General features: G+C 41.2%; 51 protein-coding genes, 1 tRNA gene, 1 other RNA gene and 5 pseudogenes. 23 read left to right on the top strand and 35 right to left on the bottom strand.

Annotated features, from left to right (window positions below; all coding sequences use genetic code 11):
• Positions 1-128: 128 nt before the first annotated feature.
• From B5V81_RS07700 to B5V81_RS07685, 4 genes are all read right to left on the bottom strand, one after another.
• Positions 129-302, bottom strand: a complete 174-nt coding sequence (locus B5V81_RS07700) for a hypothetical protein (protein ID WP_212112949.1) — start codon at positions 300-302, stop codon at positions 129-131.
• A gap of 60 nt (positions 303-362) precedes the next feature.
• The gene (locus B5V81_RS07695; protein WP_212112948.1) at positions 363-683 is read right to left on the bottom strand and encodes a hypothetical protein; all 321 of its coding nucleotides are present in this window, start codon (positions 681-683) and stop codon (positions 363-365) included.
• A 698-nt stretch (positions 684-1,381) separates the two neighbouring features.
• A complete protein-coding gene (locus B5V81_RS07690) occupies positions 1,382-1,525 on the bottom strand; it encodes a hypothetical protein (RefSeq protein WP_212112947.1) in 144 nt (47 codons plus the stop codon).
• Between the two features lie 233 nt (positions 1,526-1,758).
• Complete coding sequence (locus B5V81_RS07685; protein ID WP_212112946.1) at positions 1,759-1,956, bottom strand: hypothetical protein; 198 nt, start codon at positions 1,954-1,956, stop codon at positions 1,759-1,761.
• 216 nt (positions 1,957-2,172) lie between these two features.
• On the opposite strand from B5V81_RS07685, the gene B5V81_RS07680 reads away from it, so the two are divergent.
• Positions 2,173-2,562 (top strand): helix-turn-helix domain-containing protein, encoded by a 390-nt coding sequence (locus tag B5V81_RS07680; RefSeq protein WP_212112945.1) that lies wholly within the window; start codon positions 2,173-2,175, stop codon positions 2,560-2,562.
• Between the two features lie 467 nt (positions 2,563-3,029).
• Here the strand turns inward: B5V81_RS07680 and B5V81_RS07675 are convergent, their stop codons facing one another.
• Entirely contained in the window at positions 3,030-3,203 is a 174-nt protein-coding gene (locus B5V81_RS07675) for a hypothetical protein (RefSeq protein WP_212112944.1), read from the bottom strand.
• A 728-nt stretch (positions 3,204-3,931) separates the two neighbouring features.
• Here B5V81_RS07675 and B5V81_RS07670 point away from each other — a divergent pair.
• Entirely contained in the window at positions 3,932-4,303 is a 372-nt protein-coding gene (locus B5V81_RS07670) for a helix-turn-helix domain-containing protein (RefSeq protein WP_212112943.1), read from the top strand.
• 652 nt (positions 4,304-4,955) lie between these two features.
• Here the strand turns inward: B5V81_RS07670 and clpB are convergent.
• Together clpB and B5V81_RS07660 are read right to left on the bottom strand one after the other, a co-directional pair.
• Positions 4,956-7,535 carry an ATP-dependent chaperone ClpB gene (gene clpB / locus B5V81_RS07665; RefSeq protein WP_212112942.1) on the bottom strand — a complete coding sequence of 860 codons (2,580 nt, stop codon included), beginning with the start codon at positions 7,533-7,535 and terminating at the stop codon, positions 4,956-4,958.
• A gap of 2,125 nt (positions 7,536-9,660) precedes the next feature.
• Positions 9,661-9,999 (bottom strand): hypothetical protein, encoded by a 339-nt coding sequence (locus B5V81_RS07660; RefSeq protein WP_212112941.1) that lies wholly within the window; start codon positions 9,997-9,999, stop codon positions 9,661-9,663.
• A 199-nt stretch (positions 10,000-10,198) separates the two neighbouring features.
• On the opposite strand from B5V81_RS07660, the gene B5V81_RS07655 reads away from it, so the two are divergent.
• Positions 10,199-10,606, top strand: coding sequence for a helix-turn-helix domain-containing protein (locus B5V81_RS07655; RefSeq protein WP_212112940.1), 408 nt, complete (start codon positions 10,199-10,201; stop codon positions 10,604-10,606).
• 294 nt (positions 10,607-10,900) lie between these two features.
• On the opposite strand, the gene B5V81_RS07650 is transcribed toward B5V81_RS07655, so the two are convergent.
• The 8 genes and pseudogenes from B5V81_RS07650 to B5V81_RS07615 form a co-directional block, all read right to left on the bottom strand.
• Entirely contained in the window at positions 10,901-11,293 is a 393-nt protein-coding gene (locus B5V81_RS07650; protein ID WP_212112939.1) for a conjugal transfer lipoprotein TrbH, read from the bottom strand.
• A 739-nt stretch (positions 11,294-12,032) separates the two neighbouring features.
• Positions 12,033-12,350 carry a DNA gyrase inhibitor YacG gene (gene yacG / locus B5V81_RS07645; protein ID WP_212112938.1) on the bottom strand — a complete coding sequence of 106 codons (318 nt, stop codon included), beginning with the start codon at positions 12,348-12,350 and terminating at the stop codon, positions 12,033-12,035.
• 21 nt (positions 12,351-12,371) lie between these two features.
• Complete coding sequence (locus B5V81_RS07640) at positions 12,372-13,085, bottom strand: Maf family nucleotide pyrophosphatase (RefSeq protein WP_212112937.1); 714 nt, start codon at positions 13,083-13,085, stop codon at positions 12,372-12,374.
• Positions 13,086-13,321: 236 nt separating this feature from the next.
• Positions 13,322-13,540, bottom strand: coding sequence for a translation initiation factor IF-1 (infA, locus tag B5V81_RS07635; protein WP_004857577.1), 219 nt, complete (start codon positions 13,538-13,540; stop codon positions 13,322-13,324).
• A gap of 576 nt (positions 13,541-14,116) precedes the next feature.
• Positions 14,117-14,260 (bottom strand): hypothetical protein, encoded by a 144-nt coding sequence (locus B5V81_RS07630; RefSeq protein WP_212112936.1) that lies wholly within the window; start codon positions 14,258-14,260, stop codon positions 14,117-14,119.
• A 570-nt stretch (positions 14,261-14,830) separates the two neighbouring features.
• Positions 14,831-16,067: pseudogene (locus B5V81_RS07625) on the bottom strand (MFS transporter).
• A gap of 208 nt (positions 16,068-16,275) precedes the next feature.
• Complete coding sequence (locus B5V81_RS07620; protein WP_212112935.1) at positions 16,276-17,490, bottom strand: MFS transporter; 1,215 nt, start codon at positions 17,488-17,490, stop codon at positions 16,276-16,278.
• Positions 17,478-17,693 carry a hypothetical protein gene (locus tag B5V81_RS07615; protein WP_212112934.1) on the bottom strand — a complete coding sequence of 72 codons (216 nt, stop codon included), beginning with the start codon at positions 17,691-17,693 and terminating at the stop codon, positions 17,478-17,480. The genes B5V81_RS07620 and B5V81_RS07615 overlap by 13 nt, the downstream gene beginning before the upstream one ends.
• 631 nt (positions 17,694-18,324) lie before the next feature.
• On the opposite strand from B5V81_RS07615, the gene B5V81_RS07610 reads away from it, so the two are divergent.
• Both B5V81_RS07610 and B5V81_RS07605 read left to right on the top strand, forming a co-directional pair.
• Entirely contained in the window at positions 18,325-18,696 is a 372-nt protein-coding gene (locus B5V81_RS07610; protein WP_212112933.1) for a helix-turn-helix domain-containing protein, read from the top strand.
• Between the two features lie 269 nt (positions 18,697-18,965).
• Positions 18,966-19,352, top strand: coding sequence for a helix-turn-helix domain-containing protein (locus B5V81_RS07605; RefSeq protein ID WP_212112932.1), 387 nt, complete (start codon positions 18,966-18,968; stop codon positions 19,350-19,352).
• Between the two features lie 747 nt (positions 19,353-20,099).
• On the opposite strand, the gene B5V81_RS07600 is transcribed toward B5V81_RS07605, so the two are convergent.
• A complete protein-coding gene (locus B5V81_RS07600; RefSeq protein ID WP_212112931.1) occupies positions 20,100-20,681 on the bottom strand; it encodes a disulfide bond formation protein B in 582 nt (193 codons plus the stop codon).
• Between the two features lie 10 nt (positions 20,682-20,691).
• The gene (locus B5V81_RS08965) at positions 20,692-20,844 is read right to left on the bottom strand and encodes a DUF5993 family protein (RefSeq protein WP_244979446.1); all 153 of its coding nucleotides are present in this window, start codon (positions 20,842-20,844) and stop codon (positions 20,692-20,694) included.
• 790 nt (positions 20,845-21,634) lie between these two features.
• Here B5V81_RS08965 and purE point away from each other — a divergent pair.
• The 7 genes and pseudogenes from purE (at position 21,635) to B5V81_RS07565 (ending at position 27,595) form a co-directional block, all read left to right on the top strand.
• Positions 21,635-22,132, top strand: coding sequence for a 5-(carboxyamino)imidazole ribonucleotide mutase (gene purE, locus B5V81_RS07595; protein ID WP_212112930.1), 498 nt, complete (start codon positions 21,635-21,637; stop codon positions 22,130-22,132).
• Between the two features lies 1 nt (position 22,133).
• Positions 22,134-22,292: pseudogene (locus tag B5V81_RS07590) on the top strand (5-(carboxyamino)imidazole ribonucleotide synthase); the annotation flags it as partial.
• Between the two features lie 47 nt (positions 22,293-22,339).
• Positions 22,340-23,545: a 5-(carboxyamino)imidazole ribonucleotide synthase gene (locus B5V81_RS07585; RefSeq protein ID WP_212112929.1), complete on the top strand. Its 1,206-nt coding sequence runs from the start codon at positions 22,340-22,342 to the stop codon at positions 23,543-23,545.
• 1,026 nt (positions 23,546-24,571) lie between these two features.
• Positions 24,572-24,697 carry a type B 50S ribosomal protein L36 gene (gene ykgO / locus B5V81_RS07580; protein WP_212112928.1) on the top strand — a complete coding sequence of 42 codons (126 nt, stop codon included), beginning with the start codon at positions 24,572-24,574 and terminating at the stop codon, positions 24,695-24,697.
• 111 nt (positions 24,698-24,808) lie between these two features.
• The gene (locus tag B5V81_RS07575) at positions 24,809-25,594 is read left to right on the top strand and encodes a tetratricopeptide repeat protein (RefSeq protein ID WP_212112927.1); all 786 of its coding nucleotides are present in this window, start codon (positions 24,809-24,811) and stop codon (positions 25,592-25,594) included.
• Positions 25,595-25,642: 48 nt separating this feature from the next.
• Positions 25,643-25,894, top strand: a pseudogene (locus tag B5V81_RS07570) (hypothetical protein); the annotation flags it as partial.
• 1,311 nt (positions 25,895-27,205) lie between these two features.
• Positions 27,206-27,595 (top strand): annotated as a pseudogene (locus tag B5V81_RS07565) (helix-turn-helix domain-containing protein).
• 202 nt (positions 27,596-27,797) lie between these two features.
• On the opposite strand, the gene B5V81_RS07560 reads toward B5V81_RS07565, so the two are convergent.
• Positions 27,798-27,944, bottom strand: a complete 147-nt coding sequence (locus B5V81_RS07560) for a hypothetical protein (protein WP_212112926.1) — start codon at positions 27,942-27,944, stop codon at positions 27,798-27,800.
• A 769-nt stretch (positions 27,945-28,713) separates the two neighbouring features.
• Between B5V81_RS07560 and ssrS the strand changes: the two genes are divergently transcribed.
• From ssrS to B5V81_RS07545, 3 genes are all read left to right on the top strand, one after another.
• Positions 28,714-28,874: non-coding RNA, 6S RNA (gene ssrS, locus B5V81_RS07555), on the top strand.
• Between the two features lie 374 nt (positions 28,875-29,248).
• Complete coding sequence (locus B5V81_RS07550) at positions 29,249-29,851, top strand: 5-formyltetrahydrofolate cyclo-ligase (protein WP_212112925.1); 603 nt, start codon at positions 29,249-29,251, stop codon at positions 29,849-29,851.
• 18 nt (positions 29,852-29,869) lie between these two features.
• Complete coding sequence (locus B5V81_RS07545; protein ID WP_212112924.1) at positions 29,870-30,691, top strand: TIGR00282 family metallophosphoesterase; 822 nt, start codon at positions 29,870-29,872, stop codon at positions 30,689-30,691.
• Here B5V81_RS07545 and B5V81_RS07540 read toward each other — a convergent pair.
• The gene (locus B5V81_RS07540; RefSeq protein WP_212112923.1) at positions 30,658-30,891 is read right to left on the bottom strand and encodes a hypothetical protein; all 234 of its coding nucleotides are present in this window, start codon (positions 30,889-30,891) and stop codon (positions 30,658-30,660) included. The genes B5V81_RS07545 and B5V81_RS07540 overlap by 34 nt on opposite strands.
• Positions 30,892-31,380: 489 nt before the next feature.
• On the opposite strand from B5V81_RS07540, the gene B5V81_RS07535 reads away from it, so the two are divergent.
• Positions 31,381-31,560, top strand: a complete 180-nt coding sequence (locus B5V81_RS07535) for a hypothetical protein (protein ID WP_212112922.1) — start codon at positions 31,381-31,383, stop codon at positions 31,558-31,560.
• Positions 31,561-31,838: 278 nt separating this feature from the next.
• Entirely contained in the window at positions 31,839-34,040 is a 2,202-nt protein-coding gene (locus B5V81_RS07530; protein ID WP_212112950.1) for an isocitrate/isopropylmalate family dehydrogenase, read from the top strand.
• Here the strand turns inward: B5V81_RS07530 and B5V81_RS07525 are convergent.
• The 6 genes and pseudogenes from B5V81_RS07525 to B5V81_RS07500 all read right to left on the bottom strand — a co-directional run bounded on the left by B5V81_RS07525 (position 34,019) and on the right by B5V81_RS07500 (position 38,846).
• Positions 34,019-34,198, bottom strand: coding sequence for a hypothetical protein (locus B5V81_RS07525; RefSeq protein WP_212112921.1), 180 nt, complete (start codon positions 34,196-34,198; stop codon positions 34,019-34,021). The two genes, B5V81_RS07530 and B5V81_RS07525, sit on opposite strands and share 22 nt — an antisense overlap.
• Positions 34,199-34,719: 521 nt before the next feature.
• Positions 34,720-35,094 carry a helix-turn-helix domain-containing protein gene (locus tag B5V81_RS07520; RefSeq protein WP_212112920.1) on the bottom strand — a complete coding sequence of 125 codons (375 nt, stop codon included), beginning with the start codon at positions 35,092-35,094 and terminating at the stop codon, positions 34,720-34,722.
• Positions 35,095-35,718: 624 nt separating this feature from the next.
• Positions 35,719-36,078, bottom strand: coding sequence for a helix-turn-helix domain-containing protein (locus tag B5V81_RS07515; protein ID WP_212112919.1), 360 nt, complete (start codon positions 36,076-36,078; stop codon positions 35,719-35,721).
• A gap of 704 nt (positions 36,079-36,782) precedes the next feature.
• Positions 36,783-37,125: pseudogene (locus tag B5V81_RS08960) on the bottom strand (carboxyvinyltransferase); the annotation flags it as partial.
• Positions 37,126-37,237: 112 nt separating this feature from the next.
• Complete coding sequence (gene murA, locus B5V81_RS07505) at positions 37,238-38,533, bottom strand: UDP-N-acetylglucosamine 1-carboxyvinyltransferase (protein ID WP_212112917.1); 1,296 nt, start codon at positions 38,531-38,533, stop codon at positions 37,238-37,240.
• A 160-nt stretch (positions 38,534-38,693) separates the two neighbouring features.
• Positions 38,694-38,846, bottom strand: a complete 153-nt coding sequence (locus tag B5V81_RS07500; protein ID WP_212112916.1) for a hypothetical protein — start codon at positions 38,844-38,846, stop codon at positions 38,694-38,696.
• A 177-nt stretch (positions 38,847-39,023) separates the two neighbouring features.
• Here B5V81_RS07500 and B5V81_RS07495 point away from each other — a divergent pair.
• A tRNA-Thr gene (locus B5V81_RS07495) sits at positions 39,024-39,098 on the top strand.
• A 472-nt stretch (positions 39,099-39,570) separates the two neighbouring features.
• Here the strand turns inward: B5V81_RS07495 and B5V81_RS07490 are convergent.
• On the bottom strand, positions 39,571-39,762 hold the full coding sequence (locus B5V81_RS07490) for a hypothetical protein (protein WP_212112915.1): 192 nt from the start codon (positions 39,760-39,762) through the stop codon (positions 39,571-39,573).
• A 1,045-nt stretch (positions 39,763-40,807) separates the two neighbouring features.
• Here B5V81_RS07490 and B5V81_RS07485 point away from each other — a divergent pair.
• Positions 40,808-41,152 (top strand): hypothetical protein, encoded by a 345-nt coding sequence (locus B5V81_RS07485; protein WP_212112914.1) that lies wholly within the window; start codon positions 40,808-40,810, stop codon positions 41,150-41,152.
• A 1,522-nt stretch (positions 41,153-42,674) separates the two neighbouring features.
• Here B5V81_RS07485 and B5V81_RS07480 read toward each other — a convergent pair.
• The 4 genes from B5V81_RS07480 to B5V81_RS07465 all read right to left on the bottom strand — a co-directional run bounded on the left by B5V81_RS07480 (position 42,675) and on the right by B5V81_RS07465 (position 45,000).
• On the bottom strand, positions 42,675-43,436 hold the full coding sequence (locus B5V81_RS07480) for a lambda exonuclease family protein (RefSeq protein WP_212112913.1): 762 nt from the start codon (positions 43,434-43,436) through the stop codon (positions 42,675-42,677).
• Positions 43,437-43,789: 353 nt separating this feature from the next.
• Positions 43,790-43,978 carry a hypothetical protein gene (locus B5V81_RS07475; protein WP_212112912.1) on the bottom strand — a complete coding sequence of 63 codons (189 nt, stop codon included), beginning with the start codon at positions 43,976-43,978 and terminating at the stop codon, positions 43,790-43,792.
• 2 nt (positions 43,979-43,980) lie between these two features.
• A complete protein-coding gene (locus B5V81_RS07470) occupies positions 43,981-44,370 on the bottom strand; it encodes a hypothetical protein (protein WP_212112911.1) in 390 nt (129 codons plus the stop codon).
• A 312-nt stretch (positions 44,371-44,682) separates the two neighbouring features.
• Positions 44,683-45,000 (bottom strand): helix-turn-helix domain-containing protein, encoded by a 318-nt coding sequence (locus B5V81_RS07465; protein WP_212112910.1) that lies wholly within the window; start codon positions 44,998-45,000, stop codon positions 44,683-44,685.
• Positions 45,001-45,397: 397 nt separating this feature from the next.
• On the opposite strand from B5V81_RS07465, the gene B5V81_RS07460 reads away from it, so the two are divergent.
• The gene (locus tag B5V81_RS07460) at positions 45,398-46,465 is read left to right on the top strand and encodes a YdaU family protein (protein ID WP_212112909.1); all 1,068 of its coding nucleotides are present in this window, start codon (positions 45,398-45,400) and stop codon (positions 46,463-46,465) included.
• 299 nt (positions 46,466-46,764) lie between these two features.
• Here B5V81_RS07460 and B5V81_RS07455 read toward each other — a convergent pair whose 3' ends face one another.
• The 3 genes from B5V81_RS07455 to B5V81_RS07450 are packed head-to-tail and all read right to left on the bottom strand — an operon-like array spanning position 46,765 to position 47,194.
• Positions 46,765-46,914 carry a hypothetical protein gene (locus tag B5V81_RS07455; RefSeq protein WP_212112908.1) on the bottom strand — a complete coding sequence of 50 codons (150 nt, stop codon included), beginning with the start codon at positions 46,912-46,914 and terminating at the stop codon, positions 46,765-46,767.
• A 12-nt stretch (positions 46,915-46,926) separates the two neighbouring features.
• Positions 46,927-47,052 carry a hypothetical protein gene (locus B5V81_RS09060; RefSeq protein WP_280528008.1) on the bottom strand — a complete coding sequence of 42 codons (126 nt, stop codon included), beginning with the start codon at positions 47,050-47,052 and terminating at the stop codon, positions 46,927-46,929.
• Positions 47,039-47,194 (bottom strand): hypothetical protein, encoded by a 156-nt coding sequence (locus B5V81_RS07450; protein WP_212112907.1) that lies wholly within the window; start codon positions 47,192-47,194, stop codon positions 47,039-47,041. The genes B5V81_RS09060 and B5V81_RS07450 overlap by 14 nt, the downstream gene beginning before the upstream one ends.
• 175 nt (positions 47,195-47,369) lie before the next feature.
• Between B5V81_RS07450 and B5V81_RS07445 the strand changes: the two genes are divergently transcribed.
• Complete coding sequence (locus B5V81_RS07445) at positions 47,370-49,604, top strand: toprim domain-containing protein (RefSeq protein WP_212112906.1); 2,235 nt, start codon at positions 47,370-47,372, stop codon at positions 49,602-49,604.
• Here the strand turns inward: B5V81_RS07445 and B5V81_RS07440 are convergent.
• Together B5V81_RS07440 and B5V81_RS07435 are read right to left on the bottom strand one after the other, a co-directional pair.
• Positions 49,601-50,308, bottom strand: coding sequence for a hypothetical protein (locus B5V81_RS07440; RefSeq protein ID WP_212112905.1), 708 nt, complete (start codon positions 50,306-50,308; stop codon positions 49,601-49,603). The genes B5V81_RS07445 and B5V81_RS07440 overlap by 4 nt on opposite strands.
• 39 nt (positions 50,309-50,347) lie before the next feature.
• On the bottom strand, positions 50,348-50,614 hold the full coding sequence (locus B5V81_RS07435; protein WP_212112904.1) for a hypothetical protein: 267 nt from the start codon (positions 50,612-50,614) through the stop codon (positions 50,348-50,350).
• A gap of 163 nt (positions 50,615-50,777) precedes the next feature.
• Here B5V81_RS07435 and B5V81_RS07430 point away from each other — a divergent pair, with 163 nt between their 5' ends.
• Positions 50,778-51,356: a hypothetical protein gene (locus tag B5V81_RS07430; protein ID WP_212112903.1), complete on the top strand. Its 579-nt coding sequence runs from the start codon at positions 50,778-50,780 to the stop codon at positions 51,354-51,356.
• Positions 51,357-53,265: 1,909 nt separating this feature from the next.
• On the top strand, positions 53,266-53,631 hold a 366-nt coding region (locus B5V81_RS07425; protein ID WP_212112902.1), incomplete at its 3' end, for a hypothetical protein.

The raw sequence follows: 53,631 nt of genomic DNA, 5'->3' as shown, positions 1-53,631 counted from the left end.
CACAAACACCGTACCCCTGTCCCCCACAAAAGCACGGCATCCGCCCCCATTTCACACTCTCCCCCAAAGCCCCTAAAGGCACAATATCTTGCGCTATCATGCCACTCACGCATCTTCGAGCCTCACACTTATTTATCTCTCCCCCCTACCTCTGCCCCCCAGCATAAAATCTCAAGTTTCACACCCCTTATCCATAAAACCATGCCCCCACGTAACCATCGCAGAATTTTTGAAAGCATCATCCACTTTGATACACGCCCTGACATATCATTCACCAAAGTAGCGCCCTTCCAAAACGACATCTCCCATAATCCACTTCCGCCTAATATTTTTCGATATGACAAGCTTCAGTTGTCGAAGGCTCACGCTTCCGGATAACACTTCTCCGGTTCGGTATTTTTTGGCTTCACTGGTACAATCTCGATCCGTGAAACTGCTTTGACATCTCCCCCAGCTTCCCCAGTCACCTGAAGAGGCAAAACTTTTGCCAGCAGCGAAAAAAAAGGCACGGGATTATTCAAAGCATGATATTGAAGATAAGACACCAATCCATCCTCACCATACTGAAATCCAGCCTGCTCCGCGGCGGTCAGAAGGGCTTCATTAAATCGCTTTGTTGTTTTATTCAAAGACCCTTTTTTCCGTCCTCTTCGACGTAAGGGAAGACAACGTTCCTCAGCCATCATCATATTCCTTCCAATAAAGAACAACCAATCCCATGCCATGAAAAAATGACATGAAAATCAGCAACAAAACCTCAAAAACAATTAACACTTAAAAAAAATGAGACCACCCCCTAAAAGACAAAAGCTCATATAAAGCCTAAATTCTCCGCTTCATTTTTACAGATTCACGCTTTTACGATTTTACATCTTTACAGAAGGAAACCAAACGAAATTTTCAAAACACCCCACCATTCGATAAACAAGAGTCTGTAAACAATCCAACTTGTTATCGCATACCTTGCACTTGAGAAAACACCTTTCACCACCCCTCAAAGGATGATGTTTCATGGAAACTTAAGAGCAAGAACTGTTCTCTCCACTTCTTGCCTTTTTACACTCTCCATCCGCTATTTCTCTCACCCCATTTATGCCACTATGCCACGCTGAAAGTCCGAATTTTCCGCTTCATTTTACGAATTCACATTTTCACGCTTTCACGTTTTTACAGAAGGCAGCCAAACAAAACATTGAAACCACCACACGCCGCTTTGTAAACAACCGTCTATAAAAAACCAACTTCTCTTAAAGCTAGTTCCTCGGCTAATTATTTTATATTGGTTGTCACCATCCCTCAAACGAGTCTGCTTCACCAGACACAATAGATAAATCCACCCCTAAAATATTCACCACACTTTAAAAAAAAAGCATCTTATAATTTATATTTCTATCCCTTTAACGGTATATTCTTGCTCTAGCGGACCATTATCACCACACCTCAAACGATAATGTTTTACAGTATAACCGCATAGCAAATATTTTAATTTTTCTTGCCAATCTTCTGAAATTACTTTATCACTCAAAAGGTGCTTTGGTCGTCTACGCAGCGATCAATAGGGAGTTGAAGCCTGAAAAGCCTAATACATGAATTTATCCCGCTTTGCGGGTATCCCGGAATTCCGGGAGCTTTTGCACTGTCCAAGTGTGTCAACGCACTAAAAGCAAAAGGCTGATTAGGCTCAGTACTTTCAACCTCCCGGAATACTCATTCGAGGGCGCTCGCAACCGGAGGAGGCTTGTGGTGCAAACTAAAAATTCACATTTCAACGACATTTCTATAGGCAAAAGAATTCGTCATATCCTTGCCTCTAATGCCCTCTTCTTCCCCCTCAAATGACAATATTTTACGGCATAAAGAAAATAATGATATAATTTTTAAGATACAAAAAATGCTCTTATTTTCCAGATCTTTTAATTTTTCTTGCCAATCTTCTGAAACTACTTTATCACTCAAAAGGTGCTTTGGTCGTCTACGCAACGATCAATAGGGAGTTGAAGCCCGAAAACTCAAACGTTAATTTACCCCACTTTGTGGGTATCCCGGAGTTCCGGGAGTTTTTGCTATGTCCAAGTGCGATAAGCACTAAAAGCAAAAAGCTGATTTGAGTTCAGTGCTTTCAACCTCCCGGAATACTCATGCGAGGGCGCTCGCAACCGGAGGGGGTTTGGAGTGCAAACTAAAAATTCACATTTCAACGATATTTCTATAGGCAAAAGAATTCGTCATAGACGAATTTCAATGGGGCTTTCTCAAAAGGAATTAGGAAGCCATTTAGGTGTCAGTTTTCAACAAATCCAAAAATATGAAAAAGGTTTAAATCGTGTAAGTGCAGGACGTTTACAAGAAATTGCCAACAGACTGGAAGTTCCTATTACCTTCTTTTATGCGGATATTTCAAAAAAAGAAGATCTCCCCACAAAAGAAAATGCTCTACACCGTGATCAAAACACCACCAGCAAACAAGATATCACCAGCGAAAAAGAACAGTCCCTTTTGAGAAATTTTAGAGAACTGAAACCGAAAAAGCAGAAGGCAATTTTGTGGTTGATTTCAGATTAAGTCCAACAACATCAATCAACTGAGGCAAAAGAGCACTCAAACGCTCTCTCCCGATACTTTCCTGCATGCTTCAAGCTTTCGATATCGAATATCAGCATTCCCCAAACACTGGTATTTTATTGGCATAATAGGATACCATCCCACTTCAAACAATAAGACCTTATGGCATCCTAGAGCAAGAAACATCAAAATCTTGGAAAGACACTCGATTATTTCCACCCCATCGTCTTCTCCATAGATCTCATTTAAAGATACAATTCCGATTGTGTCATTATGATACCTTTTTACATTGACCTTGTCAAGTTTTTATATCATTCTTTCTCGTGATCATCTTCCTCATGCAGCCATAACGCCCAAAATATAAAGCACAAAATAAAACATCATTATGTTGGACATACACACGTTTTTGAAAAAAACATCTCTTACTGCTTTCCCCATTTTACAACAACACGCTGCAAGAATAATGCTCAATGCCCTGTGATCATAAAAACCAACCTCTCCCCCTCTTCACATTGTTTCCCCTCTTTTATCCCTTCCTCTAACGCATTCACATCCATTTCCGCACTCTCTTCTCCATTCCTCCCTCCTCTCGTCAACGCACCAACAAATGCCTCCTTTTCACCCCAACTTTCTTCCTTCATTCACAAGCTTTTTCCCCGCCATTTCTCTCCTCCCCTTCCACGCCATAACAAAAGCCTAAAACACCCCCAAAGCCGTATAACGCATAAATTGTCCACTTCCTTAACTTCCTCTTTCTTTTTCTACAGATCCACATTTTCACGCTTTCACGTTTTTACAGAACACAGCCAAACAAAACATTGAAACCACCACTCGCCGCCTTGTAAACAACCGTCTATAAAAAAACCAGCTTCTCTTAAAGCTAGTTCTCCCTGCTAATTATTTTATATGGTTGTCACCCCCTCAAACGAAGCTGCTTCACCAGATACAACAGATAAGCCCAGCTCCCAAATATTCACCACACTTTTTCACAAAAAGCACCTTATAAATTTATATGCTATCCCTTTAACGGTATATTCTTGCTCTAGCGAACCATTATCACCACACCTCAAATGACAATGTTTTACAGTATAACCGCATAGCAAATCTTTTAATTTTTCTTGCCAATCTTCTGAAATTACTTTATCACTCAAAAGATACTTTGGTCGGTTACGCAACGATCAATAGGGATTTGAAAACCCGAAGACTTGACACATAAATTTATCCCGCTTTGCGGGTATCCCGGAATTCCGGGAGATTTTGCTATGTCCAGGTGCACTCTAGCACTAAAAGCAAAAAGCTGAGTCAAGTCAGTGTTTTCAAACTCCCGGAATACTCATGCGAGGGCGCTCGCAATCGGAGGGGGTTTGAAGTGCAAACTAAAAATTCACATTTCAACGACATTTCAATAGGTAAAAGAATTCGTCATAAACGCATTTCAATGGGGCTTTCTCAAAAAGAATTAGGCAACCATTTAGGAGTGAGTTTCCAACAAATCCAGAAATATGAAAAAGGCTTAAATCGTGTAAGCGCAGGACGTTTACAAGAAATTGCCAACAGACTGCAAGTTCCCATTACCTTTTTTTACGCGAATATTTCAAAAAAAGAAGATCTTCCCACAAAAGAAAATCTCTCACACCATGATCAAGCAACCTATAGCGAAAAAGAACACACACTTTTGAGAAATTTTAGAGAACTTAAAGCGAAAAAGCAGAAGGCAATCTTGTGGCTAATTTCAGATTAAACAAAAGTGCAGCAATCAAAATTATTCATCCATAGAGCCAATATCCTTAAAATATAAGCTTCAGATCACACCCTTCCAAAAACAACATTTCATGGAAGTTTACAAGCAAGCTCTCTCTCCTCACACCATCCTTCGCACATCTCTTCGCATGACCGTCTCTTGGACACACCGTCCTCCACCCTGTTCATACTCGCTCTTTCCATCTGCTATTCCCCACACACTCTTCTCTTCTGTCACCGCCCTTAACAACACGCTTCATCCCAATTTTTCATTTCATGTGCAAACTTTTCCCCCGCCATTTCTCTCCACCTCCTTCACCCCATTCCACGCCATAGCAAAAACCTAAAACACCCCCAAAGCCGTATAACGCATAAATTTTCTACTTCCTTAACTTCCTCTTTCTTTTTTACGGATACACATTTTTATGCTTTTACATTTTTACAGAACATAGCTCAATGAAACATCCCAGCTAGCATCTCACATTGTTCTGTTAAAAGTTCACACTGCTCTGTCAAGCATCCAACATCTTTGCAGCAGATTTCTCTTACCCCACCACTCATGCCGATCAGCGCCTCTCAGAGCGCCACAAACAACGGTGTTTTTATGGTATAAGAGGATGATCACCACCCTCTATAGCATAAATTTCCCCCACCTATGTTTCCGGTAAAAACGCTAATCGATCACCTTGTTTTGTCACTGTCACCGCTGTGTCGTCTTGTATTTCTCCAAACAAGATTTTTTCTGCGAGAGGGTCTTGAATTTCCTTTTGGATAATACGTTTAAGCGGGCGTGCCCCATAAAGGGGATCATAACCTTTATCAGCAAGGAATTGTCGTACTTCTGGTTTGATATGCAAAGTTATGTTGCGTTCATTAAGCAAATTTTGCAAATGTTGTATCTGAATATCAACGATAGCCTCCATATCCTTGCGTTGCAGGCGCTGAAAGAGAATAATCTCATCGATACGGTTTAAAAACTCAGGACGGAAAGCAGCTTTTACCACATTCATAACATCGTCTTTTGCTTGATCAACTGTTTGTCCTTCAGGCAAAGCGGTTAAGAACTCAGCACCAAGATTTGAGGTCATAATCAACAAAGTATTCCGAAAATCGACCGTTCTTCCCTGACTATCCGTCAAGCGCCCTTCATCCAACACTTGCAACAACAGATTAAAGATATCAGGATGAGCCTTTTCAATTTCGTCGAATAAAATGACCTGATAAGGTCTTCTTCGCACGGCTTCGGTAAGCACGCCTCCTTCTTCATATCCGACATATCCGGGCGGCGCCCCAATCAAACGGGCGCCTGCGTGTTTTTCCATATATTCCGACATATCAATACGCAACATGGCATTGGGATCTTGAAAAAGAAAAGCGGCCAGAGCTTTGGTTAATTCGGTTTTTCCCACACCGGTAGGTCCTAAGAACATAAAAGACCCAAGCGGACGATTGGGGTCTTGCAAACCGGCACGCGCACGCCGTACGGCACGCGCCACAGCTTGAACGGCTTCTCCTTGTCCCACGACACGGGTTGCAATTTCATCTTCCATGCGCAAGAGCGCCTCACGTTCTGCTTCGAGCATACGTTCCATAGGAATTCCAGTCCAGCGCGACACAATCCGTGCAACATGCTCAGCAGTCACGGTTTCTTCGACGAGATGGCTTTGTTGGTCATCATTTTCCGCTAAAGTCAATTGTTTTTCGAGTTCAGGAATGACGCTATAAGCCAGTTCTCCAGCTTTTTGGAATTGTCCATTACGCTGTGCAATAGCCAAAGCATTTCGTGCTTCTTCGAGTTGTTTTTTCAAATCAGCGGCATGCCCTAATTTTTGTTTTTCGGCTTGCCACGCCGTTGTCATTTCAGCAGACTGTTGTTCCAATGTCTCCAGTTCGGTTTGCACATTTTTCAAACGTTCTTTTGCTGTTGGCTCAACATCTGTTTTCAAAGCTTCCCGTTCGATTTTCAACTGTAAGATTCGCCGATCAAGGGCGTCGAGTTCTTCTGGTTTTGAATCGACTTGCATACGCAAGCGTGCAGCAGCTTCATCGATCAGATCAATCGCTTTATCCGGCAAGAAACGATCCGTAATATAACGTGAAGAGAGCTTTGCGGCTGCGATCAAAGCACTATCTGCCAAACGCACTTTGTGGTGTTGTTCGTATTTTTCTTTAATACCGCGCAAGATAGAGATGGTATCTTCCAAAGAGGGCTCTGGAACAAAGACTGGTTGAAAGCGGCGAGCCAGAGCAGCATCTTTTTCGACATATTTTCGATATTCATCAAGGGTTGTCGCGCCTACACAATGGAGTTCTCCACGTGCCAGAGCAGGTTTTAGCAAGTTGGAAGCATCCATAGGACCATCGGATTTTCCTGCTCCCACGAGATTGTGCAATTCATCAATAAAGAGGATAATTTGTCCATTTTCGGCTTGCACTTCAGCCAACACCGCTTTGAGACGTTCTTCGAATTCACCGCGATATTTTGCCCCCGCGATAAGCGCTCCCATATCGAGCGCATAGAGTTGTTTATCGCGCAAAGTTTCCGGCACATCGCCATTGACAATACGCAGCGCCAACCCTTCCACAATGGCAGTTTTGCCAACCCCAGGTTCCCCAATCAGCACAGGATTATTTTTTGTCCGCCGCGAGAGCACTTGAATGGTCCGTCGAATTTCTTCTTCCCGCCCGATCACAGGGTCGAGTTTTCCCTCCCGTGCATCTTTTGTGAGATCACGGGCATATTTTTGTAAGGCCTCATATTGTCCTTCGGCATGGGGGCTTGAGGCTGTTTTTCCTTTCCGCAGCGCATTAATTGTCCGATTAAGCGCTTGTGGTGTCAACCCAGCCTTTGTGAGAATATCGGCTGTTTTTGCGGATTTTTCCATAAGAAGCGCTTGCAATATGCGCTCCACAGTCACAAATTGATCCCCAGCTTTTTGCGCGAGTTCTTCAGCAAGTGCGAAGACTTTTGCCACCGGCTGCGAGAGATAGAGTTGTCCATTTCCCCCCTGCACTTTTGGCAAAGCCTCGAGAGCTTCTTTTAGCGTTTTTTGAATAAGCGTAAGATCCCCGCCAGCCTTTTGAATAAGCGATGCTGCCAATCCTTGGGAATCGTCTAACAACACTTTGAGGAAATGCTCCGGCATAAATTGCTGATGATCAGAAGCAAGAGCGTTATTTTGCGCGGATTGTAAAAACCCTTGCACGCGTTCGCTATATTTTTCTAGGTTCATTTTTTTCCTTTCTTGTGCAGCCTTTTGGTGCACCTTTTATCCCCACCACAGCCCTTTTTTCTTCCTCAATAGGTGTTTTTCACCTCATTACGACCCAAAGCTTATCTCCCCGATAAATTATCTCCCCTATAAAATAGCGAAAATGATAATGATGAAGGAACCATCGTGTTAAAATGAATATGGGTTTTACTCCCAACGAGTGCAAGAGCAAAAACATCAAAGAAAAAACAAGAACAAGAAACGGGTGCAAACAACATAATAGAACCTAAAAAAAGCACTAAGGTTTCAGGTCTCCCCAAATGATCTTATTCCCAAAATGACCTCATTCCCCAAACGATCTTATTCCTTGTGACAAATCACAATTTTTTATCCCCTACAACATTCAGGAGAGCGCATTAAAGAAAAAACATAGAGGATTGATGTTCATTCTGCTCTAAATGCTGCCTTTTTTGAACGTCTCCCCATATAAAATCTCCTTCAAGCAAAAAACTTTCCAATAAAACGACGCTTTTATCTTTATACGCCCTCTCACACTCTCAAACCACCGATCAACGAAATTCTTTTGCAGAAACCAACTTTTATAAAAGGAACAAGCCAGTCTCAACCTGTTGTCAAGGTTACCGCTCTTGGCTCATAAAGAGTTTTCTAATCTCCCCACGCCTTCAAAAAATTTTACACCCAACAGCAATCCATACGCCTTCAAAAAGCAGTATTATCCTAAAAGACAAAACTTCCCACACCACTGTGTAAACAAAGATCTATAAACGACAGCCTCACTTTTTGCCCCGTATCCCCACCTCCAGAAATCCCCCCTCATACGATGCCCTCACACCAACTCTTTGAGCCTCTCTTCCCCACACTTTTTGTTGCCTCTTCACGCTTAAATACAAAAAGCAAACCGACCATCCGCATATTGCCAACATGATGCGTCTTTACAAAGTAAGAATTTTCTAATCTCCCCATAGCTCAAACGACAGCATTTCACAGAAGTTTACGAACAAATCCCTTTACCCTCACGCATTCCATGTCCATCCCTTTCCCATCAACACACTCTCGTCTCCCCTCTTCCTCTCAACGTATCTCTCCATTCGCAAACTCGCTCTCCCCTCTCTTCATCCACCATTCTTCTCTCCTCTAGCCATCCCCTCCTTTTCCTCTCACTTTCCTCTCCATTCGCAAACTCGTTCTCTCCTCTCTTCATCCTCCATTCTTCTTTCCTCTAGCCACCCCCCTCTTCCTCTCAACGTATCCCTCCATTCGCAAACGCTTCTCCGCAATCCTCTCACCCCATCCCACGCCATGACAGAAAACACGTATAAGGCATAAATCCTTTATTTCACTTTTACAGTTTTACGCTTTTACATTTTTACAGAACGAAGCCCAATGCAACCTCCACCCCACCACCAAACAATCTTCTTAAAAAAAATCCCTCTAACCGCTTCCTAACATTCAGTTTTCCCACCCCAAAAGCGCTCTCCTCCCAAAATCTCTTTCAAGCTCATGCCTTTTTCATCAATCCTTTCCCCTCAACTCAAACATCCAGAGCTTTCCTGACTTCTCCAAATTTCTCTTTAAAAGCCGAGCATCCTTGAGATTACTGCAACGCCTTCCCCTTAAGCCTTCCCTCAATATGCGAACTCTTCTCCCCTCTCTCTTCATCCTCCATTCCTCATCCCCTCTAGCCAACACCCCCACTTCTTCTCCCACTTTCCCCCTCGATTCACAAGCTCGTTTTCCCCAATCCTCTCACCCTATCCCACACCATGACAAAACACACACACGAGGCATAAATCCCCCACCTCATTTTACAGATTCACATTTTTACGCTTTTACATTTTTACAGAACGAAGCCCAATGAAATTCCCACCCCACGCTGCTTCGTAAACAAGGCTACCAGCTTCTTACCCTCCCCCTACAGAACAAAGCCTCCTTCTACGGACTTCAACCCATCTCAAACGAAACTGTTTCATCAGATGCAACAAGAAAAGACAGCCTCAATATTCATCACCCACTCTTACAAAAAAGCGCTTAAATTGATATGCTTGAAGTTCCCTCAACGACATATCCCTGCTCTCATAAACCCTTCTCACTCCCTATTTATGGCATAACACAATAAAGAAGGTTTTCATTTTTCTTGCCAATCTTCTGAAATTCCTTTACAAATTGAGACATGTTTTTGATCGTCCACGCAACGGTCAAATAGGGATAGTAAACCCGAACGCTCAGTACATAAATTTATCCCGCTTTGCGGGTATCCCGGAATTCCGGGAGATTTTGCTATGTCCAGGTGCTTTCTAGCACTAAAAGCAAAAAGCTGATTAAGCTCAGTACTTTTAGACTCCCGGAATACCAACGCGAAAGTGCCCGCAACCGGAAACGGCACAACAAAATAAAAACGTTTTGATTTTTCTTGCCAATCTTCTGAAATTACTTTACAAATTGAGACATGTTTTTGATCGTCCACGCAACGATCAAGAGGGAAAACAAGCCCTTAAACCCTAGCGTAGAAATGAACCCACTGTTGTGGGTATCCCGGAATTCCGGGAGTTTTTGCTATGTCCAAGTGCTTTTCAGCACTAAAAGCAAAAAGCTGACTAGGGTTCAGTACTTGTTACTCCCGGAATACCAATGCGAGGGCGCTCGCAACCGGAGGGGGGCTTGAAGTGCAAACCAAAAATCCACATTTTCCAACTAAAAATCCACATTTTATTGACATTTCAATAGGTAAAAGAATTCGTTATAAACGCATTTCAATGGGACTTTCCCAAAAGGAATTGGGAAGCCATTTAGGTGTTAGTTTCCAACAAATCCAAAAATACGAAAAAGGCACCAATCGTGTCAGTGCAAAATGTTTGCTGGAAATCGCTAAAAAACTGCAAGTTCCCATAAGCTTTTTTTATGCCGATCTTTTAACCGCCAATCTTGCCACAAAAGAAGATCTTATCTCAGGAGATAATCCCTCACACCGTGATCAAAACATCTACAGCAAAAAAGAATATTTGCTTTTAAAAAACTTTAGAGAACTCCAACCGAAAAAACAAAAGGCAATCTTGTGGTTGCTTTCTGATTAAGCAAAAGCGCCCTCAAAGGTTCTATTTGTCAATATCCCCGCCTAAAATTTCCGATGCCTGCTATCACCAGCCCCCAAACAATGATATTTTACGGCATAGCAGGACATCGCAAAACCTCAAACGATAATGTTTTTACAGCCTCATAGAGGAACAAACATCAAAGTCTTGGGAGAAATACTTCACCATTCCCACCGGAGTTTTATCTCGATGGGTCTATAGTTTTACTTCTTAAGTAGATTTTTCTTCCAAAACGTCTTTATTATCTATTCCTTTTAGATAAACCACCACAGGATTTTATCTATTATAAGTACGTATATAATAACGTGTTACTCCCGCCTCATCATAAGAGACAGTCGACAGAATACCTATATCTATTAGCGTTATTTGATAAGTCAACTGAACACCATTTGATTGTTTATTGGGTTGATCTGTATAGATCACGCAATATCCATTGCGTTGCAATAGATCGATAAATAAAGGCGTAAAATTATCTTCTACTTTACTTTTTTTCACAATAAATGTTGTTTTAGCTGGTGGGAAAGAGTATTTCAGATTTCGAACAAAATCATGAGCAATTAATTCTATATCAGCCTGCGTAATATGTCGATCAACATAACTTGATGAATAATTCATAGACACGCAACCCGCCACCAACATAAGCGGTAACGGTAATAAATATTTCAACATCTTACCCCCCCTATCTCATTGTATTTTTTCCTGAAAAGCTCCTACATCAAAAATAAGAGCAATCTTGCTGAAGAATGATGTTAACAATGTATCAGTTTGCAATCAAGTGATTGTAAATCAATTTTTCACGCGATTAAAAAACGATCATCATTTCTGATAACACCCAAAACTGGATGCTTAACATACAAAACACATGGTAAGTATAGAGTATACATATTCTATATGGCACTTATTGTCTTGATATTCTGACTGAATATAAGATTTAAGACGGACTTATCCGTAAGGAAGTTCATCTATTGGAGGATTTTCCCAGCAGCTAAAATGGTATCTCCCCATAATATTGAAATTATCACGTGGAGGAATCGTCATGATTGTTTGAATGTTTAGGTTTTTACAAGTCATTTGGATTGCGATTTTTCCTCACGCTTACCTCAACACGTAAAGCTCACCTAACCTCCACCATAGGACTGCCCCTTCATCAACACAATAACCAGACTTGATTAAAGCCTCATTTCCTCAGCAGCCCCCATTTCCCAACACGCAATCTCCCTCCAATCCCAAACCAAAAGGCTCAGACATTTCCTTAGCTTCATCACCCATCCGCTAAAACTCAAGTTTTTTTTCAATCTAGCAGGCAAAGTATCCTCACTCAGCTTCCCCGCTAGAACACGACCTGCCTCTCTTCAGCGTTCATACAAAAAAGCCCTCTCAGCATTTTCTCCTCAAGAGACATGCCCCTTTATTCTTCTTCATCGCTTACCTGTGTCGGGGGTGGAAGGATATAAGCACCCGAAAGCCAGCGATTAAGATCAACAGCACGGCATCGTGTAGAACAAAAAGGATAAGAAGATTTTTGTGACATTTGACCACAAATAGGACAAGGATGCGGTGGACGATCCTCTTTTGGCAAATTGGGTTCTTTTTGCTCAGAGAACTTCCTTTGACTTTGAGAGGTCTGTGTTTTTTCCTCTTTCATTAAATTTTCTTCTGTTTCTCTTTTTTCATTTTGCCTTATTTCATTCCCGCTTTGTACTTTTTGGTGCTTTTCACCTTGCATGGATTTTGCCTTAAAATTTCTCTAGGGCGTTTCTTCCACCCAATGGGAATAAAGTGGATAGTGATAAGCGGTTAACAGATCAACCGTTTCAGCCAAAGGCAATCCCACAACATTAGAATAAGAGCCGGCGATATAGACCACAAAAGCCCCTGCTTTTCCTTGGATAGCGTAGCCACCTGCTTTCCCTTCCCATTCTCCTGAAGCAAGGTAAGCCTTCATCATAGAAGAGGTTAAGCGTCTAAAGCGGACACGACTTTCAACCAATTTTACGGTTATTTTTCCCTGTTCATTCAAAGCACAAATGGCGCCATAAACCTTGTGTGCGCGTCCAGAAAGGAAGCGTAAACATTCATAAGCCTCCTCCTCGCCTTCCGGTTTGGGAAGAATAGTACGCCCAACAGCCACCACCGTATCAGCGGCTAAGATAATCATTTTCTGCGCGGACAGCCCTTCTTGACCATTTTGCAATTCTTCTTGGGTCTTCTGAGTGTACCAGAGCAAAGTTTCTTGTGCCTTCAGCGCTTTTTCCTTTGCCAAACGTTTGGCAAGGTTTGCAGGATGTTCTTTTAATTTTGGTGTTTCATCAATATCGCTTGCATAAACCTGCTGAGGATCAATGCCTATTTGTGCCAGAAGCGCTAAACGCCGTGGTGAAGCGGAGGCAAGCACCAAATGAATTTCTTCCCCGAGATTTTCTGCCACTTGTTTTTTCCTCCACTCTTTTATATTTTTCATTTCCACCCCTTGCAAATCGGCTTTTCTCGTACCCTATTTTAAGCGCCCCTTTTTAAACGCTTCCTTTCAAGCGCTATTGATCTCCTTATTCTTTTTCCGCACTGATTTTACACCCTTTCAAGGTGATTTTAAACATTGCATTTTGTCTCACACATCGATAAACACCCTAAAGGTCTGTTCAAAATAACAGAAAGAATATTGTGAATTTGACAAAAAAGCACAAACCTTCCATGAGGCTATTTATAACGGTATGTAATGCGTCCTTTTGTCAAATCATAAGGGGTCATTTCGACCATGATTTTATCGCCAGCCAACACCCGAATACGATTTTTTCGCATTCTTCCAGCGGTATGGGCAATAATTTCATGATCATTTTCCAGTTTCACACGAAACATCGCATTAGGTAAGAGTTCAGTAACGATACCAGAAAATTCTAAAACTTCTTCTTTTGACATAAACAATCATTTCCTTTACAGTGCATATATTTTGTTAAGCTGTGCGTTATTTTTCAGCGTTCATATCCTATTTTCTCAAATTTGTGAATAAAAATTCAACAAAAAGAGAAAGGTTTTTCAAGTTTGCTCTCTTCTGTTCTTAAAAAAACTCACTCTCCATTTTGAGAATGACAACTTTATCCACTCCAATTTTACCTGCCTATTTCTTCCACTTTTTATTATAATCTTGGTTTTTGTTATGATCTTGATTTCAGAGTGATAGAAATTATACTCAATTTCCTAAATTTTTCTCTCCACACCTGCCAACATCCTCCCTTTCCCAGCCCCCGTCGCCCCCCACACACTTAACATCGCTCTTCACCCCAACGTATCTTTCATTCACAGGCTTTCTCCTCCAGCTCGCCCTCTTCATCTCAGCTTACCCTTTCATTCACAAGACTTGTTCTCCCAAATTCTTCTCCCCCCATTCCACACCATGCCACAAGCCCAACACGCGTACCCCCCCACAACGCATAAAGCTTCCATCCCCTAAACTTCTTCTTTTTTACAGATTCACATTTTTACGATTTTACGTCTTTACAGAATAAAACCCAATGAAACTTTCCACCTCACACTACTCTGTAAACAAAGCTCTACACCCCAGCCTCTTGCCCTTCCCCCTACAGAATAAAGCTTTTCTCCTCCATTCTCAGGCTCTTTTCCTCTCTCCCTCCCTTTCATTGCCTATCCCCTCCTGCCAACCACACCGCTTCTTCCTCCCACTTCCCCTCGATTCACAAGACTTGTTCCCCAAATTCTTCTCCTCCCAGTCCTTTCAGAAAATTCCACACCATGGCACAAACCCAACACGCTTGCCCCCAAACCTCCACAACACATAAAGCTTCCACACCCTAAACGTCTTCTTCTTTTTTACAGATCCGCGTTTTTACGATTTTACGTCTTTACAGAAATTAACAAACAAAATTTCCAAACCACCACCAAACAATCTTCTTAAAAAATTCCTCCAAAGAACAAAACTTCCCACCCCACACCGTTCTTACAAACAATGCTCTCCCTCCTCCCCAAAAAACTTCTTATCCACCCCATATCTCCACCATCAAAACCCCATCCCCTCAAAGGGCTGTGTTACAAAAGGCTTGATAAGCCCTACAATACACTCTCACAAAAAAACACCGCAATGGGTAAAAGCTATATAACTAATATCAACTTCAAAGAGCGATGTTTTAAGGCATAATAGGATAATAAATGAACCGTCTTAGAAAAAGAAACAGCATGGGGATATCAAAGAGATTAATGATCATCCTCTACTGTCGTGTTAAGAGGTGTCAACGCTTTATTTTTCTTAATTTTTATAATGCTAATCATTCCAGTGAAAACAATGAGTGCAGACATCGTTAAAAAAGAACTCATTAATCCCACGAGTGCAAAAAGTCCAGCAATAAAGCCAGATAGGGCTTCAGCAGAATTCGCTAAAGTTGAAAAAGTTCCAAAACTCTTACCAAAATCTTCACGACGAGAATATAATTGAATAGCTGAGACTAAACTAATATCCACAAATGCACCAATTAATCCTAAAAGAAAGGCGATCCCTAAAATTAGTTTTAAATAACACATTGAAATTAAAGGCATAATAAACAGAACACCCCCATAAAGAAGCCAAAAGACCATGAGCTTTAGTGATGTAATCTTGGATATAGTTTTATGATAGAACAGACCACCGATAATCGTTCCAACAGCCATGAGAGAAAAAAGTGAACTCACAAGGCTTTCTTCTCCTCCAAAGGAAAGAACAAAAGCTGGAATTAAAAAATCTTAAAATTGCACCCGTAAAGAGAATAGCAAACGACGATCCAACGAGTATAATAAATAGATGTTTATTTTCAGTCGAAATATATTGAAGATAGGAAGCAGTTTCTCGATAAATTTTTATAAAATTGAATGGTTTATTCTCGCTTGAATCTAAATGCACGAGATTAAATAACACGATAATAGATATAAGATAGGTAAAAAAATCAAAAATAAGAACAGCTGATTTATTGGCGAACAGCAGCAATAGGGAACAAACTAAAGGGCCGATTACGGATGCTGTTTCCTCTATAATTTGTGCAATGCTATTTGCCTTTGTCAGATCCTTTTTTGGAAACATTTTCGGGATAGCCGCTTGAAAACTTGGTTGAAAAATACTTCTTCCTATTGTTGTACCTATTGCTGCAAAAATAAGAACAATAATATGAGCAGTCCCTGTTATAGTGGTTATCAAAACGAATAATGAGGCAAATAGTCTCACCAATTCACTTAAGATCATATTTTTCTTCAGAGAAAAATTATCTGCTAACCAACCGCCGATAGGTCCAAAAAAGAGAAAAGGAATAAAGCGAAAAAAATACACAAGACCTGTAAAAAAGGCGTTATCCGTTAATTCTAAGACCAGTAAAATAAAAACAACTTCATAAGCATAGTCGCCAACTTTAGAAATAAAAAGAGAAGAAAAAAGAGAGAATGGACTCTTTTTTAAAAATAAATTCATCTCAACCACCCGATATTAAACTTTTTGACAGTTAAATTTCCACGCCCGCTTTCATAAAATTGGTGATATGAACTTCAAAGGAACGCTCAATCAGGGGGCAAAAATACCCCCGCCTAAAGTTTCGCATCGCAAATATCACTAATATCACACAGCTCAAAGAGCGGTGTTGCCTATATAGGATAAAATACGTGTTTCATTGATAAGCCCCTCATACAGAAGAAATAATGGACAAAGAACTTTTCACCAACATCCTAATCCCCAATAAACAGCATAATCCAACCACGCCAGAAAGAAGGAATAACTTACCACCCGAAGAAGTATGACTTAAAACAAAGGCTCCCACAAACGGCGCCACCAACATCGCTAAATTTTGTACAGACTGTACCCATCCGGAAGCAATGCCAATTTGTTCATTGAAATGGGTTACCAGATAAATGTTAGAAGAAATGAAAAAGCACGCACTGACCATTCCAATAAGGAAAAAACAAAGCAACAAAGTCTCAATATGAAGTAAATCAAAGTAAAAAAAGCACACTGAGATAATGACAAAACAAACCATTGTTGACATGGCTGGCATTAACAATTCCGATATTTTTCCTGTAAGGGGGTTATGCTTTGATTTTTTCACACGCCAAAACCCATAGAGAAAATTACCAATCGCTGAAGCAGATACCAGCATTCCAAGAGTCTGTTTATTCATTTTCATTGTGCTGAGAATAACGGGCAACTGATTATTCACCATAAAGACCATGGCAAAATAAATGAATATCACCCCCACATAGGCATACCAAGCTGTCCCATAAAGCCTCTGCTGTGCTTGCGTGATATTCGCTTTTTTTATTCCTAGCGACGAGACACGTTGTGCACCAATACAACAAAACACAATAAAGCCTAGGAATGTCAAAAATCCCGAAAATAATAAAGTATAGGTATCTGATAAAAGGACAGACAGAGCACTCCCCAAAGCGGGTCCGATCATCTTTGCTGCGCTATTGATCATGTTAAGCACAGAATAATAATGGTTGCGTTCTTTTTTGGGAACAGAATTTGCACTGAGAACAGAAATTGCTGGAAGAGCAATACTATTGAATGTTGCTCGCATGACTGCCACTATAATAAATCCTTGCAGACTCGTAGCCATTAATAAAACGACAGTACACAGTGCCCGTAACAGCAGTGATACCCGCAACCAATGGATCATATAATGGCTACTTACCAGCATTCCAATTGGCTTAGACAGAACGATTCCCGGTAATAAGGTTACCGCTCCAATCAAAGCGACATCATATTGATCAGCTTTCCAGTAAAACACAGATAGGGTCAAAATCACGATATAATCAATCCAGCCCCCAAATGACACTAAGCCATTACCCAATAAAAGCATAAACAAGCGATTTTTGGTTGTTGCATTTACTTGCGCCAAAATACTACTCCTGCTTTTTCATCAGCAGAGCTGATGAGATTAAGGCTTCTTTTTTGCCCCCTAAAAGCATCAAGAATTTTTTGCGCCCTAAAGGCATCAAGGAGCTTTTTGCAGCTTAGCAATTGATCATCATCAATGATAACAAAATCAGCCGAGTCCCTTACAGTGCACAGCAGCAAAGCAGTTATAATGATTTTATTCATGAACTCCCCCCCTCTATTTTTCAGTTTTGAAAGTTTAAGCACAATTTAAAAATTCTGCAACGCTATAGATCTTTCACACTCAACAATGCCAGAGGAAGTCATGCTGCCACAAATACACTGTCTCCACAATTAAGATACCAAAGTGGATAAATCCGCTATAAATATTTGAATAGTTTAATATATTTTCTTTGTAAGATTCCCCGCTATTTTGCTATCTCCTGTAAATGAACAGCCTTCTATTATATCTTCCTTACCCTTTTTGCCATATATACTTGAAGGTCCCTCAACGGCATATCCTTGCCTCTCATAAACCATGCTCACCCCACTTCAAACACCCCTATTTACGGTATAACCAAATAGAAATATTTTCATTTTTCTTGCCAATCTTCTGAAAGTCCTTTATTGATGGGTCCGTGTTTTTGATCGTCCACGCAACGGTCAAATAGGGAGTTGAAAACCCGAAAACTCGTACATGAATTTGCCCCGCTTTGCTGGTATCCCGGAATTCCGGGAGTTTTTGCTATGTCCAAGTGCGCTCTAGCACTAAAAGCAAAAAAGCTGATTCGAGTTCAGTATTTTCAACCTCCCGGAATACCAATGCGAGGGCGCTCGCAACCGGAGGGGGTGCGAAGTGCCAACTAAAAATCCACACTTTATTGATATTTCTATAGGTAAAAGAATTCGTCAAAGACGCATTTCAATGGGGCTTTCTCAAAAGGAATTAGGAAACCATTTAGGTGTCAGCTTCCAACAAATCCAAAAATATGAAAAAGGCGCCAACCTTGTCAGCGCAAAATGTTTGTTAGAAATCGCTATAAGCTTTTTTTATGCGGATCTTCTAGCCGCTGATCTTGCCACAAAAGAAGACCTTGTCTCACAAGAAAGTCTCCCAAACCATGATCAAGAAACCTATAGCGAAAAAGAACATGTCCTTTTGAAAAACTTCAGAGAACTCAAACCCAAAAAACAAAAGGCAATCTTATGGTTGATCTCTGAGAGATAAGAAACACACCTTTCATTTTTCTTGCCAATCTTCTGAAATTCCTTTATCACTTATAAGATATTTTGATCGTCTACGCACCGATCAAGAGGGATTAAAGGTCCTAAATCCGAGCGTAAAAATGAACCCGCTTTGCGGATATCCCGGAATTCCGGGAGATTTTGCTATGTCCAGGTGCGCTCAGCACTAAAAGCAAAAAGCTGACTCGGATTCAGTACCTTTAACTCCCGGAATACCAATGCGAGGGCGCTCGCAACCGGAGGGGGTGCGAAGTGCCAACTAAAAATCCACACTTTATTGATATTTCTATAGGTAAAAGAATTCGTCAAAGACGCATTTCAATGGGGCTTTCTCAAAAGGAATTAGGAAACCATTTAGGTGTCAGCTTCCAACAAATCCAAAAATATGAAAAAAGCGCCAACCGTGTCAGCGCAAAATGTTTGTTAGAAATCGCTAAAAAATTAGAAATCCCTATAAGCTTTTTTTATGCGAATCTTTTAGCCGCTGATCTTGCCACAAAAGAAGACCTTGTCTCACAAGAAAGTCTCCCAAACCATGATCAAGAAACCTATAGCGAAAAAGAACATGTCCTTTTGAAAAACTTCAGAGAACTCAAACCCAAAAAACAAAAGGCAATCTTATGGTTGATCTCTGATTAGGCAAAAGTGTGCCTTGACAACTTTTTAAAGAATCTTTCCCTCCATGCGGCGCTTTTATAACGGACAAAAATCTATTGACTGGATTCTCCTTTAAGAAAGTTGGACATGGGAAAATTTTTTTGATTTTCTCCTTCAACCTCGACAACGATAAATTGTTCTTCTATGTCAAAGTTTTTTCATAGGAAGCATCATCACCAAACGCGCATCCTTTTCTAAAAAGGAGCTTCACACTGAAAGGAAAAATCTTTAAAAAAAACGATTAAAAAAAAAGGCTTGCCTCTCATAAACAAACCTCTCCAGAAAATTATTGAGATAATTTCCAGAATTTCAAATTTCCCCTCTCGAAGCATCTAAGATACTTCAGAAGCACCAAAATGAATATAATAACTCATCTATCACAAAGTTTAAAAAAATCAAGAACAAAAAATTTTTATAGTTAATGCGCCTTTTAGAAACAGTTTTTCTTCCCCTCCCCACTGCACGACAAGACAGTCCAACGGCTCAACAACGGCCCCTATACGAATCCTTCAAACTCGCTGAAAAGAATGCGAGCTTCAAAAAAACGACAATCCACGTCTTTCTTTAAAAAAGATCAATCGCAAATACGCATAAAAGCCCCCCTCTTGATAAATTGCCTTGAGAAGATCAAAAATCTTTACAAACCATCGACTCAATAAAAAAGAAGCGGACTTCTTAACATGTCCGCCTCTTTAATAGTAAAATTATAATGAGGAATAATTAAAAAATTCAAGAATCTGAAGGGAACCAATTCGATAACAATTCATAGCGTACAGGATCATCAGCGCATTGTCCGCCACCGCATTCTAGTATGGTAGAAAGCAAATTTGCCGCAATTAAAAATACAAATAAGAAACTTGCCGTTTTACTCAAGATTGGAAAAGGAGAAAATTCTTTAAATTTGTGAGCCAATTCGCCTAAGATCATGACGAACGCAACAGCAAAGATACAAAGAACAGAAATAATGAAAGCCCAAGTATAAAAATGCAATCCAAAGAACGTTGAACCATATCCCAGATCATCAGGTGTGATATGCAAAAATACCTGACGCGCAGCCACAGCGCTGGTTACCATACAGCCGATAATAACCATACCATAATGGGTATTTTTCACCTTATGGTGAATATTGAGTAAGAAGCCACAACCAGCCAGCATCAATCCAACGCGTTGCAACAAACAAAGGGGACAAGGCAACTCAAATTTTACCAATTGATAATAAAAAGCGACCACCAAGACAATGGACAATCCAATCAGTCCTAGCGTATTCATCAATATGACGAAATGAGGATTTTTTTGTTCAACATTTTCCATGGCTATTCTCTCAAAAAGATAAATTCAAAGTAGAAGTTGCGTGATGATTAAACGTCAGAAGAATAACAACGAATAAGAGAGCCCACAAAGCATAACTTATATTTTTTTTGCCATACACCGTTGTTATTGCAGTGCCTAAAGCGATTAAAAATGGGAAAAACATGACTTTCAAATCTCCTTTCTTAAATATTCCGATGGTTTAACTGTTATTTCTGAATTATGAGGATTCACCATATTAAAAAATTGGGCAAAAAAGAGACCATGAATTTATTTTTCACAATTCATCCTTCACTTTAATATTATCGTTATATTTATGGTATTGTGGTTACATTTCTGTGAAGAAATGATGAAAAACCTCATCACCTAAAAACGCCTCTGAGAAAAAGTACTAAAGCGTTGATTTTTCTCGTTCTTTATCTCAGCAATCATTAAAGAATCTCTTTTCCCCCCTACCTAAACAGCAAAATAAGAAGCCTTTGAAATAAAAGATATCCCTCTGTTATTTTTTCTCAAAAACACCCTTATTTGCAACGCACTTTTGCCATAAAATCTCTTTTTTATTTTCAATAGTGTTTCAAATTGCACCATACCTTACCATATATGGTAACAGTATTTATTTTAGCAATAAAAACTGAGACATTTTCTGACCACCTTAATATTTATCCAGAATATATTTCCAGCATGTATTTTTTTCTTTTTTCTTGAAAAGAAACAACACTTTCACTGTTTAACCTTCCCATCGGTCAAAATTTTAATACGACGACTCAAAGGATAGAGCTTCATGAGCTTTAAGGATGTATTTTTCAGCTGCCGTATCGCCCTTAAAATTTATCCCTTTCCATCTTATTTTAAAAAAACTATTTTTCTGCCAGAGATTGGCTTTGCAAAGAGCTTATAAAACTCTTAAAAAATGCTGATAAGGAATCGCCTTGAATCTTTGAAAAGGATTGAGAATGACAAAAGAAACGTGTGATGTTGGGATTTTAATGGGGAGCCAATCGGATTGGCAAACGATGTGCCATAGTGCCGATATTTTAAGGGATCTTGGCATTTCTCATAGTTCGCATATTGTCTCAGCCCACCGAACCCCTGAACGTCTTTACCAATTTGCAAAAGAAGCAAAAGAAGCAGGTTTTAAAATTTTAATTGCCGGCGCTGGGGGTGCTGCGCATCTTCCAGGTATGCTTGCAGCGCTTACGCCACTTCCTGTTTTTGGTGTTCCCGTGCCTTCACACGCTCTTTCTGGTCAAGATTCTTTACTTTCAATCGTGCAAATGCCAGCAGGAATACCGGTTGGCACGTTAGCCATTGGCAAAGCAGGCGCCATTAATGCCGCCCTTTTAGCCGCAGCGGTTATGGCCGTTTACGATCATGATCTCGCCCAACGATTAGCAGATTGGCGTCATCAACAAACAGCCAATGTTGCCTTGGCGCCTATAACGGAGGTTTAAAATGACACCGTCTTCCACCACGCCCGCGCTATCCACCACCTCATCATCCAATGATATCGCGCCCTCTCATATGCTTCCTCTAGGCAGCGTCATTGGTTTAATTGGTGCTGGGCAACTGGCACGCATGCTCGCCATAGCAGCAGAATTAGGATTTCGAACAGCAACAAACAACCAATATCGCCCTCACGCCTATAACGGAGGTTTAAAATGACACCGTCTTCCACCACGCCCCCGCTATCTAACACGCCCTCACTATCCCACACCACCTTGCCATCTAACACGTCCCCGTTATCCACCATCTCCCCATCCAACGAGATCACGCCATCTCACATGCTTCCTCCAGGCAGCGTCATTGGTTTAATTGGTGGTGGGCAATTGGCACGCATGCTCGCCATAGCAGCGGCAGAATTGGGATTTCGAACCATTATTTTTTGCCCAGAAGGCGATTGTCCAGCCGCTCAAACAGCCAACAAGCATATTGTTTCCTCCTATGATGATACATCAGCCTTAGATGATTTTATTGCTCAGTGCGATGTTGTCAGCTATGAATTTGAAAATCTTTCGCTTGAAACAGTTCAATACGTAGAAAAAAGCAAGCCTGTTTATCCTTCTTCCCACGCATTAGAGATTGCGCAAGATCGACTTTTTGAAAAGCAATTTTTACGTGATCAAGGGATTGATACGGCCTCATGGCATGCTATTGACGATTCTTCTTCTCTTCTTTCTGCCCTTGAAACCTTAGGGGGGCGTGGTCTTTTAAAGACACGTCGTTTTGGTTATGATGGAAAAAATCAGCTCAAGCTTGATCATCCTGATGAACAAACCCTTAAAGAAGCCTTAAATACTTTTCACCAACAGCCTTGTATTTTAGAAGAGATCGTTCCTTTTTTAGCGGAAATTTCTGTTCTCTCAGCCCGCACAAAACAAGGGAAACATATTTTTTATGATTGTCCTGAAAACCAACACAAAAACGGAATTCTTCATAAGTCCTTTGTTCCATCCCATATTCCTCTTGAAGTACAAAAATCCGCGCAAGATATCAGTGCCACAGTCATGAATGCTCTGGATTATGTTGGTGTTCTTTGCATTGAATTTTTTGTCTTAATGGATGGTCGTCTTTTAGTAAACGAATTAGCCCCGCGTGTGCATAATTCTGGTCATTGGACGCAAAAGGCATGCATCACTTCACAATTTGAACAACATATCCGTGCTATTTGTGGTCTTCCCTTAGGTAGCCCGTATCGTCATAGTAATTGCCAAATGACCAATCTTCTTGGGAACAATTTAAGCACTTTAAAATATTTTCTCACGCAAGAGAACACTTCAATCCACTTATATGGCAAAAGCACGATTCAGCCTCAGCGCAAAATGGGTCATGTCATTCAATTAACGGGCCCAGCCAGCAAATCTTAACCCCCATATACAAATACTTTTTCATACTTCTCCCCAAAGAACTGAAAAAACAACGTCTCTCCCCCACTTTTTCCCTCGTGCCTCACAGTACTTTATGCCCCCTCCCCCCTATCCTAAGCATTAAGAACGTCATCTCTCCTCCCCCTCAAAGACAAAACTCGACCCCACACCAATATCCATTGGGCTCCACAACGCCCCTACACCTCTCAATTCTTTTCCCCATTCCCTGACAGGGTTTCACGAGTCCCCACAAACAAGCCCTGCGTTTTAAGGAGATCCCCGCCCCCTTAACGACAAAATTCCATCCCAATCAACAATGCAACAGCTCGCTCCCACTCCTAACCTTTCAACCCGCCCACAGTTTCTCCCTCCAAGCCCTACTCTTTTAAAAACATCACGTCCCTCTCAAAAGATCAAAACCCACACCGCTCCACAATCCAACGGCTCGCCCCCACTTCTAACCTTTCAACCCGCCCACAGCTTCTCCCTCCAAGCCCTACTCTTTTAAAAACATCACGTCCCTCTCAAAAGATCAAAACCCACACCGCTCCACAATCCAACGGCTTAACACCCCCCCTACGAAACTCTCCAATCCCTTGCGATTACACCCTTGACAGAGCTTATTTAAAGCTGAGAATCCTTTAGCTTGTTTTCGCTTTTTATACTTCTTTTGCTCAATTATTATTTTTTACTTTCAAAGCAGCCCTTAACACATCATAGGGAATTTGTAAGGGATATACCCTTGACAAGAATAAGACTTCTTGTTAGATTTCCTCTAGTTTTTGCAATTTTCACTTATTCGTTGTGCCAATGAAGTGTGTTAATACGTGCCTTAAGGGTGCGTTTTTCTTTTTGTGATCACGATGAAAAAGTGTATTGTATAATATTATGATGCAAGTGTGATATCATAATACGATGTTCATGGGGTGAGCAGTGTATTGGGGTTATGATTCATATTTCAGTTGTAATGTTATTTTATAGTTATTGTGATATTGTGTTAAGTAAACTGTTTAAACGGTGAATATGATGAAAATTAAAAATTCGCTTAAAGCACTAAAAGAGCGCCACCGTAACAATCGTTTGGTGCGTCGTAAGAGGCGTGTTTATATTCTTAATAAAACGAACCCGCGTTTTAGAGCACGTCAGGGCTAAGTTGTAGGCTTAAAAATTTTTTTAAGTTTTTTTGGGAGATGAGAGTTCCATTGGTTACGAGTCCATTTGTGTGATAATGTTTGGTGATTTATCTTTTGGGGACTTGTTTTTATGGATTTTTCGATTTTTTTTAAAATTTTTCGATTTTTTCAGTTACGTTTTTTCTCTATTTTCCAGCAAATTTTTTTTCTCTCGTGTGTTGGCATTTTTTGTTTTATTTCTTCGGGATATGGGCAAACTCCTCCTTTGCTTCCTGAAGATAGACCTTCTCCACAATCGCTTTTACCGTTAGATGATCTCATCCCTAATTCTTCTGCCCCTCACTCAACATTCTCTGATTCTGATTCGTCTGCAATTATTCTTGAAGATTTTGACTCAGAGCCTCTTTCCCATGTTGATAGAATGAAGCAACGTAAAGAAGCAGAAATTTCACGTTTACTCAAAGAATTGAAATATTGTGCTGATGTTGCAAAGGCGAAAAAGATCAGTCAACAACTTCAACATTTATGGTCTCAATCGGGAAGTGAGACGATTGATCTTTTAATGTCATGGGCTGAAAATGCGATCAACAGTGACGACTATGGACTTGCGCTTGATTATATTGATAATGTTCTTGCACTTTTGCCGACTCACGCTGAAGCTTGGATAAGACGGGCTTGGATTCACATCCAACTGAGTGATTTCAAACTTGCCATGCTTGATCTCAACCATGCTCTTGAGCTTGAACCACGCAATTATATAGCCTTTTTTGAACTGGGCGTTGCCATGGAAGCAACAGAGCGTCCAGAACTCGGCCTTAAAGCTTATGAAAAGGCATTAGACTACTATCCACAAATGCAAAAGCTTCAAAAGCGCATTGAGGCTCTGCTGGACGAAAAATCACCGCAAGCTCTTTGAAACATCATGCATGAATGAAGCGCACCAGCCTCCTCTTCAAGCTTGAGAATAAAACGCGCTTGGCGTCACATCCCACGGAATGATTGCAAACTTGCCATGCTTGATCTCAACCATGCTCTTGAGCTTGAACCACGCAATTATATAGCCTTTTTTGAACTGGGCAGTGCCATGGAAGCAACAGAGCGTCCAGAACTCGGCTTTAAAGCTTATGAAAAGGCATTAGACGACACTCCACAAATGCAAAAGCTTCAAAAGCGCATTGAGGCTCTGTTAGACGAAAAATCACCGCAAGCTCTTTGAAACATCATGCATGAATGAAGCGCACCAGCTTCCTCTTCAAGCTTGAGAATAAAACGCGCTTGGCGTCACATCCCACGGAATGATTGCAAACTTTCCATGCTTGATCTCAACCATGCTCTTGAGCTTGAACCACGCAATTATATAGTGTATTTTGAACTTGGGCCTTTTGTGTATTTAAGGCAATATCTAAATACTTTGCCCTTCATATTCCTTTACAGAATTTCTCCGCATAGTATCAAATAGACAACGCATTCACGCCGCCATTCGCGGCGTTTCTTCTTTTTACATTTTCCATCTTGGATAAAAAAATTTGTAAAACACCACCCTCAAAAATATTTTTTAAAACAAGCTTAAAACATCGCTTAGCACCTCTGATAAACTGTCATTGTCTTTTCTTATTTTGATCAATTTCAACCATAAAGCCCATAATATATCGATGTTTTTCCTCAAAACTAATAAAGCAGCTCTAAAATATGCTCCACAAAGCAAAAATTTCAAAACTGCACCATCCGTTAAACAAACAGCCTTGAATAAGAAATATCTCTCATCAATACCCCCACATACTTAACATCGCTCTTCATTCCAAACTGCACCTCATTCACCAGACTCATCCCCCCACTAACCCTCTCACCACATTCTATGCCATGATAAAAAAACCCAACACCCCCCAAAACATAGACAACGCATAAAGCCTCCACATCCTTAATTTCCTCTTCCTTTTTTACAGATTCACATTTTTACGCTTTTAAATTTTTACAGAAAACAGCAAACGAAATATCCCCCAACTCTGCTCTGCAAACAATGTGGTCTGTAAACAATGCTCTACACCCCAGCCTCTTATCCACTCCCCTAGTGATTTCAGCTCTTCCTCAACGAGGCTGCTTTATCAAACGCGACAGATAAATCCATCCCTAAAATATTCCACACACTCTCTTACAAAAAGCACTTTATTTGTATGCTTGAAGGTTCCTCAACAGCATATATCCTTGCCTCTCATAGACCATTTTCACCCCACCTCAAACGCCTTTATTTTATGGCATAACCGAATAAAAATATTTTAAATTTTCTTGCTAATCCCCTGAAATTCCTTTATTGATAAATACGTGTTTTTGATCGTCCACGCAACGGTCAATAAGGAGTTGGATTCCTTAAAACTTAACGCATAAACAATTATGGCTATCCCGGAAATTCCGGGGGCTTTTGTTATGTCCAAGTGCGATAAGCACTAAAAACAAGAGACTGTTTAAGTTCAGTGAATCCAACCTCCCGGAATACCAATGCGAGGGCGCTCGCAACCGGAGGGGGTGCAAAGTGCAAACTAAAAACCCACATTTTCCAACCAAAAATCCACATTTTAATGACATTTCGATAGGCAAAAGAATGCGTCTATGACGCATTTCAATGGGGATTTCTCAAAAAGCATTAGGAAACTTTTTAGGAGTAAGCTTCCAACAAATCCAAAAATACGAAAAAGGTTTAAACCGTGTAAGCGCAGGGTGTTTGCTAGAAATCGCTAAAAAACTAGAAGTTTCTACAAACTTTTTTTATGAAGATCTTTTAACAGCGGATATTTCCACAAAGGGAAATATCCTACACCATGATCAAGTCACCGCCAGTGAAAAAGAACAATCCCTTTTGAAAAACTTTAGGGAACTCAAACCAAAAAAACAGAAAGCGATTTTGTGTTTGATTTCTGATTAAGCGAAAGCACGCTCATCAACATCATTCATTAATCTCCCTAAAATATAAGATTCAGATCACAGCACCTTAAAGGGCAGTGTTCCATCAAACTCGACAAATTAAATGCCACTCTAAAATATTTTTGACCTCCCCTAAAAGTTCTCAACCAGCACTGGTCTACCAAAACACCAGACAATCCCCCCTTCAAAAAGCCGCTTCCCCCTTACAAGATAAAGCTTCCACCCCGCACCACTCTGTAAACAAAGGTCTGTAAATAATAACCAAACTTCTTGCAGAGCCAAATTGCACTTGAACAATCACTTATCAGCGCCCGTCCAACAACTCCTGCTTTATCAGACTCAACAGACAAGCCTCATCTTCTCACGTCATCCTTCACACATCTCTTCGCACCACCGACTCTTGTACACACCATCTTAACCTGTCCATACTCACTCCTTCCCCACTCTGCATTCCTTCATCAATACCCCCACATACTTAAACATCGCTCTTCATTCCAAACTGCACCTCATTCACCAGACACATCCCCCCACTACCCCTCTCAGCACATTCTATGCCATGATAAAAGCCCAACACGCCCCAAAACCTACACAACGCATCAAGCCTACACATCCTTAATTTCCTCTTCCTTTTTTACAGATTCACATTTTTACGCTTTCAAATTTTTACAGAAAACAGCAAACAAAATATCCCCCAACTCTGCTCTGCAAACAATGTTGTCTGTAAACAACGCTCTCCCCCTTTAGCCGTACCCTCACAATTAGATACAACAGCCTTAAAATATGCTCCACAAAGCAAAAATTTTAAAACCACAACATCCGTTAAACCAACAGTCTTGAATAAGAAATATTCCCTTTCCAACCTCTGTCAAACATTCCAGTAAAATATCAAACTCAAACATTTCCCTGAAACATCAAATCAAGCATTGCCAATGAAAAAAGTTTCTTCACTCACCCCCACCTCTGTTTTTTTACTTTGAATAGCCATCTATCCATCATGCCGGCATTTCCAGCAATCATCAGCAAGAGTGTAAAAATCCTCCTGTAAAACTTTATGAAAAATAAGAGATTGAGGTTATTTTATCTCTAGCAGAAGTTGTTAAATTGTTTTATATTAAAGGGGGTGTTCTGCGCTTCTCGACAGGAAATAACGTATTCCTGAGACCTTAGTGATCTCCAAGGGAGCTGTCCCTGATTAAGCCCGTGGGCTTTTTCATATGGCGCCCACCTATTTGTATAGGTTCCCGGGGTCAACTTTTTCCATCGGCTGTTGTGGATCACCCTTTTTTGTATCATTTTTTGCACCTATAATCATTTTCCCCAATTGATCATGCCTTTTTGCATGAAGCTCTCTTTTCTATGAGCCCCCTCTTTATCTATGAGGTAAAAAGCAATAGGTTCTTTTCAAGAAATCAAAATGACAATAGGCTTTAGCGTACAAGATTTGCGAACAGCTTACAAAAATAATACACTCTGCCGACTTCATTCCTTTGTGCACGACAGCACGAAAGCAATTTATCGCCTCAAGATGCTCTAACACAAGAGTGCGCACTCTTTTTACGAGCACAGCTTTTTCTCAAAAGCGGTTTACACAATACCAACAATAGCTAAAATACCCAAAGCTTATAAAGTAACAGCTTAATAATTTGGCGAGAAAATGACTCACAATACACCTTTGTCTCCTTCCTCTCTTCGCGCACAGCAGCGCAAAAGCGGTTTATCGCGTCGTGATGCTCTTTCAAAAGAAGAGCGCATACTCTTTTCACAGCGTGCTTGTTGCCATTTTATTGAGTACCTTGAAAAAAACGAAACAAATTTTTCCCGCCTTATTTTAGCCGGCTATTGGCCCATCAAATCGGAAATTGACCCGCGCGCGCTCCTTGAGGCGGTAGTGTTACGTGGTGCACGTTTAGCCTTACCAGCCGTGCTTGATTCCACCACCATGATTTTTCGTTCATTTTCGCTGAGCACGACTCTCAAGCCCATGCGCTTTGGCACTTTTGGTCCCGGAGAAGACAATGCCGTTGTTGTCCCCAATAATATTATTGTTCCACTTTCTGCGTTTGACCGTCAATGTCACCGTCTTGGCTATGGAGGAGGCTATTATGATCGTGCTATTGAAGCACTTGAAAAACAAGGACATAAAATGAGATTATGGGGCATAGGATTTTCGTGTCAGGAAGTTTCTGCTATTCCGGCCGCTGAACATGACCTCCAGGTACAAGGAATTTTTACAGAAAAAGGTTTCTTAAAATGTTAAAATGTGATTAAAGCACCTATGCGTTTTTTATTTTTGGGTGATATTGTTGGGGAGACAGGCTGTAACGTCGTTTTTGAGCATCTTCCTCAACTGATTAAGAAATGGCGGCTTGATTTTGTTGTCGTGAATGGTGAAAATGCCTCTGGTGGTTTTGGTCTCAAGCAAGAGACGTATCAAGATCTTTTAATGGCTGGAGCTGATGTTGTCACCACCGGCAACCATGCTTTTTCTGACAAAGAAGCCTTACAGTATGCGCATGAAAGTGATCGTTTTTTACGTCCTGCCAATTTCTCGAAAGAGACTCCAGGAAGAGGAGTTGGTGTTTTTACAGCCAAGAATGGTGCTCGTGTTCTTGTTGCCAATCTTTTAGGCAGTGTTTTTATGCCACACAAAGTCGCTGATCCATTTGAAATAGCGGAAAATGTCCTGTTTGCCTGTTCTTTGATGGAACAAGCGGATGCGATTATTTTTGACTTTCACGGTGAGACGACGAGCGAGAAGCAATGTTTTGGTCATTTTCTTGATGGTCGTGTAAGTGTTATCGTTGGCACCCATACGCATATTCCCACTGCTGACGCACAGATTTTAGAGGGTGGAAGCGCTTATTTAACAGATGCGGGCATGTGTGGAGATTACAACTCATCCCTTGGAATGGATAAAGAAGAACCGTTACACCGTTTTCTTTACAAGACCAAGCAAGGTCGTTTTGAACCGGCGTGTGGTCCCGCCACTCTTTGTGGTTTAGCGGTTGAGATTTCAGATCGCACTGGTTTAGCAGAAAAGGTTTCAGCAGTACGGATTGGTCCTCATTTAAAGCCTGAAGTTCCAGATTTTTGGTAGGCTTCTTTTAAGCCTCCTTTGATGGCGGCTCTTTCCACCCCCTTCAACGACAGCTCTTCTGCGCCTCCTTTAATGACGGTTCTTCTGAGTCTCCTTTTGATGATCTGCTCTCCGCTGTACGCTTCTAGAGGCTCTTTTGGGAAAAATGATTTTTCACGCCCCCCCTCACATCCCCCAATCCCCAATAGATCCATTTTCACGAACGGACATTTATGAAAATAAGTGAACGAAAAGCGGTGATGAGATAAAATCGAGCAATAAATAGAAAATCTAAAGAGCCATTTTTTTCATCTGTATCAAAACTCTTACGATTTTCGTTTAGCCTTAAATGTTAAGTGTTGAATATCAAGCTTTTCGAGAGATTAAAACGTCTTTAGAGTTAGAATAAGGACTCATGACTCTCCAAACTTTAAAACAAAAAGTGCAGAAAGTTTAAACACCATGAGCTTACATCGCGTTATTTTTTCCCCTACTATACCAATTGAGGACGAGGGAAGCTTTTTCTCTCTGCTTTAAAAATCTATTTTTAATAAAGAGGATTTAAAATTACGCGATGAGATAGCTTATCTGTTTTTTCTAGTAACGCTACGATAGAAGTTATCCCCTCGCTTACAGTAAAATTCAAAGGAGCACTTTCATGATCCTTTGGGATTCGCGGAATTTGCAATGGCTGGAACATGAGAACAAATATGGCAGCACAGACTCCCCAATGCACGCATTCCTTGGCTTTGAATGCTTCAAGCGATCCAGAGGTTTTACAACAACGCCTTAGATATCTTCTAGGCTTATTGGAAAAAGGGAATCGATTGATAACTTTAAAAAGAGCAGACTCTTTCGTACAACCGATAGGAATCATTGAGATAAAGTGAATCTTATGAGAGATTCCTGATGCGCAAAAAAACAGCACTTGAACGAATGAAAAAAGGATTTAAACGCCTCTTGGCAATAGATGCAAGGGAGGAGATGATCAAATATAAAGCCAAGTTTTTAAGCGTTAAGGGGGAAAGTCATACCTTGAATGTATCATCACACAAAAAATCATTGCATCAATCATGAATATAAGATTATCTCTCATGGTGAGGTGGCATTTGTGGGAGGATCATTCTGTCATGACGAATAGCGTTATTGATGAATGGAGGGAGAGATGATGAAAAAGAAAGTTCTTGTGCTACCAGGGGACGGCGTGGGACCAGAGGTCTGTGATGCAGCATTAATGGTTTTGGAAGCATTTCAATTGCCGATAGAATTTATTTATGGTGATATTGGTTTTGAATATTGGAAAAAGGAAGGGGATGCTCTTCCTCAAGCGACTTGGCAAAAAATAGCTGAAAGTGATGCCCTTTTACTAGGCGCTGTGCACAGTAAAGAACAAGTAGCGGCTTTAAAAGAACACACACCGCATTTACAAGAGAAAAGCCTTGCCTATGTTTCTCCTATCCTTCACCTTTTCCAACAGTTAGATCTGTTTGCCACGATACGTCCCGTAAGATACATTTTTGGTCCAAGGAAGCCCTTTCAGTTTTGTGTTATTAGAGAGAATAGTGAAGGTCTCTATGCGGGCTTGGATTTTTGGGGGATCACGCCGGAAATATCCGCTTGGTTAAAACACCCCAATCTGACAAAATATGGTCATAAAGAAGCAGCTTGGACAGTCCGGTTACAGACACGTTTTGGTTTAGAACGGTTATTTGAATATGCTTTTTCTTATGCACGTGCGCATGGAATGAAGCGGGTTACTTTTGCTGATAAACCCAATGTTATGCGAGAAAGTGGACAATTTTCTCAGGAAATTTTTGAGAAAATCGCGCAAAATTATCCAGAAATTGAATCAGATATTCATCATGTTGAAGCGGTTTCTTTGGGGATCGCCACAAAACCAGAGCAATTTGGTGTGATTGTTGCTGAAAACATGTTTGGTTCTCTTCTCTCTGAGCTAGCCGCTGGAATAATGGGTGGTTTGGAGCTTGCAGCCAGTGCCCATGTGGGAAGCCAAATTGCTTGTTTTAAACCCGCACATGGAAGTGTAACACACATTGCTGGACAGAATAAAGCAAATCCTTCTGCCATGCTTTATACCACATCTTTATTGTTAGAGCATTTAGGCTTTCAAGAAGAAGCAAGACAAATGACCAAGAGTGTTGATCAGGTTATTCGAGCTGGAAAAACGGTTACTTATGATCTGGGCGGGGACTCCTCATCGCGTCAAATGGCAAAAGCTGTTTGCAATTCTCTTGTGAATCCTCTCTCCATGTATCGTGCAGCAGTTATCACGGTTGGAGATGAACTCCTTTCAGGACAATATTTGAATACGAATTTACAAGATTTGAGCCAAAGCTTAAATAAGAGAAATATTCAAGTCACACGTCATTTTGTTTGTGCGGATTGCTTACAGCAAATCAGTGATACAGTTGTCTCCTGTCTTGGACAAGAAGATCTTATCATTATCAGTGGAGGATTAGGTCCTACCTCTGATGATAAAACACGTTATAGCGTTTCTCAAGCAGTCATGCAACCTTTGGAGCATCATGAAGATGTTTGGCAAACAATAAAAGGTCAATTGGAGCGGTTAGGGATTGCATCGGATAAGAATAATGCGCGTCAAGCCTTGTTTCCTCGGACAGCAAAAGTTCTTGATAATCCGACCGGCACAGCTCCTGGTTTTTATCTTTCTTGTAATGCAAGCACACTTGTTGTTTTGCCAGGTCCACCCTCACAGGCTCTTGCTCTTTTAGAGGATTATTTAAAAGTCCATGAGAAGAAATATTCTTCTGTATCGCGCACGCAGTATGCTTGGACATTGATTGGAATTGATGAAAGTACCCTTGCGCATTGGGTTGACCATCATTTTGCAAATGAGCCCTTTGAACGCCATTTTTTATGGAAAAGCCCTTATGTTCTGGTGCAACTGATTGGTCAGTCCTCTACCCCTTTGGCACAGCATCTCATCGAAGAATTTGAAAATCATTTTCATCCATATTTGGTTGGCAGAGAAGTGACCACGGCGTGTAAACAATTAGCAATGCATACAGATGTGCATTGGCTGATCGATGATCCGCTGCTTTTACAATATTTTCACGCAACAGAAAAAAGTGCAAACAATATTTCAAAGCTTGAGGTTGAAGTGCGCTTATCACCTTCCATTGAAATCTTAGAAAATCAGCAAGAAAGCCTTGGACATGCAACCATAACCGTGCGGATAAAAGGCTATGATGAGGATCATCTTACTTTTCCCTATACACGTCCGCTTTTAAGTGTCGTCTTACAAGAATATGCCGCTTGGTTAGTTTTAAAAAGAGTTTTGCACAGACAAGAAAAACAAACGCCCCCTCATACCAAGAGAGAAACATAAACAACGCTTGGTGAGCGTTCGATACAGCAACCATGATGTGAAGTCCCTTGCCAATGCTTTGTTCGCGGTGCTTTATTCCCAATGTTTTGTTCGCGATGTTTTGTTCCATGAGATTCTTTTCCCTTTAGTCCACCTCTCACTGAGCTCTCTCCCTGCATCTCTAACCCACCTCTACCTCATGGCGCTTTATCTGGGCACCCTAGATGAAGGATAAAAACTTTATGATTTTTAAACGAAGAGAAAAAGGCGCCATGGAGATATTTCTGCAAAAGGAAATGTCAACACTCCATTCCCTTAGAAAGAGGCTATAGAATAATTTATTATTGAGTAAAAAGCGCCTCTTTAGACTTTTAACTCTCATGAGCAATCAACCATAAGACTGCTGTCTTTTTTAGTTTTCACGCGTCACTTCTCTCCTCCGGTTGCAAGCAGCCCTTATACGTATTCCGGGAGTAGTAAAGTACTGAGTTTGGATCAGCTTTTTTGCTTTTAGTGCTAGAGCGCACCTGGACATAGCAAAATCTCCCGGAATCCCGGGAACCCTACAAAGTAGGTTTATTCTTACGCTCGGATTTTAGGGGTTTTTGAATCCCTCTTGGTCGCTGCGTAGACGACCAAAGTCACCCTTTAAGGTATAAAATAATTTCAGAAGATTAGCAATAAAATTTAAAGAAGTGTTTTATCTCTCAGCAATTAAAGATAAGATTGCTTTTTGTTGTTTAGGTTTGAGTTCTCTAAAACTTTTCAAAAGGATGTGCTCTTCTTTGCTTGAGATCATTTCGTCATAAGGAAACAAGACAAGTTCTTTTGTAGGAAGATCAGCTGTTAAAAAATCCGCATAAAAAAAGCTGATGGGAACTTCTAATTTTTTAGTGATTTCTAACAAACATTTTGCACTTACACGATTGGAGCCTTTTTCATATTTTTGGATTTGTTGGAAGCTCACCCCTAAATAGCTCCCTAATTCTTTTTGAGAAAGCCCCATTGAAATGCGTCTATGACGAATTCTTTTGCCTATCGAAATATCAATAAAATGTGGATTTTTAGTCTGCACTTTGTGCCCCCTCCGGTTGCGAGCGCCCTCGCATTGGTATTCCGGGAGTCTGAAAGTACTGAGTTTGGATCAGCTTTTTTTGCTTTTAGTGCTAGAGCGCACCTGGACATAGCAAAAACTCCCGGAATTCCGGGATACCCACAAAAGTAGGTTAATTTTTATGTACCAAACTTTAGGGCTTTCAGACCCTCTTGATCGCTGCGTAAACGACCAAAGTTACCCTTTAAGGTATAAAATAATTTCAGAAGATTAGCAATAAAAATTAAAATATTTGAGCATTTCCAATATTTCTCTTTATCGAATTTCGACCTATTGAAATGTCGTTAAAATGTGGATTTTTAGTTTGCACTTTGTGCCCCCCTCCGGTTGCGAGCGCCCTCGCACTGGTATTCCGGGAGTCAAAAACACTGAGTTTGGATCAGCTTTTTTGCTTTTAGTGCGAGAGCGCACCTGGACATAGCAAAAACTCCCGGAATTCCGGGATACCCACAAGAGTGGGGTAAACTTATGTATCGAGGATTCGGGCTTTCAGTTCCCTATTGGTCGTCGCGTATACGACCAAACTCATAAGGCTCATTCATAAAATAATTTCAGAAGATTAGCAATAAAATTTAAAGCAGTGTTTTATCTCTCAGCAATCAAACACAAGATTGCTTTTTGTTGTTTAGGTTTGAGTTCTCTAAAACTTTTCAAAAGGATGTGCTCTTCTTTGCTTGAGATCATTTCGTCATAAGGAAACAAGACAGGTTCTTTTGTTGAAATATCCGAGTAAAAAAAGAAAATAGAGATATCCAATATATCAGCAATTTCTTGTAAGCGCCCTGCACCGACACGATTGGAGCCTTTTTCATATTTTTGGATTTGTTGGAAGGTCACGCCTAAGCGGTGCCCTAATTGTTTTTGAGACATTTTCAACATTTCTCTTCTGAAGCGAATTTTTCGCCCTATTGAAATATCGTTAAAATGTGGATTTTTAGTCTGCACTTCGTGCCCCCCTCCGGTTGCGAGCGCCCTCGCATTGGTATTCCGGGAGTCAAAAACACTGAATCCGAGTCAGCTTTTTTGCTTTTAGTGCTAGAGCGCACCTGGACATAGCAAAATCTCCCGGAATCCCGGGAACCCTACAAAGTAGGTTTATTCTTACGCTCGGATTTTAGGGGTTTTTGAATCCCTCTTGGTCGCTGCGTAGACGACCAAAGTCACCCTTTAAGGTATAAAATAATTTCAGAAGATTAGCAATAAAATTTATTGTTTGTTTTTTTATGAGAGCCCCCTCAAACTCTTATACTCACTCTCCAAATCTATGAGATAAACCCCGCATTGATTTAAAGGACGAACAACCCTTTATCCTTGAGATCAAGCTCCTCAAAGAGGAAACTTAAAGAATAGCCTTGAAGGAAATTAAACTGTGATCCATTAAATTTTCGCACCACATCGCGTTCATTTTTCCTCTCACCCTTAAAAAATAGGATCTTGAAGGGTGCTCTAAAAAGTCATCCCCCGCCCCCCAAATTCTCCACACAAGAAAGCAAACCATTAAAAAGAGCACGGGTCTAAGCATCGTCCTTCCCCCAAGCCTCCCTAAAAAGCATGCCATCCCAGCCCCCTCAAGCAGCCTCCCCCCAAACAATCTCTCTCAGGTAATCGCTTTCAGCCTTCCTTCAATATCAGCATATCTTTGACAAGATTTACGCGGTTAACCGTTGAATCTTTGCCCCGCATCGCGCTAATTTTTCGTCTCCCCTCTAAAAATCCACGATCAAGATGATAGTGATTGTTTCTCCATTTGCAGCCAATGGAACAAGATAAGAAGGCCGCAATCACCAGAGAAACAAAAAGCGCGCAAATCCGTGCGCTTAACGAGTGCCCCTTGCACGTGCTCTTTTCCATGAGATGTGTTGCCCTCTCGCCCATCGCGTTTTACTCTGCCTCTCAAACGATTGAGTTCTTTTGAGTTCTTGAACAGGCATAAAACGATTTTCGAAAATTATCGTAATATGCGCGGTTTCCTTCAGCCCGTGTCATAAACGCATACCGCTCACCCCCCACACACAGAAACCTTTCTCAAGCAGCCCCCCCAAAACAACCTCCTCAGTCCATCGCTTTCAGCCCCCCTTCAATATCAGCATATCTTTGACAAGATTTACGCGGTTAACCGTTGAATCTTTGCCCCGCATCGCGCTAATTTTTCTTCTAACCTCTCAAATCCACGATCAAGATGATAGACACGATTAACGATTGTTTCTCCCTTTGCAGCCAATGCCGCAATCACCAAAGAAACAGAAGCGCGCAAATCCGTCGCCATCACGGGAGCCCCTTGCAAGTTCTCTTTTCCATAGACAGTTGCCATCTGCCCATCGAGTTTTATCTCTGCCCCTAAACGATTGAGTTCTTGAACATGCATAAAACGATTTTCGAAAATCGTCTCTGTAATATGTGCAATTCCTTCAGCCCGTGTCATAAGTGCCATAAACTGCGCTTGAAGATCGGTTGGAAAAGCAGGATAAGGACCTGTTTTAATATCAACAGGCATAATTTTTGTGTTCCTTGGATTGCGTTTAACGTGAATACCGTGAGGTTCTATTTGAATCTCAAGTCCTGTTTTTTGAAGAACCTTAAGCACTGTTGTGAGATGATTAGGATTGGCATTTTTAAGAAAGACATCTCCCCCCGCCATAGCCACCGCCATTGCATATGTCCCCGCTTCGATTCGATCCGCAATGACTCGTATCCTCGTTCCTTTAAGTTTTTTTACCCCTTCAATATTGAGTGTTGTTGTTCCTTCACCGGTTATTTGAGCCCCCATGGCGTTCAAGGTTCGAATAAGATTTGTGACTTCTGGTTCACAAGCCGCATTCTCAAGAACGGTTGTTCCCTTTGCCATTGTCGCCGCCATCAGCAGCACATGAGTTCCCCCAACCGTAACTTTGGGAAAACGGTAGTGAGCCCCTTTTAATCCCTTTGGTGCTTTTGCATGAACATATCCATTTTTAATCGCAATATGAGCACCTAAAGTTTTCAGTCCTTCGAGGATAAAATCGACAGGTCTTGTTCCGATAGCGCATCCTCCAGGAAGCGAAACATACGCCTCGAAGCATCGAGCAAGCAAAGGTCCGATCACCCAAAAGCTTGCCCGCATTTTTTTCACCAATTCATATGGCGCCCGTGTTGTTGCTATTTTTTGCGCGGTAAAATGAATCGTTCTTGAATTGCCACCATCATCATTAAACTCTTGTCCATCCACGGCATATCCAACGCCATGATTATTAAGAATGCGAATAAGCAATTCAACATCAGCAAGATGAGGAATATTTTCTAAAGTAAGCGTTTCTTCTGTTAACAGCGCCGCAATCATCAAAGGCAATGCAGCATTTTTTGCTCCTGAGATAGGAATTGTTCCCTTAAGTTTTTCCCCGCCAACAATTTGAATAGAATCCATATGTTTTCCCTCTTTTCCTTTACACAATCTTTTCCAAAAGTTTTTTCCCTTTGGGAAAGTTATGCTTCACTGATCGTTTTTTAAAACGCATTCTAACGATGAGAACAAATTATTGAGAAGTTTGGTTGCAAAGATGCACTAAAAAAACATTTTTTTCACTTCAGAGCTCTGATTGCGCTCTTTTTCGACTTTGTTCTTTTCGACGTTTTAGATTTTGCCGCAATTGTTGTGCCAATCTTTCTTGACGTCGTTTTTGCTTTTCGTCTTGATGTTTCATTTCATCTTGCTTTTGTTTTTGATGCATTTGTGTCATTGCGCAACCTTTTGAGCAGTGTTGAGCTTCTATCCAAGCAACTCATGATCTTAAATATTAAGAGTATAAGAAATATTTATGTCATGACATAAGATACGTTTTCTTGCAAGAATATACAAATGTTCTCTTGCCTATTTTCTGACAATATGGCACAAGACAGCGCAAAGATTGAAAACGGCTGCGGTAGCTCAGTGGTAGAGCACTCCCTTGGTAAGGGAGAGGTCGAGAGTTCAATCCTCTCTCGCAGCACCATTTTATTCTTCTTTTGCCTCTTTCTTCTTCCCTATAAGCTTCTATTTTCCCTCACTTCCATCGGCTTCAGCAAATCCTCCACCCTTTAAAGCATGCGCTTTAATGGCTTTAAACTTAATGATCTCAATGATAACACTTAAATCTCCACAACGCTTTGTGTTATGTCAATGCGAACGGCTTTTGAAATTGACGCAACACGCCACGACACAAGAAATATCTTCCCCCTTCCATGGGCTTGTCCCTCTTTCTCTCATGTAAAATTCTCTCTCTTATCTCTTATGCCAAGCCTCACTGTTGTGACACCCTTTTCCCCTTGTCCCTCGTATAGATATTTTTTATTTTTGAATGTTTTTCCCCATAGGCCGTCCCCCATTTGTAATATGCGGACAAATGATTTTACTTAATTCAATATAAGAGAATTTGAATAAAAAGGTTTGCAATAAGAACATCTCACACTCTTTCGAGTTTTCATTCAATTGAAATAATCAATGATGATAAACGCATTTTTTGAACCACACCCCTTTGATCCCCTCGCCCCACGCAAATCATCACTTGGAACCGGCAAAACATCCTGGGTACGTCCTAAAATAATATGCCCTTGTTCCGTTATATAAAAATGAGAATAAGCTTCATCGATCTTATTCGTCATTGAGAACAGAGCCATTTCCATAACCTTCTCTCAACTTAATTTCCCCATTGCTTTCTATCCTTTGCAAGGAGAACCACAATACCCCCGCAATAAACCTTCAATAAGTTGCCAAACAATCCCATAAGCCAAACACCCCATGAGCCAGAAAATGACAGCCCACCTTTTCAAAGAAGATCCCTTATTGCTCATTTGATGCTCAACATTCTCCACGAGTCATCATCCACCCCTTTTTCAACACCCATCCTTTTTATACAAACTTTTTATACGAATACTGTAATTGATCCTGATAGCGTTATTCCTCTTTGAAGAAGAACCCGAAGAGCAAAAAATTCTTTCCCTCTCTGTTCTATGGAAATCAATCAGCCCCATGTCACTTACAATTCACAATCCAAAAGATCTGTATGGTGTGAAAAACTGTATAAGAAAAGCATGCCTTTTATGAAGAGATCCCCTGCTAATAAACGAGACGATGAATCATCTCAAGAACCACAGCCCCTAGCGCAATAAAATCCCTATCGCAATAAAGCCCATGTAGCAATATTGGAGACGAGCCCAAAATGGTGCGGGCTTACTTTTTCATAAAGTAAAAAGAGGATGCGCAATGTTTATAATCTCTGGGGTTTATAATTGACAGAGCTTTATCGTTATACCCCTCACGATATGATTCACAAACACCCGTATGAAGTTCACGAACGGCCAGCATGAAATGGGTGTGAAATGAGCTTAGAGCAAGATGTTTCTTTAAAACAAACGTGTGAATACGCAACAACAAATCTATTTTATTTGGAGTATTTTTTCCCCTATCCTCACTCTAGGACAACCGCCCCAACCATTTTTGTTACAGAGCCTACCTTATATTTTGTGCATATTTCCTGCTGTCATCTCTTCTCCAACGAACAAAAACCCCGCGCATGCGCGGGGTCTTAGTCCCTGCACCACACCCTTATTGAGATACAGAATGATCACTATCACCATTTTAATTAGATACATTTTTTACACATACTTCAACACAAAAAATAACACATATTGATTTATTCAACAGAAATCACTTAATAAAAGCGTGTCAGAAACAAAAGACAGTAAATACCCTATGTTTAAAGACTTTATTTTATTTGCTATAGCAATAAGCGCTGTTTTATTCACACATCATACAGCGCGTGGATGTACAAAAGATGAATTTTTTGTTGGAAGTACTTCTCCGATTAATTGTATTTCCAAAGAATATATAAAACAAAAAATAGAAAAAAAGATATCGGAACAAGAACGCGAAAAAGAATGGTTAAAGCTTGAAAAATTTTCTGTTCCTGCTTGTCCAAGTGGAGAATTTCCTGTTTATCGTGGTTTTTCTATTATCGATTGTGTTTTTAGAGGAAGAACTAAAACAAAATCGTTTTCATCAAGATAAAATCAATATCATGAAATTATCCATGCACTGGTTTATCGTAGGATTCATCATAACAACGATAATGTCGGCTCCCATTAGTATTCTTTGGCGTTTTAGATTTAAGGTTGCTGCTTGTTTATTTACAATAATGACAACTTTGGCTATTATTGTTGTCCCTTTTATATTTGATTTATCGTCTCTTTTTTAATCTATTTTTATAAAAAATCCTTCTGAATAGCATTAAGAACATCCCGTATTTTCAGGGGGGGTGAACTATATCTCCCCTCATTTAGATACCATATCCCCAAATACAGCCCCGCCATTCGATATGATTTTCTACATATTTTAAATCTTAAGATAAGACCTATTGATCTATTCAAAAGAAACCAGTTAAACGATCCTATAAAAATAAGAATGATAGATAAGTAGCAGTATTTAACGATAGTAAATAAAGACGATGACTATGGAATTCTTGTCGTACACTACGAATGCAGTGATAAACAGCTAAATTTTTCTTTTTATACATGAGCTCTGCAATAGCATCCTGATCATCATTCTAGTACCGAAGCTGAAAATTCAGAAAAATTTGTGAAGACTATGGAATTCTTAAAGCCCCTCAAAAGAGAGCTGCTTACAATCAGTTTTATCATAAAACTTTTAAAGATAATCACAAGACTTCTGAAATGAGTAGAAATTAAAAGAGCAAGCTACAAAATCATATCAAGTGCGTAATTTATAATATCGCGCGTGTAATTTTCATTCCTTATAACGCCTCTAATTTATGGTATAATTGCACTTTTTACGTGGAATATGACCCTAGGAATAATCAGGATAGGGGTATTTCTCATCAGTATAAAAAGATATTTGGTAAAGATGAGTAAATTGATATTCTGGTTCATACTCATACAAGCATTTTTAGTGTTTACGAGATTTATATGGAAAGTTATCTCATGAAAATGCTTTTGGAGCATATTAAGAGCAAGCCGCAGCACATTCACAAGGTGTGATAATTTTTGATCTTCTATAACAAGGAATTTTTGAGAGTTATAAAGGTTATAGGGTCTTTATCTGTTTTTTCCTTATTCTCCCGTTTTGCTCATCCCTCCATTTTCTCCCCCAACCTGCTCCTCAACCTTTTTCCCCTCCTTAACTCTCACACATTCTTTTTTTCATGCCGCTCCTTCTTTTTCCCCTATCGGCAAAAAAAGCGCCTCACACAATGAGTGAGCGCACAACTGGCTCTATTTTCTCCTCAATGAACACAATCACTCTAAGCTCCATTCTTTCATCAGTGAAAAAACACTTGTCTGAGAATATGGTCATCATGGGGGATCTTTCATTGCCGCCGAACACGTCATATAAAAGCGGCCAGAGCCGCGCGCCCATCACCCCTTCTCTCACATCTTCCCCCAAACGACTTCCTTATCTCTCGCTTGGGCGCCCCCCTCTGAAAAATCTTCCGCCATTTTCCCAAGCAATCTTTGTCACGCGAAATTTCTGACACCCTCCCCATCTGTTTTTCCGCCTTTCTCTTTCCTTGTGACTAAATCTTGCTCCTCATCAACGCTGCACAAGATCCTCCTCTTGCGCGCCTTATTCTTGTTTTTCCCTCCCGCAGACGCTTTGTCTTCATTCCAATCCCCCTTTCTTTCCCCTCCTTCAAAACACTGTCTGTTTTTATTCTAAAGCCTGTCTCGAAACGCTTAATGTGCTGTACCATCTTCTCTAAAGCCTCATTAAAACGATCAATTTCATTTTCCAGCTTGCTGATATAGGCTTCATCACGATAAGCCCGTTTAATTAAAGGAGGCATATCCGGCCAATAAAGCATTAAATCTACCCATTCGCGTTGCGAAATCCATAACCCTCCTTGACATTGTGCTTTATGTTCTTCTGGAAAACCCTTTTTCATGAAATGAGGAATCAAAATTTCAGGTTTTTTTGTTTTAATTTCCAACAATCCATTTTTTCCCACAAAAGCATCAGGAGAAAATCCTTTCCTGCGATCATCTGCTAACACAAAGCCAATACATTCTGGTTCTGTCTGTGTCAGTTTTCCATAAAGCTGTCGTGCGCTTGGTTCTAATTCTGTCCCGCGTCGCTGAGAAAGCGTATTCCCTTCTTCAACGGTTTTTCCAGTCATTCTTTCTCCCGCCAATTTCATCATCACAGCATGATATCGTGATGTTTTTTGCCCCTGTTTTTTTTGTGCCATAACCATCTCAAACAAAGAAGCCGTAATCAAACCATTACGCGCTTTCTGCCATTCCTCTGTTCCCTGAATACAATCGATAATGATTGGCATAATCTTTTTCCCCTTGATCTGATGCTGCTTTACAGCATATCCTCTTTGAAACATCACACTTTATATTTCCCCTACACGAGAAACATCTTATTCATACGGCTGAAAATGCAAGAGATGCCTCCTTACAACCCACAAGTGTCCCCGCAAGCGCCTCACACATATTCTTTTTCTCATGTCTCCACCTCCTTTTTCATACTGATCAAAAATTCCTCAAACAGCTCCTCTCACATAGAGGAAAACATAACGCCCCCTTCTCTCAGCTGTGAAAATACTTGGGCGGCAAGTTGGTCATCATGGGGGGCTCTCATTTCCCCCCCCCCGAACGCGCTGTTTCTCCCCCTCTTTCCATCCTGCTATTGCACGACAGAAAAATCATGACAGCAATATTCTTCCTCCAAATTTTTTGCCATAGACAGAGCTACCTCTTGCGAAATGAAAAGAACAGCATTGTTTTTTTGTGGTTCGAGTCTGATGAGATTTCGAGTCTTTCCAGCATAATAAAGTGGAAAGCCTTGATAAGAAGTCTTAAGATAACTTGGCATGATTACCACCAATAATCTGTCAAGACATCACAGGGACGTAAACGATGTTGTTTTTCATAAGAGCCATAGAGATTATCTTCATAATCACACGCCACTCTTTCGTCTAAACACGCATGATAGGCTTCACTATTCAAAATGAAGGGCTGCAATTGTGTATTTTCTTCATTTATTTCGTAATTTTCAGCATAAAAATCAGCGATTTGTTCTGTAACATCTTCAGCATGATTGGTTGTAAGATCGAGTCGTAACACTTTATAAACAGTTTCAGATTCTTCAATCAGTTCGAGCACTTCTTCGATTTCGTCGATTGGTCCTTCATAGGCATCAGGCCTTTCGTCTTCGCAAAGAATGATAATAATTTCATCCTCTTTAACGAATGGAATATTTTTCATGATTTTCCCCCTTTAGATAGTTGATAAAGCTTAGCTTCATCTTGACAAGATCAAATATAGCGTTAGTCTTATATCCTCTATAAGGGATGTGTCAATCATTTTATCCTTCATAAAAGATATATTTTAAGTCTTTGCGGGGCTCAAATGACAGATATAAATAAAGATCTTTTGTTTCTATTCCCCTCATATTCTTTTGTTGTTCTCTATTTGTTCTTATTCAATTGCAATGATAAACACACAGGAGAGGTAAAATGAGTGATATAATATTAATAGAATACTGGAGTCGTCTTGATTCAAAAGCACAGAAGGAAGTTATTTTGAAGCTTCGCCAAAAGGTCGCCGCAAAAGAGTCAAAATTGCCTGTCTCTCTTCCGGAGAGAGTTTTGAAATGAGCTCTAGAAATTCTTTATCTTCAGGGCTTGCGCCCTTACCATAAAGAATATAATTCATACTGATATCAATTTCGTGACAAATTCGCGAGAGGGATTCTATTGTTGGTTCTTTTCCTTCAGAAAGGATAGAATGGAGGTATCCCGCCCCTTTACCGGCAGCGAGGGAGATGGATCTCTTTGATCGTCCACTTTTTTCCAAAGCGGTCCTTAATCTTTTACGCCAACCATCGATATTCATAATTCACCATATAGCGCGTCTTTTGAAAAAAACACGTCCTTTTTACAAAACGGGCTTGCAATATCCTCTAAAAAGGATAAAATTAAGGAAACAAATTTTATTTTTCAGGGGGAAATAAAAGATGATTTTTCGCTTATAAAAATACTTTAACCACACCATAGAATACAAAGAACTATCTCCAAAAGCGGCGAGATTGAGAAGTATTGTTCTCTTTATTTTTTCTATCATCGCAATCTCAAATTATCGTTTTCATGCCCTTCAAGCACGCCCACTCATTTATAAACGTCATAAAGAAGCCGCTTAATCTCGTCATTAAACAGAGCCAAACGCCACACGAGTTAAATTTCTGTTTGCGCTTTTAACGTTAACGAAACTGTATAAGAAAGAAGATTGCTGTATGAAACAAGCTGATCAACAAGAAACTCCTCACTATGAATCGTCTAGGCTTCCATATGTTTGTTGGTATCAAAATGATTTTCTAGGAGGAGTTCGTGGCATGCGCGCCCACGAGATTGGAATTTATACGATTCTTCTCAATGAAATGTATGCACGCGGTCGCCCTCTAGAAATATCGGAAGAACGTTTAGCGCGTCTTTGCGGTTGTGACAAGCGAACTTTTGTTAATGTTTTAGAAATGCTCATCCAAGAGGGTAAGATTTTAAATTTAGCCAATGGATTATGGAACCAGCGTTGCGAAAATGTTTTTCAAGAGCGTGAAAAATTGCTTGAAAAAAAATCTTTTGCGGGTCGAACTTCGGCAAAAAAGCGTAAGAAAATCAATGCTGAGATTCAGCAACTGCTTAACGAGCAGACAAAAGATGATGAACAAAATTTAGAAGCTCAAAAGGCAGAAGAAAAGGAAACACCTGTCGGTGTTTCAAAAAAGAACATGTTGTTTGATGAGTTAGAATCTGCCCACTCCAGCCCGGAGAGTTTTGAACAAAGCGCTCAATCTCCCACTTTGGCTTTTTCTTCCTCTGTTATCTCTCTTCCTCCAGAAGAAACAGAGCACGAAAAGGCTTCTCCCAACGATCCCCCAACAGAGGGCTCTTGCGCTCCGATCACACAAATTGTCCCCCGAAAAGCGACAACAAGCCTCGACCATCTCCCGCCCTCCAGCTTTTCAACATTCCCCCTGCCTTGCACCAACAAAAAACCTACCATTGCCAGCATTCCCAAAGGACACCGTCTTCCAGAAGCTTGGCAAGCAGACATCCAGGCAGCCGTTTCAGAAGGCTTGAGTGAGAGCCAAGCTCATTGGCAAGCCAAAAAGTTTCGCGATTATTGGCAAGCCAAGAGCGGCAAAGAAGCCCTCAAAGCGGATTGGCAAGCCACATGGCGCAACTGGTTTCGCCGTGAGATCGAACGGCTAGAACAGCAAAAACAGGAGCGGATCTCCCCTCTCCCCTCTGAAAGCAGCGATAGCCTTTACCGCAGTCTGATCAACTATAGCGACACGTGTTGACCTCACACGCGAAAGCACTTTCTCAAGCAAACACGGGGAGGGCACAAATGTTTCAAAACCATAAACAAACCAGATCAGACAACCCAGAGCACAACGGCAGGCATCCAAACACCCCGTGGAGAGACCATTCACACAGTAAAACGCATCACCATCATCCCCTCTGCTCTCCTCACAACAGCGCGATACCCCCCACGCCTCTCCCCATCCCCTTCCTCTTTCACGAACATGACGCCCACCACCCACAAGACCCCACTTCTCATGCAAGCAAACAGACATCAACATAGCCGTATCAGAAACGTTCAACAAAGAGCAATCCCTTCAAACAACACCCCCCACGCCTCTCCCCATCCCCTTCCTCTTTCATGCACATGACGCCCACCACCCGCAACACCGCACTTCCCATGCAAGCAAACAGACATCAACACAGCCGTATCAGAAACATCCAACAAAGAGCAGCCCCTTCAAACAACACCCTCTAGCCTCTCGCCATCCCTTCCTCTTTCACGAACATGACGCCCACCACCCGCAACACCCCACTTCCCATGCAAGCAAACAGACATCAACATAGCCGTATCAGAAACGTTCAACAAAGAGCAGCTCCTTCAAACAACACCCTCCACGCCTCTCGTCATCCCCTCCTCTTTCACGAACATAACGCCCACCCACAAGACCCCGCTTCCCATGCAAGCAAACAGACATCAACACAGCCGTTTCAAAAACATCCAACAAAGAGCAATCCCATGAGCCAACCCAAAAGTTTCGCAATTATTGGCAAGCCAAGAGCGGCAAAGAAGCTCTCAAGGCAGACGAGTAATCCCCATAGCCCCACTGGTTTTGCCATGAGATCGAACGATGAGAACAGCAACACACACCCTTGAAAAAAACGAATATATCACGAATAACCATGAGCACAATTTTTGAAATCAAACAAAAGCTTATCGCACAAGCAGATCAGATCGCAGAAATGCTTCTTCCCCAAGGACATAAACGCGGCAACAATTGGCTTGTCGGCAACACCCGCGGTGAAGCCGGTCAAAGTTTATCGATTTGCTTAAGCGGCAGTAAAGCAGGCCTTTGGTATGATTTTGCAGAAGGTATCGGAGGCGATATTTTAGACCTTTGGTGTGCAGTCAAAGGCATCAGTCTCTCTCAAGCATTAGAAGAAGCACGCACAACTCTCAATCTGACACGCCCCAAACCCTTTATGGTCCCTCATCGTTCCTACCGCCGTCCACCGATTCCTAAAGGGTGTACCCCGCAAAATCTCGTAAAAAACTATCTCCATAAAGAACGCCGCATTCCTCTAGAGGTTATAAAGCGTTACCGCATAGGAGAAGAGAACGAAAAAATCATTTTCCCCTTTTATAAACCTGATGGTACCCTTGCTTTAGTCAAAGAACGACTCGCTCAAGCGGGAGCAAAAACAAAACCTACAGTAGCCCAATGTGAACCGATTTTATTCGGTTGGCAAGCCCTTTACCCCATCCACCCCACCACGCACGTATCGCACCCCGCGCCCTCAACAGCCCACACCGCCACGCATGCACCCCAACCCGCACCTTCAGCAACCCAAGCGCCCACGCACACATCGCACCCCGTGCCCTCAACAGCCAACGCCACCACGCACACATCGCACCCCGCACCCTCAACAGCCCACACCACCACGCATGCACCCCAACCCGCGTCTTCAACAGCCCACACCGCCACGCACACACGCCACCCCGCGCCCTCAACAGCTAGCGCCACCACGCATGCACCGCCCCCCGCGCCCTCAACAGCCAACACCACCACACACACACCGCACCCCGCGCCCTCAACAGCTAGCGCCACCACACACACATCGCACCCCGCGCCCTCAACAGCTAGCGCCACCACACACACATCGCACCCCGCGCCCTCAGATCACACGTCGTTTCCCACGCTTTCTTCAACAAACCGGACAATTGTCATCACGGAAGGGGAAATTGATGCGCTTTCGCTTGCCGCCTATGGATATCCGGCGGTTTCTGTACCCTTTGGAGGCGGAAGGGGGGGTAAGCAAAACTGGATTGAAAATGAATTTGATCATTTAGAAGCTTTTGAAACCATTTTTTTAGCCACCGATATGGACCAAACCGGAGAAGAAGCCGCCCATGAAATTGCCAGCAGGCTTGGACGTCACCGTTGCTACCGTGTTCGTTTACCCCGCAAAGATGCCAATGACTGTTTAACGGCAGGAATTGATGCTGCCACCATAAAAGCAGCTTTTTCTTCAGCAAAAAGCTTTGCACCAGAAGGTTTACGGCGCGCCTCAGACTATAAAGATCAAGTGATTGGGCTATTTTGGCCAGAACCTGAAAAACATCTTGGCTATACGGTTCCCTATCCTAAACTGAAGGATAAATTGCATTTTCGCCCTGCAGAATTAACGCTGTGGAGCGGTGCCAGTGGGGCAGGCAAAAGCCAATTGTTGTCCGACTGTATTCCCCATTGGATTGCGCAAAACAGCCGTCTTTGCTTAGCCTCTTTAGAGATGAAAGGAGAACAATCCCTCCGGCGTTTAGCGAAACAAACGGGCGGCTTAGAAAAGCCTACAAAAGAGACGATTGAACGCATTTTGCATTTTTTAGACGATGGACTTATTCTTTATGAACATGTTGGCAAATCAAGTGTCGACACCTTGCTTGATGTTTTTGACTATTGCCGTGCGCGCTATGGTTGCGATCAATTTATTATCGATAGTCTCATGCGGCTTGGCATTGCCTCCGATGATTATGCAGGACAAGAACAAGCGGTTTATAAAATGGTTGATTGGGCTGTTTTAAACAGTGTGCATATTCATCTTGTCGCCCATGCCCGCAAAGGGGGTCTGGATAAAGATATCCCTGGGACAGAAGATATTAAAGGCGCCTCAGAAATTGGTGCGAATGCTTTTAACATCATCACCATTTGGCGCAACCGCTCGTTAGAAGACAAAATCTTTGCTGCATCATTGCAAGAAGAAAAAGCAGATTTAGTCAAACGTCCCGGCGTCATTATGAATATTGCCAAACAACGTTCCGGCGATTTTGAAGGCAAAATAGGTCTTTGGTTTGATTCCCAAACCTATCGCTATCGCTGTTCTTTTGACACCCCCTTCCCCCCACGGCGTTATCTTTAACACCCCATCAACACCACTTTCTTTAAAAATGCCTTCCCCTTCACACACACAGCCTTCACTCCCTGATAAATCAAAATAAAGAGAAATGTTCTTATAGCGGTCAATACATCATCATTTGAGAACCAAAGCCAGCTCAATCCCAGATGCTTCGCTCCCAAAGAAACAAAGAAAAAGAAAACGGCCATAATGCAGATAAAAAGTACAAAATCCAAAACACGCAACGACCTCTGCAACACCATATTGCTCTGTTCGCCTATAAAGAACCCCAAGAGCAGCTTCAACAAGACAGCAAAGATCAACACCTTCAAGAACATCTCCCTGACACTATTCATATCCCTGACACCCACAGCAAAAAGTATAATGAGAACAACCATCAGACAACAAAACATGGACCACCTCACGCAGACTTGCCAAGCAACCGGCAGACTCCCCACACCCCAATGCAGCAAACCAAGGATAGCGCCAAAAATGCAGGAAAATACCGCCACCTTTAACAACAGCTCCCCGCTAACAGCGCGCTCCCCTATTCCCACAGAAAGAAAACCAAGGTAAAGAGCAAGGACGCCGTAAAAGACCACCCACCTACCAAAAAAACGCCACCTTGTAACCCCACGGCGCGCAGCCAGCTTCATCAATAAAACCAAGGCAACAGCAAAAAGGCAAACAAACCCCAACAACAGCAAAAACCACAACCCCTGCGTCATTTCTATCTCCCCACAATAATAAAATGAAAGAAAAGGCCCTCAACGCAACAAAATGCCCATTCTTTTTAAGCCTCTCCCCAGCATCAGACCAACACATCTCATCCCTTCATGAAAAAAAGCGCTCATAAAATGAACAAGAAATACAAAAATACCGATTGATACCCACTTATTGGAGAACCAAAGCCAAGTCAAACCCAAATGCTCGGCTTGCTTACAAACACACTCAGCAACAGCGACAAAATGAAGCCAATCAGCCCCCTCTTGAAGAATAAACCCTTCGTTAACCCCGCCGCTGCATTTCTTCATAACCAAACATCAAGGAAAATACAGGGAATGCCCATTAAGCCTCAAGACCGCCCCCATGCCCCACGGACACACGCCAACACATGTCTTCCACCATCCCCCCTTTTTCCATGAATCCAAGCAACATTTTTTTAACAAGAATCAAATGATATTTTAAGGAGATGATATGACCCATCAAGAGAAAAAAAACACGCACCTTCTTGAGCCTCAAGAGAAAAACCTCCAAGAGAAAGAAAAGCACATAGGTCATTTAAAGACACAAGAAATCCCCTTTGAAACGAGCAATCCTTATTTTCAGCCCACGCATCCAGAAAGTTCCAGCAACCCGCGCACCATCAAAGCTATTGTCAATGCACAAAGCCGTCCCATTGCACTTTTATATGCGAAAGGACATCTCAGTAAGGCACAATATAAAGCCGCAGAACGTTTTTATTTTTACTGGCGCCACAGTCAAGCAGACCTCCACATGAGCCTTGACACCACCCGTGAAAAAGTTGCTTGTAGCCAAGGGTATACGCACCCCATTGAACAGCAAATAGAAGCCTGCAATCATTTAAAAACAATCAAAGTACAACTTGGTATTCTAGGCTATTCGCTGCTTGAAAGGGTTATCGGTTATGGACAAGCGATCAAAGAATTAACTTCTTCAAAACGAAAACAAAACTCCCTTGCCGATCATTTACGAGATTGTTTAGACTTGTTAGCCTTTCATTGGGGATATGCAAACCATAAACATTCTGAATAATTCCCTTAACCCTTCAGGAGAACATAATTTGTCCCTTCAGGGAAACATTCTATGTTCTCCTCTCTAAAGGAGGATTCCCCTCGCCGTGCGACAGTCCAAACAGCTTCCCCCCTTGCGCCCCCCCCATCCCACCACATTTTAAAGGACGCAAAGCTGCTCACAAAACCCTTGCACTCAAGGGAGAATTCCCCATGCCCGCGCGGCAGTCAAAACAGTTCTCCCCCCTTGCACTCCCATCCCACCACATTTTAAAGGACGCAAAGCTGCTTAAAGGGCGCCAGACTGCCCACAAAATCCTTGCGTCCAAAATGCATGCTCTTAAAAAAAAACAAAGCGCCTTACTCTCCACCGATTTATAACCACGAGGTGCTCTCTTTGTTCGGTTTGTTATTGAAGAATAAAGAGAGTTACAGGCGTCATAACAGCTTTAAATACTTACATGACATTGAATTGCAAAATAAACATTCAATAAACAAAAAGTATTCATGATGTTTTAAGGCACGAATGACAAAATTTTCCTTTTTAAAGAAGTATTTTTATCTTGCTCTATGTTCAATTCTCTGCTACTACTAGAGAAGTAAGTCTTCTAAGTGTGAATTTTTGTATTGAGTATGTTTTTTTAGATTCACCTTTTTTTGATATTTTTTACTACCGAATGTTGGAAATTCTCCTTATTATTGCCTTCTGTTTGAAGCAGAGGGCTTTTTTTATGACTGTATTGTCTTAAATCTTATGAACTTTGTGATCTTCTTTCATAAGATCTTCCTGCAACAGAGACCCTTCTTTTGTCAAATGGACTTAAATTATCCTTCCCCAAAAGACGAGCGTTCTTCACTCAATTGGAGCTGCAACAATCTGGATTTTTATCTCTCTTGATCTTCCCACGCACTTTTGGTTTTTCATGGTAAGGGATTGATCTAAAACTTGAGAGCGCGATAAGCGCATCTAAAAATATTCACCACGCCTTAAAAAAACACTTCCCCCCAAAAATACCTCATTGTATCACGCAGGCTCCTTTATCTCCTCTTAAATGAACAAGGGCTTTTACGGTATACACTGTTTTACGATACAATAGAATCACCGATATTTTTTCTTTATCGTTGGAAAATCAACACAGTATTTTATCATGACAATGGGGTGTCTTCTGTTCTTTATCTTAGAAACCTCAAAATAAGAGAGCCAACTACTTTAGGCTTCTTATATTTCAACTCTGTTTTATATTGAATTCATCAAACCACCTCCTCACCCGTTCCAAGCAGGAAAGCCCGTGTAAAATAAAACACTTCAAAGATAAAGAATCACAGTATCTCTTAATCAATACTCTCAAGCTTCAAGAATCATCATCACCCAAAAAACGCGCCCCAAGGGCCGTCATGACCCCAAGAATCGGCATAAACCCAAGGACCGGCATAAACCCAGCATAAACATTGTACACTGACAAAATGTATGACGCGTGCCACCTTGCTCTTTCCTATGATAAAGCAGCGTTCTTTGAAATTTTATTTAAGTCATTGAAATAACTGAAATATTAAACCAATACAATTAACACAATCAAAAGCCAAACTGTATAAAAATGCTTCCTAAATCTTGTATGATTCAATAAAATCAAAAAAAAAACAAAAAAAAAGCACAAAAATATCTTAATTCTCATAGAGATCTCAGTCTTCGTTACGATCACATTGATCAGTGAGTCTTATCCTATAACCCTCTTAAATATAGGAGACAAAATAACTATCTATAATAAATGTAAAAACCGATAGAGATAAAATAGAACACAAATCTCTTGGGCTTTCTCTTTATTTGAGATATGCCTTTTCCTATGGATGCACTCTGCCCTCTAAAGAGTGCATCCTTCCCCTCAAGGGATACAGCCTTACTCTCATAAGGCATGGTCCCAATCTCATAGAGGATGCACTCTGCCCTCAAAAGAGTGCATCCTTCCCCTCAAGGGATACAGCCTTACTCTCATAAGGCATGGTCCCAATCTCATAGAGGATGCACTCTGCCCTCAAAAGAGTGCATCCTTCCCCTCAAGGGATACAGCCTTACTCTCATAAGGCATGGTCCCAATCTCATAGAGGATGCACTCTGCCTTCTAAAAGAGTGCATCCTTCCCCTCACGGGATACAGCCTTACTCTCATAAGGCATGGTCCCAATCTCATAGAGGATGCACTCAGCTCTTCACAAGAGTGCATCCTTCCCCTCACGGGATACAGCCTCACCCTCATAAGGCATGTATCCAATCTCATAGAGGATGCACTCTGCCCTCAAAGA

The organism is Bartonella queenslandensis (assembly GCF_018155095.1).
Lineage (GTDB): Bacteria > Pseudomonadota > Alphaproteobacteria > Rhizobiales > Rhizobiaceae > Bartonella > Bartonella queenslandensis_B.
The sequence above is the reverse complement of the archived record's forward strand: the minus strand, read 5'-3'. Positions and strand labels throughout refer to the sequence as shown.

Bases quoted from the DNA above. Each gene is read 5' to 3' on its own strand.
- B5V81_RS07700 (WP_212112949.1), bottom strand. From the start codon at position 302: ATGTCGTTTTGGAAGGGCGCTACTTTGGTGAATGATATGTCAGGGCGT.
- B5V81_RS07695 (WP_212112948.1), bottom strand. From the start codon at position 683: ATGGCTGAGGAACGTTGTCTTCCCTTACGTCGAAGAGGACGGAAAAAA.
- B5V81_RS07675 (WP_212112944.1), bottom strand. From the start codon at position 3,203: ATGAAGGAAGAAAGTTGGGGTGAAAAGGAGGCATTTGTTGGTGCGTTG.
- clpB (WP_212112942.1), bottom strand. From the start codon at position 7,535: ATGAACCTAGAAAAATATAGCGAACGCGTGCAAGGGTTTTTACAATCC.
- B5V81_RS07650 (WP_212112939.1), bottom strand. From the start codon at position 11,293: ATGTTGAAATATTTATTACCGTTACCGCTTATGTTGGTGGCGGGTTGC.
- yacG (WP_212112938.1), bottom strand. From the start codon at position 12,350: ATGCAAGGTGAAAAGCACCAAAAAGTACAAAGCGGGAATGAAATAAGG.
- B5V81_RS07640 (WP_212112937.1), bottom strand. From the start codon at position 13,085: ATGAAAAATATAAAAGAGTGGAGGAAAAAACAAGTGGCAGAAAATCTC.
- infA (WP_004857577.1), bottom strand. From the start codon at position 13,540: ATGTCAAAAGAAGAAGTTTTAGAATTTTCTGGTATCGTTACTGAACTC.
- B5V81_RS07630 (WP_212112936.1), bottom strand. From the start codon at position 14,260: ATGAAAGGGAGGGAGAGAGGAAAAGAGCCTGAGAATGGAGGAGAAAAG.
- B5V81_RS07615 (WP_212112934.1), bottom strand. From the start codon at position 17,693: ATGAATAAAATCATTATAACTGCTTTGCTGCTGTGCACTGTAAGGGAC.
- B5V81_RS07600 (WP_212112931.1), bottom strand. From the start codon at position 20,681: ATGGAAAATGTTGAACAAAAAAATCCTCATTTCGTCATATTGATGAAT.
- B5V81_RS08965 (WP_244979446.1), bottom strand. From the start codon at position 20,844: ATGTTTTTCCCATTTTTAATCGCTTTAGGCACTGCAATAACAACGGTG.
- purE (WP_212112930.1), top strand. From the start codon at position 21,635: ATGACAAAAGAAACGTGTGATGTTGGGATTTTAATGGGGAGCCAATCG.
- B5V81_RS07585 (WP_212112929.1), top strand. From the start codon at position 22,340: ATGACACCGTCTTCCACCACGCCCCCGCTATCTAACACGCCCTCACTA.
- ykgO (WP_212112928.1), top strand. From the start codon at position 24,572: ATGAAAATTAAAAATTCGCTTAAAGCACTAAAAGAGCGCCACCGTAAC.
- B5V81_RS07575 (WP_212112927.1), top strand. From the start codon at position 24,809: ATGGATTTTTCGATTTTTTTTAAAATTTTTCGATTTTTTCAGTTACGT.
- B5V81_RS07550 (WP_212112925.1), top strand. From the start codon at position 29,249: ATGACTCACAATACACCTTTGTCTCCTTCCTCTCTTCGCGCACAGCAG.
- B5V81_RS07545 (WP_212112924.1), top strand. From the start codon at position 29,870: ATGCGTTTTTTATTTTTGGGTGATATTGTTGGGGAGACAGGCTGTAAC.
- B5V81_RS07535 (WP_212112922.1), top strand. From the start codon at position 31,381: ATGGCAGCACAGACTCCCCAATGCACGCATTCCTTGGCTTTGAATGCT.
- B5V81_RS07530 (WP_212112950.1), top strand. From the start codon at position 31,839: ATGAAAAAGAAAGTTCTTGTGCTACCAGGGGACGGCGTGGGACCAGAG.
- B5V81_RS07525 (WP_212112921.1), bottom strand. From the start codon at position 34,198: ATGCAGGGAGAGAGCTCAGTGAGAGGTGGACTAAAGGGAAAAGAATCT.
- murA (WP_212112917.1), bottom strand. From the start codon at position 38,533: ATGGATTCTATTCAAATTGTTGGCGGGGAAAAACTTAAGGGAACAATT.
- B5V81_RS07500 (WP_212112916.1), bottom strand. From the start codon at position 38,846: ATGACACAAATGCATCAAAAACAAAAGCAAGATGAAATGAAACATCAA.
- B5V81_RS07490 (WP_212112915.1), bottom strand. From the start codon at position 39,762: ATGGCTCTGTTCTCAATGACGAATAAGATCGATGAAGCTTATTCTCAT.
- B5V81_RS07480 (WP_212112913.1), bottom strand. From the start codon at position 43,436: ATGCCAATCATTATCGATTGTATTCAGGGAACAGAGGAATGGCAGAAA.
- B5V81_RS07475 (WP_212112912.1), bottom strand. From the start codon at position 43,978: ATGCCAAGTTATCTTAAGACTTCTTATCAAGGCTTTCCACTTTATTAT.
- B5V81_RS07470 (WP_212112911.1), bottom strand. From the start codon at position 44,370: ATGAAAAATATTCCATTCGTTAAAGAGGATGAAATTATTATCATTCTT.
- B5V81_RS07465 (WP_212112910.1), bottom strand. From the start codon at position 45,000: ATGAATATCGATGGTTGGCGTAAAAGATTAAGGACCGCTTTGGAAAAA.
- B5V81_RS07460 (WP_212112909.1), top strand. From the start codon at position 45,398: ATGAAACAAGCTGATCAACAAGAAACTCCTCACTATGAATCGTCTAGG.
- B5V81_RS07445 (WP_212112906.1), top strand. From the start codon at position 47,370: ATGAGCACAATTTTTGAAATCAAACAAAAGCTTATCGCACAAGCAGAT.
- B5V81_RS07440 (WP_212112905.1), bottom strand. From the start codon at position 50,308: ATGACGCAGGGGTTGTGGTTTTTGCTGTTGTTGGGGTTTGTTTGCCTT.
- B5V81_RS07435 (WP_212112904.1), bottom strand. From the start codon at position 50,614: ATGAAGAAATGCAGCGGCGGGGTTAACGAAGGGTTTATTCTTCAAGAG.
- B5V81_RS07430 (WP_212112903.1), top strand. From the start codon at position 50,778: ATGACCCATCAAGAGAAAAAAAACACGCACCTTCTTGAGCCTCAAGAG.